The sequence below is a fragment of the Pseudomonas sp. SED1 genome, from assembly GCF_034044025.1.
Lineage (GTDB): Bacteria > Pseudomonadota > Gammaproteobacteria > Pseudomonadales > Pseudomonadaceae > Aquipseudomonas.
Window position 1 is genome coordinate 1 of record NZ_JAXCIS010000115.1, and the last position, 56398, is coordinate 56398.

At 60.3% G+C, this 56398-nt stretch carries 57 protein-coding genes and 1 pseudogene; 36 read left to right on the forward strand and 22 right to left on the reverse strand.

Going from position 1 to position 56398, the window contains the following annotated elements:
- Positions 1–25 precede the first annotated feature (25 nt).
- Positions 26–934 carry a 50S ribosomal protein L3 N(5)-glutamine methyltransferase gene (gene prmB, locus SNL23_RS14650; protein ID WP_167662521.1) on the reverse strand — a complete coding sequence of 303 codons (909 nt, stop codon included), beginning with the start codon at positions 932–934 and terminating at the stop codon, positions 26–28.
- A gap of 240 nt (positions 935–1174) precedes the next feature.
- On the opposite strand from prmB, the gene SNL23_RS14655 reads away from it, so the two are divergent.
- The 5 genes from SNL23_RS14655 (at position 1175) to SNL23_RS14675 (ending at position 3950) form a co-directional block, all read left to right on the forward strand.
- A complete protein-coding gene (locus tag SNL23_RS14655; RefSeq protein WP_076017397.1) occupies positions 1175–1765 on the forward strand; it encodes a cysteine hydrolase family protein in 591 nt (196 codons plus the stop codon).
- A 130-nt stretch (positions 1766–1895) separates the two neighbouring features.
- Positions 1896–2216, forward strand: coding sequence for a hypothetical protein (locus SNL23_RS14660; RefSeq protein ID WP_076017396.1), 321 nt, complete (start codon positions 1896–1898; stop codon positions 2214–2216).
- 75 nt (positions 2217–2291) lie between these two features.
- Positions 2292–2849, forward strand: coding sequence for a Smr/MutS family protein (locus SNL23_RS14665; protein ID WP_010176067.1), 558 nt, complete (start codon positions 2292–2294; stop codon positions 2847–2849).
- Between the two features lie 79 nt (positions 2850–2928).
- Positions 2929–3474: a GTP cyclohydrolase I FolE gene (gene folE / locus SNL23_RS14670; protein ID WP_024076633.1), complete on the forward strand. Its 546-nt coding sequence runs from the start codon at positions 2929–2931 to the stop codon at positions 3472–3474.
- Positions 3475–3578: 104 nt separating this feature from the next.
- On the forward strand, positions 3579–3950 hold the full coding sequence (locus tag SNL23_RS14675; protein WP_076017394.1) for a glutathione S-transferase N-terminal domain-containing protein: 372 nt from the start codon (positions 3579–3581) through the stop codon (positions 3948–3950).
- A 114-nt stretch (positions 3951–4064) separates the two neighbouring features.
- Here the strand turns inward: SNL23_RS14675 and SNL23_RS14680 are convergent, their stop codons facing one another.
- The 3 genes from SNL23_RS14680 to SNL23_RS14690 are packed head-to-tail and all read right to left on the reverse strand — an operon-like array spanning position 4065 to position 7004.
- A complete protein-coding gene (locus SNL23_RS14680) occupies positions 4065–4382 on the reverse strand; it encodes an AtuA-related protein (RefSeq protein WP_076017393.1) in 318 nt (105 codons plus the stop codon).
- Positions 4379–5710, reverse strand: a complete 1332-nt coding sequence (locus SNL23_RS14685) for an acyclic terpene utilization AtuA family protein (RefSeq protein ID WP_076017392.1) — start codon at positions 5708–5710, stop codon at positions 4379–4381. Before SNL23_RS14685 ends, SNL23_RS14680 begins: the two co-directional genes overlap by 4 nt.
- A gap of 1 nt (position 5711) precedes the next feature.
- Positions 5712–7004, reverse strand: coding sequence for a CitMHS family transporter (locus tag SNL23_RS14690; RefSeq protein ID WP_318302578.1), 1293 nt, complete (start codon positions 7002–7004; stop codon positions 5712–5714).
- 130 nt (positions 7005–7134) lie between these two features.
- Here SNL23_RS14690 and SNL23_RS14695 point away from each other — a divergent pair, with 130 nt between their 5' ends.
- Entirely contained in the window at positions 7135–8028 is an 894-nt protein-coding gene (locus tag SNL23_RS14695) for a LysR family transcriptional regulator (RefSeq protein WP_318302579.1), read from the forward strand.
- Positions 8009–8098 (forward strand): annotated as a pseudogene (locus tag SNL23_RS14700) (outer membrane lipoprotein carrier protein LolA); the annotation flags it as partial. The gene SNL23_RS14695 and the pseudogene SNL23_RS14700, both read left to right, overlap by 20 nt.
- Before the next feature lie 12 nt (positions 8099–8110).
- Here SNL23_RS14700 and SNL23_RS14705 read toward each other — a convergent pair.
- On the reverse strand, positions 8111–8713 hold the full coding sequence (locus tag SNL23_RS14705; RefSeq protein WP_167662525.1) for a glutathione S-transferase family protein: 603 nt from the start codon (positions 8711–8713) through the stop codon (positions 8111–8113).
- A gap of 10 nt (positions 8714–8723) precedes the next feature.
- Positions 8724–9890 (reverse strand): aminotransferase-like domain-containing protein, encoded by a 1167-nt coding sequence (locus SNL23_RS14710; RefSeq protein WP_318302580.1) that lies wholly within the window; start codon positions 9888–9890, stop codon positions 8724–8726.
- Between the two features lie 82 nt (positions 9891–9972).
- Between SNL23_RS14710 and SNL23_RS14715 the strand changes: the two genes are divergently transcribed.
- The 3 genes from SNL23_RS14715 to SNL23_RS14725 all read left to right on the forward strand — a co-directional run bounded on the left by SNL23_RS14715 (position 9973) and on the right by SNL23_RS14725 (position 12634).
- On the forward strand, positions 9973–10407 hold the full coding sequence (locus tag SNL23_RS14715; protein ID WP_010176086.1) for a MarR family winged helix-turn-helix transcriptional regulator: 435 nt from the start codon (positions 9973–9975) through the stop codon (positions 10405–10407).
- 190 nt (positions 10408–10597) lie between these two features.
- A complete protein-coding gene (locus SNL23_RS14720; protein WP_003212843.1) occupies positions 10598–11944 on the forward strand; it encodes an NCS2 family permease in 1347 nt (448 codons plus the stop codon).
- 63 nt (positions 11945–12007) lie between these two features.
- Complete coding sequence (locus SNL23_RS14725) at positions 12008–12634, forward strand: LysE family translocator (RefSeq protein ID WP_076017386.1); 627 nt, start codon at positions 12008–12010, stop codon at positions 12632–12634.
- Positions 12635–12643: 9 nt separating this feature from the next.
- Here the strand turns inward: SNL23_RS14725 and SNL23_RS14730 are convergent, their stop codons facing one another.
- Together SNL23_RS14730 and uraH are read right to left on the reverse strand one after the other, a co-directional pair.
- A complete protein-coding gene (locus tag SNL23_RS14730) occupies positions 12644–17605 on the reverse strand; it encodes a dermonecrotic toxin domain-containing protein (RefSeq protein ID WP_318302581.1) in 4962 nt (1653 codons plus the stop codon).
- Between the two features lie 159 nt (positions 17606–17764).
- The gene (gene uraH, locus SNL23_RS14735) at positions 17765–18118 is read right to left on the reverse strand and encodes a hydroxyisourate hydrolase (protein ID WP_010176091.1); all 354 of its coding nucleotides are present in this window, start codon (positions 18116–18118) and stop codon (positions 17765–17767) included.
- 461 nt (positions 18119–18579) lie between these two features.
- Between uraH and puuE the strand changes: the two genes are divergently transcribed.
- The 8 genes from puuE to SNL23_RS14775 all read left to right on the forward strand — a co-directional run bounded on the left by puuE (position 18580) and on the right by SNL23_RS14775 (position 25896).
- On the forward strand, positions 18580–19506 hold the full coding sequence (gene puuE, locus SNL23_RS14740) for an allantoinase PuuE (protein WP_093200029.1): 927 nt from the start codon (positions 18580–18582) through the stop codon (positions 19504–19506).
- A complete protein-coding gene (gene uraD / locus SNL23_RS14745; protein WP_076017383.1) occupies positions 19503–20018 on the forward strand; it encodes a 2-oxo-4-hydroxy-4-carboxy-5-ureidoimidazoline decarboxylase in 516 nt (171 codons plus the stop codon). The genes puuE and uraD overlap by 4 nt, the downstream gene beginning before the upstream one ends.
- Positions 20019–20098: 80 nt before the next feature.
- Complete coding sequence (gene alc / locus SNL23_RS14750) at positions 20099–21094, forward strand: allantoicase (protein ID WP_076017382.1); 996 nt, start codon at positions 20099–20101, stop codon at positions 21092–21094.
- Positions 21095–21279: 185 nt separating this feature from the next.
- Positions 21280–21783, forward strand: coding sequence for an ureidoglycolate lyase (locus tag SNL23_RS14755; RefSeq protein WP_133098976.1), 504 nt, complete (start codon positions 21280–21282; stop codon positions 21781–21783).
- A gap of 50 nt (positions 21784–21833) precedes the next feature.
- On the forward strand, positions 21834–23135 hold the full coding sequence (locus SNL23_RS14760; RefSeq protein ID WP_167662532.1) for a urate hydroxylase PuuD: 1302 nt from the start codon (positions 21834–21836) through the stop codon (positions 23133–23135).
- 187 nt (positions 23136–23322) lie between these two features.
- Positions 23323–24675 carry a nucleobase:cation symporter-2 family protein gene (locus SNL23_RS14765; protein ID WP_167662533.1) on the forward strand — a complete coding sequence of 451 codons (1353 nt, stop codon included), beginning with the start codon at positions 23323–23325 and terminating at the stop codon, positions 24673–24675.
- Between the two features lie 43 nt (positions 24676–24718).
- Positions 24719–25114, forward strand: coding sequence for a hypothetical protein (locus SNL23_RS14770; protein WP_318302582.1), 396 nt, complete (start codon positions 24719–24721; stop codon positions 25112–25114).
- Positions 25111–25896, forward strand: a complete 786-nt coding sequence (locus SNL23_RS14775) for an outer membrane protein OmpK (RefSeq protein WP_076017378.1) — start codon at positions 25111–25113, stop codon at positions 25894–25896. The genes SNL23_RS14770 and SNL23_RS14775 overlap by 4 nt, the downstream gene beginning before the upstream one ends.
- Positions 25897–26009: 113 nt before the next feature.
- Here SNL23_RS14775 and SNL23_RS14780 read toward each other — a convergent pair whose 3' ends face one another.
- A complete protein-coding gene (locus tag SNL23_RS14780) occupies positions 26010–27155 on the reverse strand; it encodes a patatin-like phospholipase family protein (protein WP_076017377.1) in 1146 nt (381 codons plus the stop codon).
- Between the two features lie 32 nt (positions 27156–27187).
- The gene (locus tag SNL23_RS14785) at positions 27188–28123 is read right to left on the reverse strand and encodes a lipid A biosynthesis lauroyl acyltransferase (RefSeq protein ID WP_076017376.1); all 936 of its coding nucleotides are present in this window, start codon (positions 28121–28123) and stop codon (positions 27188–27190) included.
- A 118-nt stretch (positions 28124–28241) separates the two neighbouring features.
- Here SNL23_RS14785 and minC point away from each other — a divergent pair, with 118 nt between their 5' ends.
- The 5 genes from minC to SNL23_RS14810 all read left to right on the forward strand — a co-directional run bounded on the left by minC (position 28242) and on the right by SNL23_RS14810 (position 32538).
- Positions 28242–28979: a septum site-determining protein MinC gene (minC, locus tag SNL23_RS14790; RefSeq protein ID WP_076017375.1), complete on the forward strand. Its 738-nt coding sequence runs from the start codon at positions 28242–28244 to the stop codon at positions 28977–28979.
- A gap of 200 nt (positions 28980–29179) precedes the next feature.
- The gene (minD, locus tag SNL23_RS14795; RefSeq protein ID WP_003209098.1) at positions 29180–29992 is read left to right on the forward strand and encodes a septum site-determining protein MinD; all 813 of its coding nucleotides are present in this window, start codon (positions 29180–29182) and stop codon (positions 29990–29992) included.
- 3 nt (positions 29993–29995) lie between these two features.
- Complete coding sequence (minE, locus tag SNL23_RS14800) at positions 29996–30250, forward strand: cell division topological specificity factor MinE (protein ID WP_003175252.1); 255 nt, start codon at positions 29996–29998, stop codon at positions 30248–30250.
- A 191-nt stretch (positions 30251–30441) separates the two neighbouring features.
- Positions 30442–31077 carry an RluA family pseudouridine synthase gene (locus SNL23_RS14805; RefSeq protein ID WP_063032017.1) on the forward strand — a complete coding sequence of 212 codons (636 nt, stop codon included), beginning with the start codon at positions 30442–30444 and terminating at the stop codon, positions 31075–31077.
- Between the two features lie 171 nt (positions 31078–31248).
- Positions 31249–32538 (forward strand): M18 family aminopeptidase, encoded by a 1290-nt coding sequence (locus tag SNL23_RS14810; protein ID WP_003209095.1) that lies wholly within the window; start codon positions 31249–31251, stop codon positions 32536–32538.
- Positions 32539–32660: 122 nt separating this feature from the next.
- Here SNL23_RS14810 and SNL23_RS14815 read toward each other — a convergent pair whose 3' ends face one another.
- Together SNL23_RS14815 and moaB are read right to left on the reverse strand one after the other, a co-directional pair.
- Positions 32661–33887 carry a molybdopterin molybdotransferase MoeA gene (locus SNL23_RS14815; protein ID WP_318302583.1) on the reverse strand — a complete coding sequence of 409 codons (1227 nt, stop codon included), beginning with the start codon at positions 33885–33887 and terminating at the stop codon, positions 32661–32663.
- Positions 33871–34410, reverse strand: a complete 540-nt coding sequence (moaB, locus tag SNL23_RS14820) for a molybdenum cofactor biosynthesis protein B (RefSeq protein WP_076017373.1) — start codon at positions 34408–34410, stop codon at positions 33871–33873. Before moaB ends, SNL23_RS14815 begins: the two co-directional genes overlap by 17 nt.
- Positions 34411–34485: 75 nt before the next feature.
- Between moaB and mobA the strand changes: the two genes are divergently transcribed.
- Together mobA and SNL23_RS14830 are read left to right on the forward strand one after the other, a co-directional pair.
- Complete coding sequence (gene mobA / locus SNL23_RS14825; RefSeq protein WP_076017372.1) at positions 34486–35088, forward strand: molybdenum cofactor guanylyltransferase MobA; 603 nt, start codon at positions 34486–34488, stop codon at positions 35086–35088.
- Between the two features lie 80 nt (positions 35089–35168).
- Positions 35169–35390, forward strand: coding sequence for a YgdI/YgdR family lipoprotein (locus SNL23_RS14830; RefSeq protein WP_076017371.1), 222 nt, complete (start codon positions 35169–35171; stop codon positions 35388–35390).
- A 58-nt stretch (positions 35391–35448) separates the two neighbouring features.
- Here SNL23_RS14830 and SNL23_RS14835 read toward each other — a convergent pair whose 3' ends face one another.
- From SNL23_RS14835 to SNL23_RS14850, 4 genes are all read right to left on the reverse strand, one after another.
- Entirely contained in the window at positions 35449–36339 is an 891-nt protein-coding gene (locus SNL23_RS14835; RefSeq protein ID WP_318302593.1) for a pseudouridine synthase, read from the reverse strand.
- 65 nt (positions 36340–36404) lie between these two features.
- The gene (locus SNL23_RS14840; RefSeq protein ID WP_003209087.1) at positions 36405–36740 is read right to left on the reverse strand and encodes a hypothetical protein; all 336 of its coding nucleotides are present in this window, start codon (positions 36738–36740) and stop codon (positions 36405–36407) included.
- Between the two features lie 74 nt (positions 36741–36814).
- A complete protein-coding gene (locus tag SNL23_RS14845) occupies positions 36815–37051 on the reverse strand; it encodes a glutaredoxin family protein (RefSeq protein WP_026078284.1) in 237 nt (78 codons plus the stop codon).
- A gap of 117 nt (positions 37052–37168) precedes the next feature.
- Positions 37169–38377 carry an ammonium transporter gene (locus tag SNL23_RS14850; protein WP_076017369.1) on the reverse strand — a complete coding sequence of 403 codons (1209 nt, stop codon included), beginning with the start codon at positions 38375–38377 and terminating at the stop codon, positions 37169–37171.
- Positions 38378–38725: 348 nt separating this feature from the next.
- On the opposite strand from SNL23_RS14850, the gene SNL23_RS14855 reads away from it, so the two are divergent.
- The 8 genes from SNL23_RS14855 to SNL23_RS14890 all read left to right on the forward strand — a co-directional run bounded on the left by SNL23_RS14855 (position 38726) and on the right by SNL23_RS14890 (position 47578).
- Complete coding sequence (locus SNL23_RS14855; protein WP_026078283.1) at positions 38726–39040, forward strand: DUF883 family protein; 315 nt, start codon at positions 38726–38728, stop codon at positions 39038–39040.
- Positions 39041–39042: 2 nt separating this feature from the next.
- Entirely contained in the window at positions 39043–39429 is a 387-nt protein-coding gene (locus SNL23_RS14860) for a phage holin family protein (RefSeq protein WP_003209078.1), read from the forward strand.
- Positions 39426–39767 (forward strand): hypothetical protein, encoded by a 342-nt coding sequence (locus SNL23_RS14865; protein ID WP_008432159.1) that lies wholly within the window; start codon positions 39426–39428, stop codon positions 39765–39767. Before SNL23_RS14860 ends, SNL23_RS14865 begins: the two co-directional genes overlap by 4 nt.
- Before the next feature lie 92 nt (positions 39768–39859).
- Entirely contained in the window at positions 39860–41023 is a 1164-nt protein-coding gene (locus SNL23_RS14870; RefSeq protein WP_318302584.1) for an EAL domain-containing protein, read from the forward strand.
- A gap of 72 nt (positions 41024–41095) precedes the next feature.
- Positions 41096–42427 (forward strand): deoxyguanosinetriphosphate triphosphohydrolase, encoded by a 1332-nt coding sequence (locus SNL23_RS14875; protein WP_167662544.1) that lies wholly within the window; start codon positions 41096–41098, stop codon positions 42425–42427.
- A gap of 225 nt (positions 42428–42652) precedes the next feature.
- Positions 42653–43069 (forward strand): response regulator, encoded by a 417-nt coding sequence (locus SNL23_RS14880; protein ID WP_318302585.1) that lies wholly within the window; start codon positions 42653–42655, stop codon positions 43067–43069.
- A gap of 241 nt (positions 43070–43310) precedes the next feature.
- Positions 43311–43937: a response regulator transcription factor gene (locus tag SNL23_RS14885; RefSeq protein WP_318302586.1), complete on the forward strand. Its 627-nt coding sequence runs from the start codon at positions 43311–43313 to the stop codon at positions 43935–43937.
- 8 nt (positions 43938–43945) lie between these two features.
- Positions 43946–47578: a transporter substrate-binding domain-containing protein gene (locus SNL23_RS14890; RefSeq protein ID WP_318302587.1), complete on the forward strand. Its 3633-nt coding sequence runs from the start codon at positions 43946–43948 to the stop codon at positions 47576–47578.
- 116 nt (positions 47579–47694) lie between these two features.
- On the opposite strand, the gene SNL23_RS14895 is transcribed toward SNL23_RS14890, so the two are convergent.
- Both SNL23_RS14895 and SNL23_RS14900 read right to left on the reverse strand, forming a co-directional pair.
- Complete coding sequence (locus SNL23_RS14895; protein WP_318302588.1) at positions 47695–48177, reverse strand: GAF domain-containing protein; 483 nt, start codon at positions 48175–48177, stop codon at positions 47695–47697.
- A complete protein-coding gene (locus SNL23_RS14900) occupies positions 48174–49064 on the reverse strand; it encodes an ATP-binding protein (RefSeq protein ID WP_318302589.1) in 891 nt (296 codons plus the stop codon). The genes SNL23_RS14895 and SNL23_RS14900 overlap by 4 nt, the downstream gene beginning before the upstream one ends.
- 167 nt (positions 49065–49231) lie before the next feature.
- Between SNL23_RS14900 and SNL23_RS14905 the strand changes: the two genes are divergently transcribed.
- Positions 49232–51541, forward strand: a complete 2310-nt coding sequence (locus tag SNL23_RS14905; RefSeq protein WP_318302590.1) for a hybrid sensor histidine kinase/response regulator — start codon at positions 49232–49234, stop codon at positions 51539–51541.
- Here SNL23_RS14905 and SNL23_RS14910 read toward each other — a convergent pair.
- From SNL23_RS14910 to msrB, 3 genes are all read right to left on the reverse strand, one after another.
- Complete coding sequence (locus SNL23_RS14910; protein WP_167662547.1) at positions 51525–51977, reverse strand: MarR family winged helix-turn-helix transcriptional regulator; 453 nt, start codon at positions 51975–51977, stop codon at positions 51525–51527. The two genes, SNL23_RS14905 and SNL23_RS14910, sit on opposite strands and share 17 nt — an antisense overlap.
- Positions 51974–52459: a glutathione peroxidase gene (locus SNL23_RS14915; RefSeq protein ID WP_076017357.1), complete on the reverse strand. Its 486-nt coding sequence runs from the start codon at positions 52457–52459 to the stop codon at positions 51974–51976. The genes SNL23_RS14910 and SNL23_RS14915 overlap by 4 nt, the downstream gene beginning before the upstream one ends.
- Before the next feature lie 132 nt (positions 52460–52591).
- Positions 52592–52984, reverse strand: a complete 393-nt coding sequence (gene msrB, locus SNL23_RS14920; RefSeq protein ID WP_010176145.1) for a peptide-methionine (R)-S-oxide reductase MsrB — start codon at positions 52982–52984, stop codon at positions 52592–52594.
- Positions 52985–53186: 202 nt separating this feature from the next.
- On the opposite strand from msrB, the gene SNL23_RS14925 reads away from it, so the two are divergent.
- Positions 53187–54398 carry a pyridoxal phosphate-dependent aminotransferase gene (locus SNL23_RS14925; RefSeq protein ID WP_076017355.1) on the forward strand — a complete coding sequence of 404 codons (1212 nt, stop codon included), beginning with the start codon at positions 53187–53189 and terminating at the stop codon, positions 54396–54398.
- Between the two features lie 313 nt (positions 54399–54711).
- On the forward strand, positions 54712–55599 hold the full coding sequence (htpX, locus tag SNL23_RS14930; RefSeq protein WP_318302591.1) for a protease HtpX: 888 nt from the start codon (positions 54712–54714) through the stop codon (positions 55597–55599).
- 51 nt (positions 55600–55650) lie between these two features.
- Here the strand turns inward: htpX and SNL23_RS14935 are convergent, their stop codons facing one another.
- Complete coding sequence (locus tag SNL23_RS14935) at positions 55651–56307, reverse strand: thiopurine S-methyltransferase (protein WP_318302592.1); 657 nt, start codon at positions 56305–56307, stop codon at positions 55651–55653.
- Between the last annotated feature and the right edge of the window lie 91 nt (positions 56308–56398).

Here is a 56398-nt window from a genome sequence, read left to right on the forward strand (position 1 = left end):
GACCGCGTTACTCACTTGGAAGCGGTTAAACCCTGGCGGCAAACACCGCCTGATGCGCCCGGCATTGCTCAGCCGTCAACATGAACACGCCGTGCCCACCGCGCTGGAACTCCAGCCAGGCAAAGTCCACTTCCGGGTACAACGCCTCGACGTGAACCTGGCTGTTGCCCACCTCAACAATCAGCAAGCCTTTCTCGGTCAAGTGATCTGCCGCCTCGGCCAGCATCCGCCGAACCAGGTTCAAACCGTCATCCCCGCAAGCCAGGCCCAGTTCCGGCTCGTGCTGGTATTCATCCGGCATGTCGGCAAAGTCTTCGGCATCGACATAGGGCGGGTTGGACACGATCAAGTCAAAACGCTGGCCCGGCAAACCATCAAAACCATCGCCCTGAACGGTATAGACCCGCTCGTCGACGCCATGGCGCTCGATGTTCTGGTTGGCCACTTCCAGTGCTTCGAAGGACAAGTCGCCCAGCACCACTTCGGCGTTCTGGAACTCGTAGGCGCAAGCAATACCGATGCAACCGGAACCGGTGCACAGGTCCAGAATGCGTGCTGGCGGTGTGCCAAGCCACGGTTCGAAGCGGTTTTCGATCAGTTCGCCAATCGGTGAGCGTGGAATCAGCACGCGCTCATCGACGATAAACGACATGCCGCAGAACCAGGCTTCCTTCAACAGGTAGGCGGTCGGCACGCGCTCATGGATGCGGCGGTGCAGCAAGCGTTGCACGTGGGAGATTTCCTCTTCTTCCAGGTTGCAATCCAGGTAGCTGTCGGCAATTTCCCACGGCAGGTGCAGGGCGCCGAGCACCAGTTGCCGAGCTTCGTCCCAGGCGTTATCGGTGCCATGCCCGAAAAACAGGTCTTCCCCATGGAAACGGCTGACGGCCCATCGGATGTGGTCGCGCAAGGTGCGCAGGCGAGAAGTGATCACGGGGGCAAGCTCCTGGAAAAAACGACCGGCGATTCTAACAGTCTTAAGCTGTACCGACGATGTACGAAAAAACCCTTTGCCGCACGTCGGATTTCATCTTAAACGTGGCTTTTGCCTAAACGTAGTGACCTATTGACATCGCTACACGCCAACAACGGCGTACCTTACGATGGTAGCGATTCACAGAAGCGCTCAGCCAGAGGACAATGTCACAAAAGCCCCACTCACAGGAGCCCCAGAATGTCCGTTCCAAAGACGATGTTTCAACTCAGCGGTCGTGGTTACGCAGCGGCGAACCTGAACCATGCGACCCTCGTGATCATCGACGCCCAGAAGGAATACCTCAGCGGTCCCCTCGCCCTCTCGGGCATGGACGCGGCTGTGGAAAACGTCAAGCAACTGGCCGCTGCCGCGCGCAACGCCGGGCGCCCGATCGTGCATGTGCGCCACTTGGGCACAGTCGGCGGGCTGTTTGATCCCCAGGGCGAGCGCGGTGAATTCATTCCAGGCCTCGAGCCCCAGGCCGACGAGACCATCATCGGCAAGCTGCTGCCAAGTGCCTTCCATGGCACTGGCCTGGAGAAGCACCTGCAAGACCTCGGTTCCCTGGACCTGATTGTCTGCGGCTTCATGAGCCACTCCAGCGTCAGCACCACCGTGCGTGCGGCAAAGAACCTGGGCTTTCGCTGCACCCTGGTAGAAGACGCCTGCGCCACCCGCGACCTGCCGTACAAGGGCGGCATCCTCAGCGCCGACCACGTGCAGCAGACCGAAATGGCCATCATGGCCGACAACTTCGCCACCCTCGCCTTGACCAAAGATCTGATCTGATCGACCTTCGATGAGCGGGTAGCCGCCCGCTCATCCGCAAATACCTGTCATTTGCTGCAATTGCCTCTGTACCCGGAACAACCTGTGTATCTTCCGGTCGAAGGGCCGATACCCTGGAGGAAAGGTCGGAATGAAGATATCCGATGGTTTTGATGCTCGTCGCTTGCGCCCCAAGGGCCCGAGCAACTGGCGTCTGCGCATCGGCGCCGGCTTTGCCGCGCTGTTTGCGATCGTGGGCGTGCTGCTGGCAATTGCCGGTGCCGCTGGTTTGTCTGGACATTCACCGGCTTTGGGCGAACTGAACGCCAGCCCGGGCGGTTCTGCAATACTGTTGGTGATCGGCCTGCTGGTGCTGTGGTTCGGCGTCTGGCTGTGGCGCCGTTGCCGTCGGCGCATGCGCCAGCCCCTGTCACTGAACATCGCCTCGCACCTGATGAAAAAGCACGACTGATGGCGTACAGATAGCGTTTGTTGCGCATCAAGCCGCCGCGATTAGGTAAACTGCCCGCCCTTCGCGGAGGCTGACATGCAAGACGACGATTTTTCCCTATTCAAGAACGAGCTGCGCGGCGTCAAGCCGATCAAGCACGATCGCGCCGAGACCGGCAAACCCAAGACCGACCGCGCCCAGATCGCCAAGCTGCGCCAGGCCGCGACCGTGCGCACGGACGCCACCACCGTGGACGGCCTGTCGGATCAGTTCGTTATCGATGTAGGGCCCGAAGACGAGCTGATGTGGGCCCGCGACGGCGTGCAGGAAAGCCAGATGCGCAAGCTCAAGGTCGGCCAGATTCCGTTCGAAGGCAGCCTCGACCTGCACGGCATGACCGTCGAAAAAGCCCGCGAAACCCTCTGGGCGTTCCTCGCCGAAGCCACCAAATTCGAAATCCGCTGCGTGCGCGTCACCCACGGCAAGGCTGTGCGCCTGGACGGTAAGCGGCCGATGATCAAAAGCCACGTCAACACCTGGCTGCGCCAGCACTCGCAAGTGCTCGGTTTTACCTCATGCCAGCCACGTCACGGCGGCGCTGGTGCGGTGTATGTGATGCTCAAGCGCACCATGATGGAAGGCCGCGACGAGTAACAAGTGCCATCGTCAGGCTTGCAGCGATGTGTTGGCCGCCGTACCCTTGCCCTTTGCGAAAACCCTACTAGGTAGTTTCATGTCCCTGGAACAGAATTACACAGAGATCCTTGGCCAACTCGGCGAGGACGTCTCCCGCGAGGGCCTGCTCGACACGCCAAAACGTGCAGCCAAGGCCATGCAGTATCTTTGCCGCGGTTATGAACAGACCCTCGAAGAGGTCACCAACGGTGCCTTGTTCAGCTCTGACAACAGCGAAATGGTGCTGGTCAAGGACATCGAGTTGTACTCGCTGTGCGAACACCACCTGCTGCCGTTTATCGGCAAGGCTCACGTCGCGTATATCCCGAGCGGCAAAGTGCTGGGCCTGTCGAAGGTCGCGCGTATCGTCGATATGTATGCCCGCCGCCTGCAGATCCAGGAAAACCTCAGCCGCCAGATCGCCGATGCGGTCCAGCAGGTCACCGGCGCCCTGGGCGTTGCGGTGGTGATCGAGGCCAAGCACATGTGCATGATGATGCGCGGTGTGGAGAAGCAGAATTCGTCGATGATCACGTCGGTGATGCTGGGTGAGTTCCGCGAAAACGCGGCGACCCGCAGCGAGTTTCTCAGCCTGATCAAGTAATACGCAGCACCTGGAAAAACCGGCGTTCATCGCCGGTTTTTTTTCGCCTGTGAAAAATCAGGTAAGCTGCGGCCCCTTAAGTCTAGGGCAAGAGGTTTATAACCGTGTTCGTTAAAGCGCTTCGAGTAGGCCTCGGCCAGATCATCATCTTCGGCGACTTCATCACCCGCCCGCGCAAGCAACAACGCCCGGCGAGCGCCCAAGCCCTGGTTGACCAGGCGGCCAAGGACCTGACGCTGTATCAATTCCACGCCTGCCCGTTCTGCGTGAAGACCCGCCGCACCCTGCACCGCCTGAACGTGCCGGTGGCCTTGAAGGACGCGAAGAACAACGAACAGGATCGCCAGACCCTGCTGGAGCAAGGCGGCAAGATCAAGGTGCCGTGCCTGCGCATTGAAGAAAACGGCCAGACCACCTGGATGTACGACTCCAAGGTGATCATCGATTACCTGGACAAGCGGTTTGCGGCGGTCTGAAGCCCGGCCACGCTTCCCCTGTAGGAGCGAGCTTGCTCGCGAAGGTCGCAAACGATAACGCGGGAAGCCTGGCACCCAGCGGGATTCTCAGGTTTTTCGCGAGCACGCTCGCTCCTACAGGGAGCGCAATTCAATATCCAGTAATGCAGAGCCCAGGCACTTGCCATGGGCATCCAGCGCCAGCGACCGCGTCACCCCACCCCGCAAGATCCCCGGCAACACGAAGTTCAGCGCCTGCACATTGGGCAGCTCATAACGCCGCACCGGTGCTGCGCCCTCCTCCAGTAACGGCGCAAAAAACGCCGCCACCGCCTCAGCCGTCAATTGCTCGCAGAGCAGCGGATAGTCCTCGGCCCGATACGCAATGATCGAGATGTTCGAGGTGTCGCCCTTATCGCCGGTACGCGAATGGGCCAGGGTATGCAGCTTCATGACTCGATCCTCGGGTTGACCGCATTGCGCGCCAGCAATAACGACGCCACCGCCACCACCTGGCGCAGGCTCTTGCTCGCGCCACCGCCGCCGGAGGGGCCGTTGGTGTAGAGGGTTTCCACTTCATTGCCGACGCGCACCGCCTCGCTGCGTTCTTCGCAGCGGGCGGCAACGCGCAGGCGCACTTCCCACGGTTCAACAGTGCTGCGCGGGCCGTGCAGGGAGTCGATGCCGATCAATTCGGCACGCACGTCCTGCATGCGCACGCCGGTCAGTTCCAACCGTTTGAGGACTACATCGCGAGCCAACTGCGCACGGGCGATCGCACCCGGGCCGCCGTAGGAAATCTGACCCTCGCCGATCCAGCCATCCAGATACCCGACACTGACTTTCAACTGCTCTGGCCTTGGCCGTCCACTTGCGCCATGGGCTCGCACCCGGTCCACGGCTTCTTCGGTAAACGCCACCCCGGAAAAATCCGCGCACACGTCCGGCGTAAGGTAGGCGGCCGGATCATGCACTTCGTAGATCAGTTGTTCGGTGCACGTGGCCCGGCTGACCCGCCCACCGGTGCCGGCGACCTTGGTGATCAGTGCCTCGCCGTCGGCATCAATCTCGGCCAACGGAAAGCCCAGGCGTGCCAGGTCGTCCACGTCCTTGAAACCCGGATCGGCAAAGTAGCCACCGCTGACCTGCCCGGCACATTCCAGCAAATGCCCCACCAGCGTGCCACGTCCCAGGCGTTGCCAATCATCGCCAGCCCAACCGAATTCGAACATCTGCGGCGCCAGGAACAACGAAGGGTCTGCCACCCGGCCGGTGATCACCACGTCGGCATCGGCGCGCAACGCGTCGATAATGCCGTCGGCACCCAGGTAGGCATTTGCGGAAATCAGCCGATCGCCCAATGAGCCAAGGGTCTGGCCGTTGTCGAGCAACTGCTCCGGCTGGCCCCGCAGGGTCTCAAGCACGTCATCGCCAATCACCGCCAGCACCTTGAGGTTCAGCCCCAGCTCACTGGCAATCCGGCGCACTTCCACTGCCGCCGCCACAGGGTTGGCCGCGCCCATATTGGTAATTACCCGCAAGCGCCGGCGCCCGCCGGGCTGGCCGACAAAGGGCAGCACGCGGCGCATGCGCTCACTCAGCAGCGGGTCGTAACCGCCTTGTGGATCGCTGATCCGCGCCTGTTGCGCCAGGGCGATGGTGCGTTCAGCCAGGCATTCGAAGACCAGGTAATCCAGGTCGCCCTGTTCGGCCAATTCCACCGCAGGCTCGATACGGTCACCGGAGTAGCCGGCGCCGGAACCGATGCGCAAGGTTTTCATGTCAAATCACTCCCAGGAGCAAAGCCGTCAGGGTCATCAACACCGACGCGGCAAACAGAAAGGGGATGGTGAAGCGCTGGTGATCGGCCAGTTCGATCTTGCACAGGCCCACCAACAGGAAGGTCGCGGGCGTCAGCGGGCTGACCGGGAAGCCGGTGGTGTGCACGCCCAGCAACGAGGCCTGGGCCACTTGCAGCGGGTCGACGCCCAGGGCTTTGCCGACTTCGGCAATCACCGGCATCACGCCGAAGTAGTAGGAGTCGGGATCGAACAGCATGCTCAACGGCATCGACAGGAAGCCCACCACCGCCGGGATCAGCTTGCCGTGGCCCGCCGGAATCTGCGCCACCGCCACTTCGGCGATGGCCTTGAGCATGCCGGTGCCTTGCATGATGCCGGTGAACACACCGGCGGCGAGCAGGATGCTGGCCATGGTCAGGGCGGTTTTTGCGTGGGCATCGATCCGCGCGCGCTGGGCGTCGACGTTCGGGTAGTTGATGCACAACGCCACCACGGTGCCGAGCATGAACATCACCACCGGGTCGACCCAACCGGCAATCATCACCACCATCACCAGCACCGTCAGGATCAGGTTGACCCAGAACAGCCGCGGGCGACGCAGGGCAATGTCCTCCTCGCTGAGCACCCGTTGCGGCACGGCGTCCACACTGGAACCGGCGCCCAGCCCCAAGCGTTTTTCTTCACGGTGGCCCAGCCACCAGGCGCAGGCAAACACAAAGACCAGGCCGACGATCTGCACCGGGATCAGCGGCTGGAACAAGTCCGCCACCGGCACATGCAACGCCGCCGAAGAGCGCAACACCGGGCCGGTCCATGGCAGGAAGTTGACCCCGGCCGCCATCGCCGCCACACACGCGAGGATGCGTTTATCAATCCCCAATCGCGTATACAGCGGCAACATCGCCGGGATCGTCACCAGGAAGGTCACCGCGCCGGAGCCGTCCAGGTGCACCAGCAACGCCAGGGTCGCGGTACCGACGACAATCCGTGTAGGACGCGTCCCTACCGTGCGCAGGATGCGATCAATGATTGGATCCAGCATGCCGGCATCGGTCATGATCCCGAAAAACAGGATCGCGAACACAAACATGCCCACCACGGGGGCGACGTTCTTGATGCCGGTGATGATGAAGGCGCTGGTTTGCAGGCCGAAACCGCCGAGCAGCGCGGCGATGATCGGCAAGGCGATCAGGGCCACCAGTGGCGACAGGCGTTTGCTCATGACGGCAGTGAGCAGGCACAGGATGGTGATGACACCCAGGGTAGCGAGCATGGGGTAACTCCAGAACGGCGTTTTCGGCCGGTTATTGTTTTCCTGGAGTATTGGAATCGCGTTAGGCTTTGTAAATTGGAATATTCGGCACTCCACATTCGAAAAAACAAAACGTTCGAGCAAAATAAAAATGAAAAATTCGATCCAGCATATCCAGGCGTTTCTCACCGTAGCCCGCACGGGCAGCTTCACCAAGGCGGCTAACGAACTGCATCTATCGCCCTCGGCACTGACCGTCCAAGTTCAACAACTGGAGGAATGGCTCGGGGTTGCCCTGCTCGACCGCAGCCCGCGCCACGTCAGCATCACCGCCGCCGGCCTGGACGCACGCGGGCCGATGGAGAAGCTATTGCTGGACCTGGACAACATCGTCACCGGCTCCCGCGACCTTGCGGCGCTACGTCGAGGCGTGGTGACCATCGCCGCCCTGCCCTCCGTGTGCGCCGGTGCATTGCCGCCTGCCCTGCGTTTGTTTCGCGAGCGTTTTGCCGGGATCGAGGTGCGCTTGCATGACCTGGTGGCCCATCGCATTCATGCGCAAGTGCGTTCGGGCGAGGTGGATTTCGGCATTGGCGTGCGGGCGCGGTTGAGTCATGGGCTGGCGTTTGTGCCAGTGCTGAATGATCGGTTATGTGCGTTCGTGCCGCTGGATCATCCGCTGACTCGCTTTGCAAAGTTGAGCCTGGAGCAACTGGCCGAGCAGCCGATCATCCTCACCGGCCGCGACAGCAGCGTGCGGGAACAGGTGGACGCGTTGTTCGACGAAACACGCCTGACGATGCTCGCGGGGATGGAGGCCAACTACATGTCGACCGTGTTGGCGTTGGTGCGGCAGGGCTTGGGGATCAGTGTGTTGCCGGAATCGGCGGCGGACAGCCTGGAAGGGTTGAAGCGGATTATGATTAATCATCCGGGGGTGAACCGGGAGATCGGGTTGATCAGTCGGAGTGGGCAGCCGTTGAGCCCGGCGGCAGAACGGTGCTTCGAACTCTGTAGGAGCGAGCTTGCTCGCGAAGAACGTTAACGATAACGCGGGGCACTTGATACCCCGCGGGGTTCTTGCGTTTTTCGCGAGCAAGCTCGCTCCTACAGTAGAAGACCGGTGATCAGCCCAGCATCGGCACATGCTTTGGATGGCTGGCCACGCGCTTCAACCACGCCTGCACACCCGGATAAGCGCCCAGGTCAAAACCACCCTCATCCGCCACATGGGTGTAGGCATACAGCGCCACATCGGCAATCGAGAACTGGTCGCCCACCAGGTACGGCGTCAACTGCAACTGACGCTCCATCACCTTCAGGGCTTTATAACCGCCCTTGTGCAGCTTCTTGTATTCCTCCAGCCGATCTTCCGGCAGCCCCAGGTAAAACTGGATAAACCGCGCAACCGCAATATACGGTTCATGGCTGTACTGCTCGAAAAACTGCCACTGCAGCACTTGGGTGCGCAGGCGCGGTTCGGTGGGCAGGAACTCGCTGCCGTCGGCGAGGAAGTTGAGGATCGCATTGGATTCCCACAGGCAGGTGCCGTCTTCGAGTTCCAGCACCGGGATCTTGCCGTTGGGGTTCTTGGCCAGGAACTCTGCGGTCTGGGTGTCGCCGTTCAGGATGTCGACATTGATCCACTCATAGTCGATGCCCAACAAGCTGAGCATGAGTTTGACCTTGTAGCAGTTGCCCGATTTGTAATCGCCGTAAACCTTGTACATGGAGGCTCCCCTATGCCGCTTGCGCGTGCTGTGCTTGACGGACCACCGCGGCAAGACGCTTGAGACCTTCGTCCAAACGCGCCGGGTCGATATGGCTGAAATTGAGCCGCAGGTGACCGTGATGGTTATCCGGCTCGGAAAAGAACGGCTCACCGGGCATGAACGCGATGTCCTGGTCGAGCGCAGGTGCCAACAAGGTGCGGGTATCGAGCGGCTGTTTCAAGGTCAGCCAGAAGAATAATCCGCCCTGGGGTATTTGCCAGTCGGCCAGGTCGCTGAAATGCCGCGCCAGTGCAGCCTGGAATGCATCGCGGCGGCCTCGGTAGAAACTGCGCAGTTCCACCAGGTGGTGCTGGTATTTCTCGGTGCCGATCCATTGCATTGCCTGCCACTGCCCAACGCGGTTGGTGTGCAGGTCCGCCGACTGCTTGAGCTTGAGCAGGTGCGGGAACAGGTCCGGGCTGGCGATCAGGTAACCGACCCGCAGGCCGGGCAACAACGTCTTGGATACGGTGCCGGTGTAGATCCAGCTGGCCTTTTTCAGCCGGCTGACGATGGGTTGCGCGCTGCCGCCGTCGAAGGTCAGTTCGCGGTAGGGCTCGTCTTCGATCAGGGTCACGCCGAACTCGTCCAGCAGCGCGGCGACGGCCTCGCGCTTGGCCTCGCTGTAGCGGACCGCCGAGGGGTTCTGGAACGTCGGGATCAAGTAGACGAAGGACGGACGATGCTGCTCAAGGCTGCTGCGCAGCGCCTTCAGGTCCGGACCGTCCGCTTCAAGCTGCACGGTCAGGCACTCGGCGCCGAATAGCTGGAATATCTGCAACGCCGCGAGATAAGTCGGGCCTTCCAGCAGGATTTTGCTGCCTTTGTCGATATACAACTTGGCCGCCAAATCCAGGGTTTGCTGGGAGCCGCTGACCACCATGACCTGGCTGGCCTGGCACGCAATACCCAGCCCCCGCGCCTCGGCCGCCAGCAACTCACGCAACTGCGGCTCGCCTTCGCTCATGCCGTACTGGCCAATATTCAGCGGCATGCCTTCCCAATCCAGCTTGGGCAGCATCACTTCGGCCGGCAGGCCACCGGCGAAGGACATCACCTGCGGCTTTTGCGCCGCCGCGAGGATTTCACGGATCAAGGAGCTTTTGAGGCGCGAAACACGTTCTGAGAAGGCCATATGGGTCACCGGTAGCGAAGCCTGAGGAAAATACGTCAAACTGGTTGACCGAAATTACGACGACTTGGGCAGATACGTCAATATGCTTGACCTTAAAAACCAGACCAGCCAACAAACCGCCATGGAAGCCTTCTTCTTCGGCTACCAGGCGTTCACCGCCAAGGCCGACGAAATGCTTGAGCGCCGGGGCCTGAGCCGGGTGCATCAACGCATCGTGTTTTTTATCGCGCGCTACCCGGCCTTGAGCGTCAAGGAGTTGCTGGAATTGCTCGGCGTGAGCAAACAGGCGTTGAACATGCCGCTGCGCCAGTTGCAGGAGATGCACTTGGTGAACAGCGTGGCGTCCGAGACCGACAAACGTAAGCGCCTGCTGGAGTTGACCGAAGAAGGTCAGCGTTTCGAACAATCCCTGCGTCGCGAGCAAGTGAAGCTTCTGCAACGGGCGTTTGCCGAGGCTGGCGAGACGGCAGTAGAGGGCTGGCTGGCGGTAAACAAGGCACTCGGCGGCCAATCCTGAATTGCCTTTCATCCTTTTCGCACACAAAATAGAAAACATTATTTGCTTTATTTGTATACAAAAGCATAATTCGCTTCGTGCGAGTTCCTGACCTATTGGTCAACAAAACCCGCTGGTACCTCAAAGCGCTGCTGCCCACTCATGTGTCCGGCGCTGGAAATAACAATAAAACTCTTGAGGAGTACTTGCTGTGGAAAGCCGCAAATCCGAAGCCCCTACGCTCGACCTCTCGCCAACCCACAACGGTTGGCTGGAACGCCTGTTCAAACTCCGCTTGCATGGCACCACAGTGAAGACCGAGCTGATCGCTGGCCTCACGACCTTTATCACCATGGCCTACATCATCTTCGTCAACCCCAACATCATGGCCGACGCCGGCATCGATCACGGCGCGGCGTTTGTCGCCACCTGCATCGCCGCCGCACTGGGTTGCCTGTTGATGGGGCTCTACGCCAACTGGCCGGTAGGCCTGGCACCAGGCATGGGCCTGAACGCGTTTTTCACCTACACCGTGGTCGGCACCATGGGCTACAACTGGGAGACGGCACTGGGTGCGGTGTTTATCTCCGGTGTGTTGTTCATGATCCTGACGCTCTCGCGTATTCGCGAGTGGCTGCTCAACAGCATTCCGGTGAGCCTGCGCCACGCGATGGGCGCAGGTGTCGGACTGTTTCTCGGGGTGATCGGCCTGAAAACCGCCGGCATCATCGTGCAAAGCCCGGCCACCCTGATCAAGCTCGGCTCCCTGCATGAGCCCGCCCCGCTGCTGGCGGCGATCTGCTTCCTGTTGATTGCGATCCTCAGCTACCACCGGGTATTCGGCGCGATCCTGATCAGCATCATCGCCGTGACCCTCGCCGGTTGGGGCCTGGGCCTGGTGGAGTACCACGGCATCCTCGCTACCCCGCCAAGCCTGGCACCGACCTGGATGGCGATGGACGTGATGGGCGTGTTCAACGTCAGCATGATCAGCGTGGTGTTCGCCTTCCTGTTTGTGCACATGTTCGACACCGCCGGCACCTTGATGGGCGTGGCCCAGCGTGCAGGCCTGGTGAATGCCGATGGCAAGATCGAAAACCTCTCCCGCGCCCTGAAAGCCGACAGTGCTTCCAGCGTGTTCGGCGCCATGGTCGGCGTGCCGCCAGTCACCAGTTACGTGGAAAGCGCCGCCGGGGTTGCCGCCGGTGGCCGTACCGGGCTGACGGCCGTTACGGTTGGCGTGTTGTTTATCGCCGCGATGTTTTTTGCGCCGCTGGCTGGCATGATTCCCGCTTATGCCACCGCAGGCGCGTTGATCTATGTGGCGATGCTGATGATGAGCGGCATGGCTCACATCAACTGGGACGACGCCACCGACAGCATTCCGGCGATCGTCACGGCGATCATGATGCCTCTGACCTTCTCCGTCGCCGATGGCATCGCGTTGGGTTTTATCACCTACGTGGCGCTGAAGGCCGGCACGGGTAAACACAAGGAAATTTCCATCAGCCTGTGGGTGCTGTGCGCGATCTTCATCGCCAAGTTCGCGTTCCTGTAGGCCAACTGGCTTGACCCTGCCTCACCCCGTCGGGTGGGGCTTTTGTACGAATGGAGGAATGCAATGAGTCTGGAAACCTGGCTGCTGTTCAGCGGCGCTGCGCTGGTGGTGATCCTGATCCCCGGCCCCCTGTCCTTGCTGATGATCAGCAACAGTTTGAACTACGGCTTGCGCCGTTCGTACCCGGCCTTTCTCGGTGGGGTGATTGCTTCCATCTGCCTGTTGAGCGCCTCGGCGCTGGGCTTGGGCGCGTTGTTGTTGGCCTCGGAGCAGCTGTTCAGCGCCCTGAAGATCGTCGGCGCGCTGTACCTGTTTTATCTTGCCTGGCAGAGCTGGCAGCAATCGCGGCAGCCGTCACTCGGTGCCGACGTGCCGCAAGTGGCCGCCACCCCGCGTTTTCGCGCGCTGTTTGGCCGGGCCTTTGTGCTGGGCGCCAGCAATCCGAAAGACATCCTGTTTTTCGCCGCCTTCCTGCCGCAGTTTCTCAGTGCCCAGCAGGCCTTTTTGCCGCAGCTGCTGATCATGATCGCCACCTGGACCGTGCTCGACCTGCTGTGCAAACTGGCCTATGGCTTGGGCGCCCATGGCGCTGCGCGGTATCTGCGCAGCGGCAAGGGCCAAAGCTGGTTCAACCGGGTCAGTGCCGGGTTGTTTTCCGGAGCCGGCGCAGCGTCGTTGCTGAGCCGTTAGCATTGCCCATCAAAACGGTATCAGTTTGACGAAGAACACCGTGACGCCGGAACCCTCGGTACGTTGTATGCCGGCGATAATCCGCACCAGGCGCCGCTCCTCCAGCGCTTTGAGGACAGGGTGATAGCGCTCGGCCTGAAACATGATTGTCGACTGGCCAGCACTGCGAAACCACGCATCGGACAGCTGCAACATATTGCGGGATTTCAGGGTAATGCTGGGCGACTCCACCCATCGCGTCAGCACGAAATAGAGGTTGCTTGACTTCGGATGGGTGCAGACGAAGTTATAAAACAGCGGGGAGCCGCCTTTGTACAGTCGTCGAACCGAAAACCCCTGTTGCTCCAGCACCTGCTTGACCATCAGTTGCGCGGCGATAGGCCTGGCGTGGCTGATGGACGTATTGTTGAGGACAGCCGGGTCAAGCGGTACGGGCAGTTGAAAGTCCAGGCGCTCCAGCCCGGGAACAACCCCCTCCCTTCCTATATTGACGCTCTTATGACCTCGGCGAACAATCGGCCTGAGCATGCGCAACAAGTCATCCGTCTGGCCCACCGCTCTGGGTATTGGAGGCAACCAGTCGTCCAGTGTCAGACGAATATTGAGGAGGCGGGTCGCGGTCATTGAGCGACCGGAATCAGCCAGCTCCACCAGACGCTCAGCCACGAAGCGATTACTGGAAGGGGTTAAACCGGGGAACGCGTACCTCACAGATTCGTCGAGGGGCCTGGCGAATAATGGCTCACGTGGCACCCACAACCCATCAGCGCCAAACATTGCGGGAACGGGTTGCTCGCGCACATCCGGTAGCAGCCAGCGCATAAACCCGTGACGCGGCTCTGCAGCGACCACCTCGGGTTTTTTGATAAACACGATACTGTCCGACGCCTTGGAGCCGCTGGGTAACAGTTCATAGAAATTCGCCCCCAGCTTTATCGCATCGAAGGGTTCGTCCCCCTGAACCCGATACAACCGCCGAGTTGCGGAAGTCTCTTGTGTCACCCGCCTCTGCAGCGACCTCCCCCAGCCCTGCCAATGGCTTGAGGCCAATACCGGTTGCCGGGCTATCAGGTCAGTATGAGAAGCCGGCGGGGCAACCCATTCGGTTGCCGGCGTTTGCGCCTCCCAAGGCCTGTGAATACCTGAACTGGGCCCAGGCCGCGGCTCGGGGGCATCGGCGCCCAACAGCCGTTCACCGGACTGTTCGATGTACAAAACCAGCTCATCCTGAGCGTCGTTCCGCGGGCTCTTGAGCCGCAGCGCCCGCTCGTTGCGGCGTCGGTAGACCGGATACGCCTGGCCGTCATCCAACACAAACTGTTCGCCAGCCTTAACAAACGTGCCCTTGTTTACCGGCCCGTGCAGCGCGACGGCCCCATCCACCGGTAACGCTTTCTTGAATCCTTCAAGGCCCTTTACCCCCCACGCAGGGACCGTCAACCCCAGGTTGGAAAACCCAGCCTGGCGAAGCTGGATAAGGTTCATCACCGACGTCCTGGCCTGCAACCCAGGCTTCGGCGTGCCCTTGGCAGAAGGCAGCAACATCAGCGCCACATCGGCCAACAGAATCAACACAGCAAACCCGACACCTACGCCATCCGCAGGATCACCGCTGTGGTGAAACCGCCGGGCCGCCAGAAGCACTTCATAAATATTGACGCCGATGCTCACGCCCGGGATAAACGACAATATTCCCCGCACTCGCGCTTCCGATTGCTCGCCCAGGCGCCATTTGCGATAGCTCGCCAGCGCTTGCTGGGAATTGGCCATGGCCCGCACTTCCCGCCGTAAGCCCAGCACGTGGGCATGGGCCAGGATGCTCAAGATGTCACTGGCGCCGGTAGCCGTGAGCCCCAACCAGTGCTGCGGCGCCTGCTCGTGCTGCTCGTTGATCTCCTGCTCGATCTCTGCCAAGTGACTGGCGGGAAACTCCCGGCGGCGTTTGAACCAGCGCACCAACCCCCCGACAAGCTGCGCGGCCTTTACCCAGTAAGACTCCTGAAACAGATCGAACACTGAAGTAGCGGCACCGCGCCAATCGATAGTCCCGAACGCAGGCTCCATGGGTACCGGATAACTGCGCAGCGCCTGGTGCTCCCAACCAGGAGCGATGTGCCGGGCCAGGTGCTGACGGTTTTGCGGCGTGCCGGCCATGTTCATCAGCGCCTGCTGTGCCGCTTCCAGGCTCGCATGTTCGCTGAGGGGCGGATGACCGGCTATGTGCGGCCAATAAAGCAGGGTTTTGGCCGATAGCCGATCATGAATGACCAACACACCGGCGATGTGCCGGGGCTGTTGCAAGGTAAACGCCGCAAGGTGTGGGCAAAACAGCTGCAACTGGTGGCCGTTTTTCTGCAGGTCCTGTGGCGTCTTTGCCGCCAGTGCAGTGGAGAAAATGCTCTGCGCTGCGTCGCTTAACCCTTGTTGCCGGGCGCTGAATAACTCCAGGCGTGCAAGCTGCGCCAGCGGTCGCTGGACCAGCGCCTGGAACAGTACAGGCGAGCTGGATGCGTAGAACACCTGATCAATCATTTGCTCGTACGCACCCGCAAGATCCAGGCTGGCGATCAGCTTGACCAGTTTGTCAGGGGGCAAAAGCCGCTGTACCTGCGGGTCCAGGTAGCTGCCGCGCTTCAAGCGCCATTGTGTCCAGGGGGCCTCTTCATCCAGATTGTGCAACGCCAGTTGCAGCAGGCTGTAGGTGTGGCGCTCCTTGCTGACCACCACCCGTATGCCAGAATCCCCAGCCGGGCGCTGCGGATGCGATTCCCAATGAGTGCTGACATCATCGGGCATATCCAGCAGCGGTTGATCGATGTCCAGATGAATCAGGCCTTCACGGCTCAACTGCGCCAACAGGTTTTTGCGAGCAAAGGTTTGCAGGCTCGGCAACATCTTAAGCAGCTGTTCTTCAAGCGCCTGGACGCTGGTCAGATAATGGATGTAATGGCCCTGATAACGTTTGCGCAGGGCACGGGGCGCGGTGGTTAGCCATGCGGGGAAAGCGTTTGTCCGGGCAGCCGCCAGCCGTAGCAGGCTGACATTGGCCAAAGCCATGGCGCGGGCGGCGCTGGTGGGCAGGTGCAGGTTGTCTGCCAACTCACGGGCCAGCAAGGTGTGCGTCAGGGTCGGGTCTGTGACCTCACTGAACGGCTTGGCACCCTGCGCCACCCAGCGTTCGACTCGCGCCTGGCACTTGATCTGCTCCTTGAAACTGTCCGCTAGCACATCAGCCCCCATCAACTGGAATGACACGAACATTGCCTGTGTGCCAAGTGCTGCAACCAAGGCCTTCGCCTGCGCTCGTTCATCGCGCCCTATACAACGCCACAACATCGAACCATCCGGGCTCTTGAGGCTGGCATCAATACCAACCTGTAGCTCATCCAGAGACTCGAACGCCTGCAACCCTCCATCAATGCCCGGCACCTGCAACAGAACGGGATGCCTGGCCTGCGGTTGGACGAGGGCTTGCACAGTGGTGACGACAAACACTCCCACCAACCGATACAGCGGTTGCCCACTGCGCCCCACAGACAGTTGCACGACGCGGGTGCTGCGGGTGCTGTCCTCAGCCGGGGCCCGCCATGCAAGGGCTTCACTCAGTGCGGCCAGGTTATCTTCACTGATCAGGCCCAACCGGTATTGCAGTTGCGCATCCTGGAGCAGGGCCTGGCTGCGAGCGAGCAGCCACTGTGCGGCTCGATGCCGCGAAGCTCCCGCAGGCACATACATCCAGAAGGCTTTTTTCCCCAGTTGTGACGTGTGCCCCTCCAGCAGCAGCCGCACCGTCTCAGCCTGCTGCTGCCACTGTGTCTGCAACGTGATAAAAGCGCCAAAAGGTTGGTGATCGCGGCTCCAATCGGCGGGATCCAGCAACGCCAGAAGCCCCTGCTCATGACGCCGCACCAATGCCTCCCGAGTGCGAAAGGCCATGCCTGCACCGAGCCCTGCGCAGGTGATGTGCCCTGTTCGACGGTAACCATCCCAGCCCAGTAACTGCTCAACGGCGATGCTCAGCCCAGGCATGTCCGGAGCCCCGTGCCGACTGCGCTCAATCAGCCGTAAACGCTGCGCAGGGCTCATGTCACATCCCTGGCCCACCTTGTCTGTCAGCCAGGGTGCGTAACGGGAATCGATGCTCGCCCATTCGTTATCGCGCTGGGTGTGCAGTTGCGCCAACGCACTCTGACGCAGGGCATCAGCGGTCAATATCGGCGCGCGGCGAACGCTGAAAGCCTGCACCGTGCTATTCACATCCAACGCCAGTTCATGTCGATGCACCAGAGGCAGGCATTGCCAAAGTAAGGCGCGTTGCGCCCCGTTTATCACCTCTGGTAATCGATGTTGCAGCTGTCTCAGGCTGTCGAACTCATGAAAGGGCTGCACTGACGCAGGCAGGTAAACCACCTGTCGATTATTCAGCCCGTCGCCACTGCGGTAGAGGTGCAGGGCCCCGGCGACCGAAACACCCCCGGCAACATCGCAAGGCCAGAGCAAGCCGCTGACCTGCAACCGTTCCCAGGCACCGCCCGCAGCCAGGCGCGTTGACACGTCAGGGGCGTCCACCAGCTCCAGGACCATGGCCAACCCATGGTCTGACAACATGCACAGCCCATGAGCCAGCAACGCACGCTGGGCAAATACCTCGGTGCACAACTCAACCCACCGCGCTTCACGGTCCAGCGCACTACCGGGGGCCAGGCCCTGCCAATAACCCGTGGTGGTTGCCCGGATATCTGGTGGCACGCCCAGTGCGAGAGTTTGCGTCGACGCCGCGCGCACCCATCGCCGCAGGCTGGGTGCACGGAGCATCAGGCGACGCAGTGCCTTGGTCGATTCGGCGCAACGTACCTGAGCGAGCTGCAACTGGTTGATGAATTGGCTGGGTGCGTTGTGTCGGCCGAGGCGGCGAGTCAGGCCGTCGCGAATCTTTTGCTGCCAGACGAAAGTGTCGGGATCTGTAGCCATGTCACTATCGGCTCCTGATTAAAAATCCGAGCGTAAGCAGCTTGATCATGCGGCGGGCTTTACATAGATAGGGCCCGATCACCCGACGAAAAAAAGCCCGCAGTGTGAGCGGGCGAAAAACCAACGAAGAGCTTTGGGGGTGTGAAGCGCGGTGACGACTCAGCTACCGCGATAGGTGGAGTAGCTGTAAGGCGAAATCAGCAAAGGCACGTGATAGTGATCCTGTTCGGCACTGATGCCGAAGCGCAGTACCACCACGTCGAGAAACGCAGGTTCGGGGAGTTGCACACCGCGGGCGCGGTAGTAGTCACCGGCGCTGAACTGCAACTGATAGACACCGCTGCGGTAGTCATCGCCTTGCAGCAGAGGTGCATCGCAACGGCCGTCGTTGTTGGTCAGGGTGCTGGCCACCAGTTCAAGCTGTGTGCCCTCGACACGGTACAACTCAACCTTGATCGCGCTGCCAGGGCAGCCGTGCGCGGCGTCCAATACGTGTGTGGTCAAACGTCCCATAGCGTCTGCGCGCCTCCCGAAGTCAGTAAAGTGAAAGACCGCACCTTTTCAGGTCACTGAAAAAGCCGGCAATGACTGATTAAGACACTTTTCAAAAAAATTGTACACAATAAATTCAACAAACCCGCTATACGTTGCTGACGCCGATACTGTAGGAGCGAGCTTGCTCGCGAAGATCGTTAACGATAACGCAGCGCTTCAGAGGTAACGAGGCGCTCTCAGGTTTTTCGCGAGCAAGCTCGCTCCTACAGTAAAGGAGGTTTTTTTCAATATAGCTGACCAGTCAGGCAGGTTTCTTGCAGTGCTATTCTGCAAAGACCCTGCGGAAAAAATGCAGAAATACAGGCTTACAAAGTGCGCACTAAGTTGTATACAATCAGTCATCGCTGTGACGCCACCCCAGTCTTTTCGCTGCCCGGCCGCCACACACACCGTTACCACGAACAAGAAGGAAGACTGCAGTGAGCGCTGACTACCCACGCGACCTGATCGGTTACGGCAGTAACCCTCCTCACCCACACTGGCCAGGCAAGGCCCGTATCGCCCTGTCGTTCGTACTCAACTACGAAGAAGGCGGCGAGCGCAACATCTTGCACGGCGACAAAGAGTCGGAAGCCTTCCTGTCCGAAATGGTCTCGGCGCAACCGCTGCAAGGCGAGCGCAACATGAGCATGGAATCGCTGTACGAATACGGCAGCCGGGCCGGCGTGTGGCGCATCCTCAAGTTGTTCAAGGAATTCGATATCCCGCTGACCATCTTTGCCGTGGCCATGGCCGCCCAGCGCCACCCGGACGTGATCCGCGCGATGGTCGCCGCCGGCCACGAAATCTGCAGCCACGGCTACCGCTGGATCGACTACCAATACATGGACGAGGCCCAGGAGCGCGAGCACATGCTCGAAGCGATCCGCATCCTCACCGAACTCACCGGCGAACGCCCACTGGGCTGGTACACCGGGCGCACTGGCCCCAACACCCGGCGGCTGGTGATGGAGGAAGGCGGTTTCCTCTACGACTGTGACACCTACGACGACGACCTGCCCTACTGGGAACCCAACAACCCGACCGGCAAGCCGCACCTGGTGATCCCCTACACCCTGGACACCAACGACATGCGCTTCACTCAGGTCCAGGGTTTCAACAAGGGCGACGACTTTTTCGAGTACCTCAAAGACGCGTTCGACGTGCTGTATGCCGAAGGCGCGGAAGCACCGAAGATGCTCTCCATCGGCCTGCACTGCCGCCTGATCGGCCGCCCGGCGCGCCTGGCTGCACTCAAGCGCTTTATCGAATACGCCAAGGGCCATGACCAGGTGTGGTTTACCCGCCGCGTCGACATCGCCCGTCACTGGCATGACGTACACCCTTTCCAGGGAGCCGCCAAATGACAGCTTTCCAGACCTTGAAACCCTCGACCCTGAGCCGCGACGAGTTCGTCGCAGCCTTCGCCGACATCTACGAACATTCGCCATGGGTGGCCGAAAAGGCCTTCGACCTGGGCCAGGACGCTTCGATCGACGAGATCGAAACCCTGCACCAGCGCATGAGCGACATCCTGTTGAGCGCCGATCACACCAGTCAACTGGCCCTGATCAACGCTCACCCGGACCTGGCGGGCAAAGCTGCCGTCCAGGGCCAGTTGACCGAAGCCAGCACCCATGAACAGGCTGGCGCCGGTATTCACCAATGCTCGAGCGACGAGTTTTCGCGCTTCACCGAGCTGAACGATGGCTACAAGGCCAAGTTCAAGTTTCCCTTCATCATGGCGGTAAAAGGCAGCAACCGGCATCAGATCCTCGCCGCGTTTGAAACGCGCATTCACAACTCGGTGGAAGCCGAGTTCAAATGCGCGCTGGCCGAGATCAATAAAATCGCGTTGTTCCGATTACTGACCCTTTAGCAGACCTGGCCCGAGCGGTTCATGAACGCCCAGGGCCTGGCGAGCATCCCAAGCCACTTACTTTAAGGCAGACAAGAAGAATGAAAGCTTACGCCGTACCTTTCGAGAAGTTCGTCAACCTGGCCGACGCCCGCCTGGGCACCAAGATCATCTCTGTTACCGATGACTGGTTCGCCGACGCCAACCGCCTGTTCCAGCCGACCCCGGCCGTGTGGAAGGAGGGCGTTTTCGATGACAACGGCAAGTGGATGGACGGCTGGGAGTCGCGCCGCAAGCGCTTCGAAGGCTACGACAGCGCGGTGATCCGCCTGGGCGTACCGGGTTCGATCAAAGGCGTGGACATCGACACTTCATTCTTCACCGGCAACTTCCCGCCATCGGCGTCCCTGGAAGCCTGCTTCCTGGCGTCCGGCGAGCCGGACGACAACACCCAGTGGGTTGAAGTGCTGTCGGCTGTAGAGCTGCAAGGCAACAGCCATCACTTCCACGAGATCAACAACGACCAGGCCTTCAGCCACCTGCGTTTCAACATCTACCCGGACGGTGGTGTAGCCCGTCTGCGTGTGTACGGCATTCCGTTCCGCGACTGGTCGGCGGTGGGCGACAACGAACAAGTCGACCTGGCAGCTGCATTGAACGGCGGCCGTGCACTGGCCTGCTCCGATGAACACTTCGGGCGCATGAGCAACATCCTCAACCCGGGCCGTGGCATCAACATGGGCGACGGCTGGGAAACCGCCCGTCGTCGTACGCCGGGCAATGACTGGGTCATCGTCGCACTGGGCAACCCGGGCGAGATCGAGAAGATCGTGGTCGACACCCTGCACTTCAAGGGTAACTACCCGGACACCTGCTCGATCCAGGGCGCATTCGTGAAGGGCGGCACCGACAGCCAGATCGAAACCCAATCGCTGTTCTGGCGCGAACTGCTGCCGGCGCAGAAACTGGAAATGCATGCTGAACACACCTTTGCCGAGCAGATCAAGGCGCTGGGCCCGATCACCCACATTCGTCTGAATGTGTTCCCGGATGGTGGTGTGAGCCGCCTGCGGGTTTTGGGCAAGGTCTCGAAGTAAGCGGTGAACCTGTGGCGAGGGAGCTTGCTCCCGTTGGGCTGCGCAGCGGCCCCAATAAAACCTATTGTGTTTTTTCAGGTAAAACACAGTGGCTGGTTTAGGGGCCGCTGCGCAGCCCAACGGGGGACAAGCCCCCTCGCCACAAGAACAGTACAACCCTATAGAACCGGATTAAGAAGACAGCCATGCGCACACTGATGATCGAACCCCTGACCAAAGAAGCCTTCGCCCCTTTCGGAGACGTTATCGAAACCGATGGCAGCGATCACTTCATGATCAACAACGGGTCGACCATGCGCTTTCATAAACTGGCGACGGTGCAAACCGCCACGCCAGAAGATAACGCGATCATCAGCATTTTCCGCGCCGACGCGCAGGACATGCCGCTGACCGTGTGCATGCTGGAACGACACCCGCTGGGCAGCCAGGCTTTCATCCCGCTGCTCGGCAACCCCTTTCTGATCGTGGTCGCGCCACTTGGCGATGAACCTGTATCGGGCTTGGTCCGCGCCTTCGTCACCAACGGCAGGCAGGGCATTAATTACCATCGCGGCGTCTGGCACCACCCGGTGCTGACGATCGAAAAGCGGGATGACTTCCTGGTGGTTGATCGCAGTGGCACAGGCAACAACTGCGATGAGCATTTTTTTAAAGAGGATGAGCAGTTGATCCTCGCCCCCCACCAATAAGAGAAGGTCTGATCACTCGACGACAGAGTGACAGGCGAGAGGTAAAGACTGTGGAAGCACATTTGATGGAATGGCTGAACCTTAGCGTGCGCTGGGTTCACATGATTACCGGCGTCGCCTGGATCGGCGCTTCGTTCTACTTCGTCTGGCTGGAAAACAACCTCAATCGCGTCAACCCCAAGGACGGTCTCGCCGGTGACTTGTGGGCGATCCACGGTGGCGGTATCTACCACCTGGAAAAATACAAACTGGCCCCGCCGACCATGCCGGACAACCTGCACTGGTTCAAATGGGAAGCCTATTTCACCTGGATGTCCGGCGTCGCGCTGCTGTGCGTGGTGTTCTACGCCAACCCGACGCTGTACCTGCTGGCCCCGGGCAGCAGCCTGACCGGTCCGGAAGGTGTACTGCTGGGCATTGGCTCGCTGTTTGTCGGCTGGTTCGTCTACTCCTTTCTCTGCGACTCGGCCCTGGGCAAGCGCCCTGCCCTGCTCGGCCTGATCCTGTTCGTGCTGTTGATTGCCGCTGCGTATGGCTTCAGCAAAGTGTTCAGCGGCCGTGGTGCGTACCTGCATGTGGGCGCCGTGATCGGCACCATCATGGTGGGCAACGTGTTCCGCATCATCATGCCGGCCCAGCGTGCGCTGGTGGCGGCGATTGCAGAAAACCGCACACCCGACCCGGCACTGCCGGCCAAGGGTTTGCTGCGTTCGCGTCATAACAACTACTTCACCTTGCCGGTGCTGTTCATCATGATCAGCAACCACTTCCCGAGCACCTACGGCAGCCAATACAACTGGCTGATCCTGGCAGGTATCGCGGTGGCGGCGGTGTTGGTGCGTCACTACTTCAACACCCGTCACAACAGCCAGAAATATGCCTGGACCTTGCCCGTAGGCGCACTGGCGATGATTTGCCTGGCGTACGTGACCGGCCCAAAACCGGTGGCGACTGCACCGGAAGTGGCCAAGGCACCCGCGGCCATCGAGTACCAGCCACTGCCGGAAACGGCGCTGGGTGGCGGGCTTAAACCGGCTGCACCCGCGGCACCTGCACCAGCGCCTGCCGAAGCAGCACCGGCCCAGGCCTCGATTGATTTTGACAAGGTCCACGGGGTGATTCAGGAGCGCTGCGCAGTGTGCCATTCGGCCAAGCCGACCAGCCCGCTGTTCAGTGCCGCACCGGCGGGTGTGATGTTTGATACGCCGCAGCAGATCCAGCAAATGGCCCCGCGCATTCAGGCGCAGGCCGTGGCCAGCCAGATCATGCCGCTGGGCAATATCACTCAGATGACCCAGCAGGAACGGGACTTGATTGGCACCTGGATCAATCAGGGGGCGCGTACCAACTAAACATCGGCCCCCTCCCCTGTAGGAGCGAGCTTGCTCGCGAAAAGCTCAAGGGCAACGCGCTCAAACTGGATGCGCGCGTTATCGTTGACGACCTTCGCGAGCAAGCTCGCTCCTACAGGGATCAAGGGCAGCGCTACCGGCAATCGAATGCCGAACAACACAACAATAAAAAGATCCGAGGTGTTGCATGTCCCAGCTAGAAACGCAGACTCCTGCCGCGCCCGCCATGGTGCGGCTGCCCCTCTTGCAACTGATTCTGGTAGGCCTGCAACACGTCTTGCTGATGTACGGCGGCGCCGTCGCCGTGCCTTTGATCATCGGCCAGGCCGCAGGCTTGAGCCGTGAAGAAATCGCCTTCCTGATCAACGCCGACCTGCTGGTGGCGGGCATCGCAACCATGGTCCAGTCATTCGGCATCGGCCCGGTGGGCATTCGCATGCCGGTGATGATGGGCGCCAGTTTCGCCGCGGTCGGCAGCATGGTCGCCATGGCGGGCATGCCCGGCATCGGCCTGCAAGGGATCTTCGGCGCGACCATCGCCGCCGGTTTTTTCGGCATCTTGATCGCGCCGTTCATGTCCAAGGTCGTGCGCTTCTTTCCGCCGCTGGTGACCGGCACCGTGATCACCGCCATTGGCCTCTCGCTGTTTCCCGTCGCGGTCAATTGGGCCGGCGGGGGCGCGGCGGCGTCCACGTTTGGCTCACCGATTTACCTGGCGATTGCCGCGCTGGTACTGGCCACCATCCTGTTGATCAACCGTTTCATGCGCGGCTTCTGGGTGAATATCTCGGTACTGATCGGCATGGCTCTGGGCTATGGGTTGTGCGGGATGATCGGCATGGTCGACCTCAGCGGCCTGGCCCAGGCACCGTGGGTGCAAGTGGTGACGCCACTGCATTTCGGCATGCCGAAGTTCGAGTTGGCGCCGATTCTGTCGATGTGCCTGGTGGTGGTGATTATCTTCGTCGAGTCCACCGGGATGTTCCTCGCCCTGGGCAAGATCACCGGCCAGGAAGTTACGCCGAAGATGCTGCGTCGCGGCCTGTTGTGTGATGCCGGCGCGTCGTTTTTTGCCGGCTTCTTCAACACTTTTACTCACTCCTCGTTCGCGCAAAACATCGGCCTGGTGCAGATGACCGGTGTGCGCTGCCGTTCGGTGACGATCATGGCCGGGGCGTTTCTGATTGTGCTGAGCCTGCTGCCCAAGGCCGCGCTCCTGGTAGCGTCGATTCCGCCCGCAGTGCTGGGCGGCGCGGCGATTGCCATGTTCGGGATGGTGGCGGCCACCGGGATCAAGATCCTCCAGGAAGCCGACATCGCCGACCGCCGTAACCAGTTGCTGGTGGCGGTGAGTATCGGCATGGGATTGATCCCGGTCGTGCGTCCCGAGTTCTTTGCGCAGTTGCCACTGTGGATGAGCCCGATCACTCACAGCGGCATCGCCATGGCCACCCTCAGCGCGCTGTCGCTGAACCTCTTGTTCAACATTCTGGGCGGCGCCGAACGCGCTGCCGCAAGCGAACACGCACACCAACATTGATTCCTGCGTCACAACAAAAACAATAACGATCAGGGAATACACCATGCACGCCATTCACCCGGGGCCGGCTACCCGCCGTGCCCCACTCTCGCCCCGCGCGCTCTGTAACGGCGCACTTGAGCACCCGCCTCGGAGTCAGTATTCTCGGCGCCCGCTCAAATCGACTCAAAAAAAAACAGCGAATGTAAAAGCTGACTGCAAGGCCAACTTATCCGGGCCCCAAGTCCGCAGCCAACGTGTGCAAAAACTCTCCGAATTCGACTGTGGTCATCACAGCCGACGGGGATTTTTTGGCTTTTTAAACACCTTGGCGCAGCTCTTGCTAAAAGCATTAAAGCTGACCGAACAGACGATTTTTGCGGCAAGCAAAAAGACGCCACACCAGAGCGTCCGCTTAGAAAAAAAACCAGAAACCTTTACCTCGGGAGCAACCGAATGAAACGTACTGTGAACAGCCTGATGCTGGCAGGATCCCTGCTGGCCGGGGGCCAGGCCATGGCCGGTGATCTGCTGCAGTGGCAGAACAACAGCCTGACTTATCTGTGGGGCAAGAACTTCACCGTTAACCCGCAGATCCAGCAAACCGTAACCTTCGAACACGCCGATGCGTGGAAGTACGGCGACAACTTCTTCTTCCTCGACCGCATCTTTTACAACGGCAAGGAAGACGGCAACGTCGGCCCAAGTACTTACTACGGCGAGTTCAGCCCACGTTTGTCGTTCGGCAAGATCTTCGACAAAGACCTGTCGTTCGGCCCGATCAAGGACGTGTTGCTGGCGTTCACCTACGAGTTCGGCGAAGGCGACAACGAGTCGTACCTGGTGGGTCCTGGTTTCGACTTGGCAATCCCCGGCTTCGACTACTTCCAGCTGAACTTCTACCAGCGCCAGACCGAAGGCAATCGCCCGGGTGATGGCGTGTGGCAGATCACGCCGGTGTGGTCATACACGATTCCGGTGGGCAACTCCAATGTGCTGATCGACGGGTTTATGGACTGGGTCGTGGATAACGACAAGAACGCCCGCGGCACTTACCACGCCAACCTGCACTTCAACCCGCAGATCAAATATGACCTGGGCAAGGCGCTGCATTGGGGCGATAAGCAGTTGTATGTCGGTATCGAATACGACTACTGGAAGAACAAGTACGGGATCCAGGACAGCGGCGCGTTCGAGACCAATCAGGACACCGCGAGTTTGTTGGTGAAGTACCACTTCTGATGTTTCTCCTGTAGGAGCGAGCTTGCTCGCGAAGACCGCAAGAACACCGCGCCTATTCTGAATAAACGCGCCGCTCTCAGGTTCTTCGCGAGCAAGCTCGCTCCTACAGGGAATCAGGTCAGGCCTAGAAACCGCTTTAGCTCTTCGCGCTTGGCCAGCGCATCCCGCCGTCCCAATTCGATCAACTCGCTGCAATACCCCGCCTCGAACAGCAGGTAACTGAGCACGCCCGCCCCGCTCGTTTTGGTCGCCCCCGGCCCACGCAGAAACAGGCGCAATGCCGCCGGCAACTCCTGACGATGACGTGCCGCGATTTCGTCGATCGGCTGGCTTGGTGCAATCACCAGCACCTCTACCGGTGCCAAACCCTGTATCGCCGCATCGGCAGGCAACACATGGCTGAACTGGTTCAGGCGCTCAAGCAATTCGATGTCGCTTTCCAGACTATCGATGAACGTGCTGTTGAGCATGTGCCCACCGATCTGCGCCAAAGTCGGCTCCTGGCCGGTGAAGGTACGTACCGGGTTCGAAGGGTCGTTGCCGCGCGGGTTGCCACTGACGCCCACCACCAGCACCCGGCTGGCTCCCAGGTGCAACGCAGGGCTGATGGGTGCCGATTGCCGGACGGCACCGTCGCCAAAATATTCCTGGTCGAGTTTGACCGGCGCAAACAGCAACGGAATCGCCGAGCTGGCCAGCAGGTGTTCAACGGTCAGTTGGGTGGGAATGCCGATGCGCCGATGGCGCAGCCAGGCGTCGATGGTGCCGCCGCCCTGATAGAAGGTCACGGCTTGCCCGGACTCGTATCCGAAAGCGGTGACGGCCACTGCATGCAAGTGTTTCTGGCGAATCGCCTCGTTGATGCCTTCCAGGTGCAGTTTGTCACGCAACAAATCCCGCAGCGGCGAACTGTTGAGCAGCGCCACTGGCACTTGCGCACCAATCCCCAGCAGGCTGTGAATAAGGAAACGACTGGCCTGGCTGACCACTCCGGGCCAGTCACTGCGCAGCACCAGATGGCTGCGAAAGCCTTGCCAGAAGGCGGTCAGGCGCTGGATGGCGGCGGTAAAGTCCATGGCGCCGCTGGCCAGGCTCACCGCATTGATCGCCCCGGCCGAGGTGCCGACAATCACCGGAAACGGATTGGCCGCCCCCGGCGGCAACAGCTCGGCAATCGCCGCCAATACCCCCACCTGATAGGCGGCCCGCGCCCCGCCGCCGGAAAGAATCAAGCCTGTGACCGGTTCAGCTGGGCGCATTGCATCACTCCATGGTGCTTGGGGACTTCAGATCAACGACGGCGTTTTTCGTACAGCTTAGGCTCACCCGGTGGCCGGCTCTTGAAGCGGCGGTGGGTCCACAGGTATTGCTCGGGGCATTCGCGCACGGAAGCCTCGACCCACTGGTTGATGCGCAGGCAATCGATCTCGTCGGATTCACCCGGGAAGTCGGTCAGCGGCGGATGGATCACCAGGCGATAACCGCTGCCGTCGGCCAGGCGTTCCTGAGTGAACGGCACTACCAGCGCTTTGCCCAGGCGTGCGAACTTGCTGGTGGCCGTGACGGTGGCGGCCTGAATACCGAACAACGGCACGAAGATACTTTGCTTGGCGCCGTAGTCCTGGTCCGGTGCGTACCAGATCGCACGGCCGGCCCGCAGCAGCTTGAGCATGCCGCGCACGTCTTCACGCTCTACGGCCAGGGAATCAAGGTTGTGCCGCTCGCGGCCACGGCGCTGGACGAAATCGAACAACGGGTTGCCGTGTTCGCGGTACATGCCGTCGATGGTGTGTTTCTGCCCGAGCAAGGCGGCGCCGATTTCCAGGGTGGTGAAATGCAGGGCCATGAGGATCACGCCCTTGCCTTCCAGCTGCGCCTGCTTGAGGTGTTCCAGCCCTTCGACATGGGCCAGGCGCGCGAGCCGCGGCTTGGTCCACCACCAGCTCATGGCCATCTCGAAAAAAGCGATGCCGGTGGAGGCAAAGTTTTCCTTGAGTAAATGTTGACGTTCTTTGGCGGATTTTTCCGGGAAGCACAGTTCCAGGTTTCGCGCGGCAATGCGTCGACGTTCACCGGCCACCCGGTACATTCCCGCACCCAAGGCACGGCCAATCCCCAGTAAAGCCCGGTACGGCAACTGCACAATCAGCCACAGCAAACCGAGCCCCAGCCATAGCAGCCAGAAACGCGGGTGAAAAAATACAGCTCGAAAACGCGGGCGATCCATTAAAGATTCCGGTAAAGACAACGGCCGCGCATTCTACAACGGTTCGACCCGGCTTGCGGCTAGCGGATGTTCTCGTTATAAGTCTCGACACTTTTCGTGACAAGCCGCTTTGCCGACCATGAGCCAAACCGAACCGCTAGACCAAGATCCCGTGTTCCAGTTGAAAGGCAGCATGCTCGCCATTACCGTGCTGGAACTGGCCCGCAATGACCTTGACGCCCTGGACCGCCAGCTCGCCGCCAAGGTCGCCCTGGCGCCGAACTTCTTCAACAATGCGCCGCTGGTGCTGGCCCTGGACAAACTCCCGGCCGGCCAGGGCGCTGTCGACCTGCCCGGGTTGATGCGTGTGTGCCGCCAGCATGGCCTGCGCACCCTGGCGATTCGTGCCAGCCGTATCGAAGACATTGCCGCGGCGATCGCCATTGAACTGCCAGTACTGCCGCCGTCGGGCGCACGTGAGCGTCCGCTTGACCCGTTGGTCGGCGAAGAGAAGAAAAAACCCGAGAAACCACCAGAGCCGACGATCAAGCCTACAAAGATCATCACCTCTCCCGTGCGGGGCGGGCAGCAGATTTACGCCCAGGGTGGCGACCTTGTCGTCATCGCCCCGGTAAGCCCGGGGGCGGAACTTCTTGCCGACGGAAACATCCATGTATACGGCCCCATGCGCGGTCGTGCACTGGCCGGCATAAAGGGTGACACCAAGGCCCGTATTTTTTGCCAGCAGTTGACCGCTGAGCTAGTGTCCATCGCAGGCCAGTACAAGGTTTCGGAAGATTTGCGCCGCGATCCGCTGTGGGGGGCCGGGGTACAAGTCAGCCTGTCGGGCGATGTGTTGAACATCACCCGTCTTTAACGGATACTGCCGCATTTTCCAAGCATCTCTAGACTCTGATAGCACAGCGAAACCGGCAATACTTGTGTAGGAATAATTGAAAGCTGGCGTTTCCCCTACGGAAACCACATCTTTTTCCTACAAAGGCTGTCCGCCTGCAGCGAGTATCAAGAGATGTTTTTCAGGGACTGAAAGTCCTTTTTCCTTAGGGGTGAAACACCTTGGCCAAGATTCTCGTGGTTACATCCGGCAAGGGTGGTGTGGGTAAGACCACCACCAGCGCCGCTATCGGTACCGGCCTCGCTCTGCGCGGCCACAAGACAGTCATCGTCGACTTTGACGTCGGCTTGCGTAACCTCGACCTGATCATGGGCTGTGAACGCCGCGTGGTGTACGACTTCGTCAACGTGGTCAACGGCGAAGCCAACCTGCAGCAGGCCCTGATCAAGGACAAGCGCCTTGAGAACCTGTACGTGCTGGCCGCCAGCCAGACCCGCGACAAAGATGCGTTGACCAAAGAAGGCGTAGGCAAAGTCCTCGCTGAACTGAAGGAAACCTTCGAATACGTAGTGTGCGACTCCCCGGCGGGTATCGAAACCGGCGCTCACCTGGCGATGTACTTCGCCGACGAAGCCATCGTCGTGACCAACCCGGAAGTGTCGTCGGTACGTGACTCGGACCGCATGCTCGGCCTGCTGGCCAGCAAGTCCCAGCGTGCCGAGAAAGGTGAAGATCCGATCAAGGAACACCTGCTGCTGACCCGCTACAACCCTGAGCGCGTCAGCAACGGCGAAATGCTCGGCGTTGAAGACGTCAAGGAAATCCTCGCCGTGACCCTGCTGGGTGTGATCCCGGAATCCCAGGCCGTCCTGAAGGCATCCAACCAAGGCGTGCCGGTGATTCTTGACGACCAGAGCGACGCCGGCCAGGCGTACAGCGATGCCGTTGATCGCTTGCTGGGCAAGACCGTGGAACATCGCTTCCTCGATGTTAAGAAGAAGGGATTCTTCGAGCGTATCTTTGGAGGCAACTAAACAATGAAATTTCTCGACTTCTTTCGCGCCAACAAAAAGCCAAGTACCGCGTCGGTAGCGAAAGAGCGTCTACAGATCATCGTGGCGCACGAACGCGGCCAACGCAGCACTCCGGATTACCTGCCAGCCTTGCAGAAGGAACTGGTGGAGGTGATCCGCAAGTACGTCAATATCGGTAACGATGACGTGCATGTCGCCCTGGAAAATGACGGCAGCTGCTCGATTCTGGAACTCAATATCACCCTGCCTGATCGTTGATCGAAAAGGCGGTCGCCACGGCGGCTCGGTTACTGGGCTTCTGTAGGAGCGAGCTTGCTCGCGAAGGACGTTAACGATAACGCGCTCATACTGAATGGGCGTGTTGTTCTTGAGTTTTTCGCGAGCAAGCTCGCTCCTGCAGGAACTTCGGCAACCCAGCCGCCGTTGGCGTTTGTTACGAGGCTGTTTTAATGCCGTTGTCCAATGTCCACATCCTTCATCAGGACGCCGCTGTCCTGGTGGTGAACAAGCCTACCCTGCTGCTCTCGGTGCCCGGTCGCGCCGAAGACAACAAGGACTGCCTGATCACCCGCCTGCAGGAAAACGGCTACCCCGAAGCCCGCATCGTCCATCGCCTGGACTGGGAAACGTCGGGCATCATCCTGCTGGCCCGCGACGCCGACACCCACCGTGAACTGTCGCGCCAGTTTCATGACCGCGAAACCGAAAAGGCCTACACCGCACTGTGCTGGGGCCAACCGGAACTGGACAGCGGCAGCATCGACTTGCCATTGCGCTACGACCCGCCGACCAAGCCACGGCACGTGGTGGACCACGAGTTCGGCAAGAACGCGCTGACCTTCTGGAAGGTCCTGGAACGTTGCGGCGACTGGTGCCGGGTTGAGCTGACGCCGATTACCGGACGCTCACATCAACTGCGTGTGCACATGCTGTCCATCGGGCATCCGTTGTTGGGCGATGGGTTGTACGCCCATGAGCAGGCCTTGGCGGCCTGGCCGCGCCTGTGCCTGCATGCCAGCATGTTGAGCTTCACCCATCCCCAGAGCGGCGAGCGCTTGCGCTTCGAGTGCCCCGCGCCGTTTTAACCTGCAAACGCAATTAAAATTTGGGAGCGGGCTTGCTCGCGAATGCTGTGTGTCAGTCGCTGAATGAGCTAACTGATACACAGCATTCGCGAGCAAGCCCGCTCCCACATTTGTTCTGTGCACTTATCCCATCGGACGGTAAACTCGCGCCATTGCTGTCTGGAGCTACTTATGCGCGAAGAGTTGAACCAAGGCCTGATCGACTTCCTCAAGGCCTCCCCTACCCCGTTCCATGCCACCGCCGCCCTTGCACAACGCCTGGAAGCCGCCGGTTTCCAGCGTCTTGACGAGCGCGAGACCTGGACCACCGAGGCCAACGGTCGCTACTACGTGACCCGCAACGACTCCTCGATCATCGCCTTCAAGCTCGGCCGCCACTCGCCCCTGCAAGGCGGTATTCGCCTGGTCGGCGCCCACACCGACAGCCCTTGCCTGCGGGTCAAGCCACAGCCGGAACTGCAACGCCAGGGCTTCTGGCAACTGGGTGTGGAAGTGTACGGCGGCGCGCTGCTGGCGCCGTGGTTCGACCGCGATTTGTCCCTGGCCGGCCGCGTGACCTTCCGTCGTGACGGCAAGGTCGAAAGCCAGTTGATCGACTTCAAGCTGCCCATCGCGATCATCCCCAACCTGGCCATTCACCTGAACCGTGAAGCCAACCAGGGTTGGGCAATCAATGCCCAGACCGAGCTGCCGCCGATCCTCGCGCAGTTTGCCGGTGACGAACGTGTGGACTTCCGCGCGGTGCTTACCGAACAGTTGGCCCGTGAACACGGTTTGAACGCCGATGTGGTGCTCGACTATGAGCTGAGCTTCTACGACACCCAGAGCGCCGCGGTGATTGGCCTCAATGGCGACTTTATCGCCGGTGCCCGCCTCGACAACCTGCTGTCGTGCTACGCCGGCCTGCAAGCCCTGCTCACCGCCGAAACCGACGAAACCTGCGTGCTGGTGTGCAACGACCACGAAGAAGTCGGCTCGTGCTCCGCCTGCGGTGCCGACGGCCCGATGCTGGAGCAGACATTGCGTCGCCTACTGCCCGAGGGTGATGAGTTCGTACGCACCATCCAGAAGTCGCTGCTGGTATCTGCCGACAACGCCCACGGCGTGCACCCCAACTACGCCGAGAAGCACGACGCCAACCACGGCCCGAAACTCAATGCCGGCCCGGTGATCAAGGTCAACAGCAACCAGCGCTACGCCACCAACAGCGAAACCGCCGGGTTCTTCCGCCACCTGTGCATGGCTGAAGAAGTGCCGGTGCAGAGCTTTGTGGTTCGCAGCGACATGGGTTGCGGTTCGACCATCGGCCCGATCACTGCCAGCCACCTGGGCGTGCGCACCGTGGATATCGGTTTGCCGACGTTTGCCATGCACTCGATTCGCGAGCTGTGCGGCAGCCACGACCTGGCGCACCTGGTGAAGGTGTTGAGTGCGTTTTACGCGAGTCGTGATTTGCCTTGATCGTCTGACCTCCTGTAGGAGCGAGCTTGCTCGCGAAAATCGCCAACGATAACGTGGGCATCCTGGATGCACGCGGTGTTCTCTGGTTTTTCGCGAGCAAGCTCGCTCCTACAGTGGGGGGATCAGTTCAGGACTTCACTCAACGGTATGAAGTTGACCCGATCACCGATCTCCAGCGTCGTGCCTTCCAGCACCTCTACCAAACCTTCAGCCCACGCCGCACTGCGCAGCACACCCGAGCTCTGGTTGCGGTAGATGATCGCCTTGCCCTGCTCAAGCCGCCCGCGCAGATACTCGCGACGATTCCCCGGCTTGGCCCAGACAAACCCCACCGGCACTTCAATGCGCAACGGCTGCACGTCTTCCACGCCCTGGCGGCGCAACAGGTAAGGCCGTGCCAGCAAGGCAAAGGTCACTAGCGTCGACGCCGGGTTACCCGGCAAACCAATCACCGGTACGCCACGGAAATGCCCGAACGTCAGCGGCTTGCCCGGCTTGATCGCCAGCTTCCACAGCGCCAGCTCGCCCTCTTCCCGCAGCGCAATCCCGAGGAAATCCGCCTCGCCCACCGACACACCGCCGGTGGACAGAATCAAGTCGACCGAGCCCAATGCGCCCAGGCGTTCGCGGGTTTGTTCCAGGTCATCCGGCAGGATCCCGGCGTCCACCACTTCACAGCCCAGACGCTCCAGCCAACTGCACAGCACCCGGCGATTACTGTTGTAGATCTGCCCGGGGCCCAGCGGCAGGCCCGGCTCGATCAACTCGTCGCCGGTGGAGAGTACGGCTACGCGAGCGCGTCGTACTACCTCCAGGCGATCACGACCCAGCGAAGCCGCCAGGCCCAACTCGATCGGGCCAAGACGTGTGCCGGCAGGCAACACCAGTTCGCCGACCGTGGTTTCCTGGCCTTGGGGACGGATGTTTTGATCCACCTGCAACGCTTCGGTGAAGCCCACCCGCTGATCGGGGTGGACCACGGCGTTTTCCTGCATCTCAACGCAGTCCGCGCCTTCCGGAACCGGGGCGCCGGTGAAGATTCGCGCACAGGTGCCTGCGGCCAAAGGCTCCGGTGCCGTGCCTGCAAAAATGCGCTGGCTGACCACCAACGGCTCGCCGGTCCAGTCCGCCAGGCGCAGGGCGTAACCGTCCATGGCGCTGTTGGGCCAGGGCGGCAAGTCCAGGGTCGAGATCAGCGCCTGCGCCAGCACGCGACCATCACACTCCGCCAGCGGCAACGTTTCCTGCTCACGAATCGGCGCTGCCTCGGCCATTGCCAGCAGTTGTTCGAGGGCGTCTTCAACCGGCATCAACGCACCGGTCTTGCCAGGCTTACCCACGGGATTCACAGGGCTCGGCCTGCTTCAAATGCGCGACGAAGTTGCACGGGCGGTGACGGTTATCCAGTTGCTCGGCGAGAATCCCGTCCCAACCGGTGCGCACCGCGTTGGTGGAGCCCGGCAGGCAGCACACCAGGGTGCCATTGGCCAGGCCGGCCAGGGCACGGGACTGCACGGTGGAAGTGCCGATATCGGCCACGGAAATTTGCCGGAACAGTTCGCCGAAACCGTCCACCTGTTTATCCAACAGGCAGCTCACTGCTTCCGGGGTGCTGTCGCGGCCGGTAAAGCCGGTGCCGCCGGTGATCAACACCACTTGCACCACGTCTTCGGCAATCCAGTGCGCCACTTGCGCACGGATTTTGTACAGATCATCTTTAAGCAGAACACGCTCGGCCAGCAGATGGCCGGCGGCGGTCAGGCGGTCGACGAAGACCTGGCCCGACGTGTCGGTTTCCAGGGTGCGGGTGTCACTGACCGTCAATACAGCGATATTCAGGGGTACAAAGGGCGCATCAGCCTTGGCTTTCATGGCTCGGTCCGGTTGTCGAAGGAACAGCCCGATGTTATATCACAGCCCCCCGTTTCACTGCCCGCAGGAGCCGCCATGCCAAGCCATTCTTCCCCTCTGCCCTGCTCCGTGCTGTTGCTGGCCGGCGGCCGTGGCCAGCGCATGGGCGGCCTCGACAAGGGCCTGCTCGACTGGCACGGTCAGCCGTTGATTGCGCACCTGCATCGTCTGGTGCGGCCTTTGACCGACGACCTGATCATCTCCTGCAATCGCAACCAGCCGCAGTACGCGACCTACGCCGATCAATTGGTCGGCGATGACAGCCCGGATTTTCCCGGGCCACTGGCCGGCATCCGCGCAGGACTTGCGGTGGCGCAGCATGCGCATCTGCTGGTGCTGCCGTGTGATGTGCCGCAGATCGACACGCGATTGCTCGCGGACCTGCGCAGCACGGCGCAGCAAAATCCGTTGTTGCCGGTGATGGTGCGCCACGGCGATTTCTGGGAGCCACTGCTCTGCGTCGTACCGACGCGGCTGCGCGAGCGGTTCGATGAGGCTTGGGCCGCCGGCGAGCGCAGCCCGCGCCGGATCATGCAGGCGCTGGGGGCCCTGGCCCTGGATTGCCCCGCCGACGACCCACGCCTGGCCAACCTCAATACACCGGAGTTGTTGCACCGCCCGCCCAGCGTGTCAGAATGAGCGTCGAACAAGGAACTTTGCCGACGTTACACACGTCACAAGGTCAGTACTCAACAAAGCATTCTCTCGGAGACAAACTCATGACTCAACGGACCATCGCCGCTCTCATGCTTGCACTGGGCCTCGCTACCCTTGCCGGTTGCGCCTCGCCTACAGTGATCACCCTGAATGACGGTCGCGAAATCCAGGCCGTCGACACTCCTAGTTTCGACAAGTCCACCGGTTTCTATGAATTTCAGCAACTGGATGGTAAGCAAACCCGGATCAACAAGGATCAGGTTCGCACCGTTAAAGACCTGTAAGTCTTAACGCCAGATACAAAAAAGCCCGCGTAATGCGGGCTTTCTCGTTCCTGGGGGTTTACCAGTCCAGGCTGATCTCGCTGCGAAAGTTACGCTCCAGACCGGTAACCGGGTCGATGAAACGCACGCCTTGGGCCAGCAGCTTGAGTGGGTTGGCGTAATCGTCCTCGGCATCCTTGATGACATCGGGGTAGAACGGGTCGTTACAGATACTCGCGCCCAACGCCGTCATGTGCACCCGCAACTGATGCTTTTTGCCGGTCACCGGAAACAGGCCGTAGCGCCATAGGTCGCCGTTCTTTTCCCGCACCTCGACGGCCGTCTCGGTATTGCTCGCGCCCTCGCCTTCCTGCATGCGAAAGAACGGCTCACCATCCACCAGCCGGCTTTTGTGCACCAGCGGAAAGATCAGCCCAGGTAATGCCGGAGCAATGGCTTCGTAGAACTTGTCGATCTTGCGCGTGGGAAACAGCTGCTGATACGCCGAGCGCGTCTGCGGGTTTGCGGAAAACAGCACCAGCCCCGCAGTATGCCGATCGATACGATGCAGCGGCACCAGGGCCGGGTTGTCCAGGCGACGAATCAAGCGCCGCAACAGCGTCTGCTCGACATACTCGCCGGCGGGCGTTACCGGCAGGAAGTGCGGCTTGTCAGCCACCACCAGGTGTTCATCGGCGTACAGGATCGTCTCCTGCACGGGGATCACTTTCTCGTTCGGCACTTCGCGGAAGTAGTAGATGCACAGGCCTTCGCGGTAGGCCAGGTCCTGAGGGATAGGTGTGCCGTGGATGTCCAGCACCCGGCCCCGGGCGATGCGGTCCAGCCATTGTTCACGGCTGATGGCCTGGAAGTGCTCGCACAGACACTCCAGCACGGTGGCCCAGGCGCCCGGCGGCAGGTACAAGGTGCTGGCTTGATGCTGGGCAGCGGAAAAAACGGACATGGGCAGGCTCAAAACGTGGACATACAGGCGGGCATTATCCCGCATGCGGCCGGATCAGGCCCAGCACAGATTCAAGCCTTGGCCAATTCTGCGCGCAGCACCGGCGACGCACTGGCTGCCTCGGTGAATTCCTTGAGCCAGCGCAGCACATCCACCGCTTCCCAGCGGCCCGGGTCATAAAGCGCATACAGCAAGCCCTGATAGCCCACCACATCCAACTGCTTGTGATAACCGGCCCGCTGGAACAGCGCCTCGATCTCGGCAAAGCAGGTATTGAAGTGCACTTTGTTAAAGGGCGTCTTGCCTTCCGTGACCAGGCCATCGAGGCGCAGCTCGTTCACCGCGTCGCGCACGACGTCGGCGGACATGCGATTGACGCTGCTTTTCAGTTGTTCAACATTCACCACGGGCGTTCCCTCTCATTCAATCGCTGTACAAACATACAGTAACTGAATAATCGGGAACTCGCCATCGCAGAGTGCTAGAGGAGAAAGCTCACCACCTGCGCTTCATCGAACGGCCAATCCAGCTCCGCGCCCGTATCCACCCGGCGCAGCACCGGAATCCGCAGGCCGTAGGCTTCGAACAAGGCCTCGGAATCGGCGATATCCACCAACTCCACCAACAGACCGTGTTCGACCAACGGCATGATTTCGGCTTCGGCAAACTCGCAAAGATGGCAACCCAGGGTGCCGAATAACTGACATTCAGGAAGCATGGCAAAGGATCCGAGAAGAATCAGGCGACTATTCTAACAGCGTCGGGGCATGGCAAAAGCCTGACCCAGATCAGGATGGCCTATAACTGATTCAACGAGGCTCACGACTTTTTTCCCTCAATCCTGACTGACCGCCCCAATCTTGTGGATCGACAGATCCGCACCGTAATACTCTTCCTCCTGACTCAGGCGCAGGCCGCTCACACGCTTGATCACGCCGTACACCAGGAAGCCGCCGGCCAGCGCCACGACCACGCCCAGCGCGGTGCCGATCAACTGGCTGATCAGGCTCACGCCGCCCAGACCACCCAGGGCGGTCTGGCCGAAGATCCCGCAGGCAATCCCGCCCCACACACCGCACAGCCCGTGCAGCGGCCACACACCCAGCACATCGTCGATCTTCCAGCGATCCTGGGCCGCGATGAAGAACCAGACGAACAAGCCGCCCGCCACCGCGCCTGTCACCAGGGCGCCCACCGGGTGCATCAGGTCGGAGCCAGCACAGATCGCGACCAACCCGGCCAGCGGACCGTTGTGCAAGAAGCCTGGGTCGTTACGACCGATCACCAATGCCGCCACGGTGCCACCGACCATCGCCATCAACGAGTTGACCGCCACCAGCCCGCTGACCCCGGACAGGGTTTGAGCACTCATGACGTTGAAGCCGAACCAGCCGACGATCAAGATCCACGAGCCCAACGCGAGGAATGGAATGCTCGACGGCGCGAATGCCACCAGGCGCCCTTCCCGATAACGTCCCTGGCGCGGGCCGAGCAGCAACACGGCCGCCAGTGCCAGCCAACCGCCCATGGCGTGCACCACGACGCTGCCGGCAAAGTCATGGAAGCTCGCGCCGAAGCTGGCCAGCAACCAGGCTTGCAGTCCGTAATTGCCATTCCACACCATGCCTTCGAAAAACGGGTAGATGAAGGCTACGATCAACGCGGTGGCACACAGTTGCGGCGCAAAACGTGCGCGCTCGGCAATCCCCCCGGAGATGATCGCCGGGATCGCTGCCGCAAAGGTCAGCAGGAAGAAGAATTTCACCAGGCCGTAACCGTGGTCGGCGCTGATCACCGCCGCCGGTTGCATGAAGGTCACGCCGTAGGAGATCCAATAGCCTATAAAGAAATAGGCCAGTGTGGAGATGGCGAAGTCACTGAGGATTTTCGACAGGGCATTGACCTGGTTCTTCTGGCGCACGGTACCGACTTCCAGGAAGGCAAAGCCGGCGTGCATGGCCAGGACCATGACCGCACCAATCAGAATGAACAGCGTGTTGGAACTGTGGACGAGGGTGTCCACCGCGCTTTGCAAATTTTCCATGGAGGATGGCAGGCCTGCACATGCAGGAAAAAGCACCAAAGCAGTTCATGACCTTCATGACGCGCACTAAATTGGCCCTGACGGTTCGACCTTCTTTTGAGGCCGTGAACCGGTTTAGCGCAGCGATCATTGAGAAAGGCAAAATCCGACAGGGTTTTTCCGCGAGTTTTAGTTATTTAGGGTAAGGTTTTTCAGGGTTTGAGCCCCAACCGCCCGGATTCAGCGCAAGGCCCCAGGCCTGCGCACCAAGGCAAAGCAAAAGCTGTACCAGACAATTGCAGTGAACCTTCACCGATGCCGGTGACTCGAAACCAAAAGTAAACAGACCAGCTACTCACGGAGATAACCATGGCCAGAAAAACGGCAAAGACTGCTCAAGAAATACTGATGGCGGATTTTCAAACCCTGGTCAGCGATACCGAGAAGCTGCTGGACGACACGGCGATTCTGGCCGGTGACCAGGCTGACGAGCTGCGCAGCAAGATTCACGACAGCCTGCTCAAGGCCCGTGAAACCCTGCAACTGACCGAAGACTCCCTGCGCGAACGCGGGCAGGCGGCGGTCACGGCCACTGAGGATTATGTCCAGGCCAACCCATGGCAGTCCGTCGGCATTGCAGCCGGCGTGGGCTTTTTGATCGGCCTGCTGGCTACAAGGCGCTAATCATGTCTATCGGCGAATCCGGCTCGTCCACGGGCCCAAGTTCTACTTCACGGCGCCTGGGAGCGGCTGTCCTGGGTTTGCTGCACAGCCACGTCGAGCTGTTTGGCATCGAGTTGCAGGAGCAGAAAGCCCGCACCGTCAGCCTGTTGCTGTTCGCCGGCCTGGCGCTGGTGTTTGCCTTGCTGCTGCTGGTGGGTTTGTCGGCGCTGGTGATGATTCTGGTGTGGGATACCTACCGCCTGACCGGGATCATCAGCTTGTGTGTGTTCTACATACTGGCCGCAGCATTCTGCGGGTTGCGCCTGAAGGCGGCGGTGTTCGATGAGTCCACGCCGTTCCATGCCACCCTCGAAGAGCTGGCCAACGACCGGGAGCGCCTGCTGCCATGAGCATGACTGAATTGCCGCAAAACACTTCCCGGCGAGAGATGCGCAAGGCGTTGATCCGCCTGCGCATGGAAATGCACCGCCAGGAAATTCGTCACGAGTCCCAGCAACTGATGCTGCCGCTGCAAAAGGTCCGCAACATGGGCCAGAGCTGGCAGGACGGTTTTGGCATCAAGCACGCGCCGCTGTGGGGCGTGGGAGTGGTGACACTGTTGGGCTTTCTCACCGGTAAAGGCGCCAAGGGCGGCGGAATCGGCACCATGACCCGCCTGGTGCGGCTTGGCGCCGGTCTGATCCCGTTGATCAAATTGGCCATGCAGGGTGCTTCGCGCAAAAGTTAAGCCGCGCTGGCTGCATTCTTGCAAACAGATCAGGCCCGGCCCTCACCCTCGAGGGCCGGGCCTTTTTTATTCCGGTCTTTTAAGGAGGCCCTGTGATCGACGGGCAACCGCTCGCCTGCTTCCAGCCATTCATCGACACCGCTACCGGCCGCATCGCCGGCGTAGAAGCCTTGGGGCGACTGCGCCAGGCGAACGGTGAACTGCGCTCGGTGGGTCCGTTGTTTGCCGACCCGCGTACGCCCTCCGTGGCCTTGCGCCGCCTGGACCGACAGATCCGCGACAATGCCCTGAGCCGTCTGCATGAAGCCCCGCAAGAGTGGTTCCTCAGCCTGAACATCTCGCCACGCTGGATTACCCGGCTGCGCCCGGGGCAGGCCTTGCCGAGCCTGAAGCAATTGCAGGTGCATAACGTCGACCCGCGCCGTATCGTCTTCGAGATCACGGAACTGGGCGGTGATATCCAGCGCCTGGCCGAAGTGGTCGAGCGCTACCGCGAAGCCGGGGCGCGGATTGCCATTGATGATTTCGGCGCTGGCTATTCGCAACTGGACCGGGTGCTGGCCCTGCAACCGGACATTCTCAAGCTCGACATGCGCCTGTTCCAGGCTGCTGCCCGGGGTGGCCCCAGCGGGGACGTGGTGCGGGCGCTGGCACAAATGGCGGAAAAAACCGGCTGCTGGATCATTGCCGAGGGCGTCGAAACCGAGACCCAGCTCAATTTCGCCCTGGAATGTGGTGCGCGTTATGTCCAGGGCTACCTGTTCGCCCAGGCCCAGCTGGACTGGTTCGACACCGACGCGTTCGTGCCGCACTTCGCCCAACTGCGCACCGGTTACGTCCAACAGAAGCTGGCCGAACGTGGCCGGATTATGCAGCTGCGCCAGCAACTGGCGCAGCTGATGCAGATCCTGCAAACCTGGGCCCACACCCATGCACCGCTGAGCCAACTGCCGCAATTGCCGGCGTTTCCCTGGCTGCTGCGTTTTTACCAGTGCGACCGGCATGGCACGCAACTGACGCCCAATTTCGAATGGCACCAGGGCGCCTGGCAAGCCGACAGCCGCTACCTGGGCCACAACTGGTCATGGCGTCCGTATTTTTATCATCTGCTGGCCGAAGGTTGGGAGGAGCGGCGGCTGACCCTGTCCTCAACCTATCGCGATGCCACCACCAACCAGTACTGCCTGACTGCCGGACAATTCTTTGATAATGGTCAGCGCCTGCTGCTAATCGATATCGACGCCGCCGGCCTGTAGTTTTTCGCTTGCGAAGGCCCGGCTGAACCGGGAAGCTGGGAGGCGTCATTCACCGCACGGAGATTACCCGCCTTGGATTGGCCCACCCTGCTTACCCGCGAACGCCTTGGAAAACCGCTGCACAGCCCGGAAGAACTGGGGCGCAGCCCGTTTCACAAAGACCATGATCGCATCATCTTTTCCGGCGCGTTTCGCCGACTGGGCCGCAAGACCCAAGTGCATCCGGTGACCAGCAACGATCACATCCATACGCGGCTGACCCATTCCCTGGAAGTCAGCTGCGTGGGACGGTCCCTGGGCATGCGCGTGGGCGAGACGATCCGCAGCGCCCTGCCCGACTGGTGTGACCCGAGCGACCTGGGCATGGTGGTGCAATCGGCCTGCCTGGCCCACGACATCGGTAATCCGCCGTTTGGTCATTCCGGTGAAGACGCGATCCGGCACTGGTTCCAGCAGGCTTCCGGGCGTGGCTGGCTGGATGACATGACCAGCGCCGAGCGCAATGACTTCCTCAATTTCGAAGGCAATGCCCAGGGCTTCCGGGTACTCACGCAGCTGGAATACCACCAGTTTGACGGCGGTACCCGGTTGACTTACGCCACCTTGGGCACCTACCTGAAATACCCCTGGACCGCCCGCCACGCCGACTCGCTGGGCTACAAGAAACACAAGTTCGGCTGCTACCAGAGCGAGCTGCCGATTCTCGAGCAGATCGCCCAGAAGCTCGGCTTGCCGCAACTGGAAGAACAGCGCTGGGCGCGACATCCATTGGTGTACCTGATGGAGGCCGCCGACGATATCTGCTACGCGTTGATCGACCTCGAAGACGGGCTGGAAATGGAGCTGCTGGAATACGCCGAGGTCGAGTCACTGCTGCTGGACCTGGTGGGCGACGATTTACCGCAAACCTACCGGCAACTCGGCCCGCTGGATTCCCGGCGACGCAAGCTGGCGATCCTGCGGGGCAAGGCCATCGAGCACCTGACCAACGCCGCTGCCCGGGCGTTCGTCGAACAACAGGAAGCGTTGCTGGCCGGTACCCTGCCGGGGGACCTGGTGGAACATATGCACGGCCCCGCCAAGCGTTGCGTACTGGATGCCAAGGACATGGCGCGCAAGAAGATCTTCCAGGACAAGCGCAAGACCCTGCATGAAATCGGCGCCTACACCACCCTCGAAATCCTCTTGAATGCCTTCTGCGGCGCGGCCCTGGAACAACATGGTGGTCGCACCCCGTCGTTCAAGAACCGGCGCATCCTCGACCTGCTGGGCAACAGCGCCCCCGACCCGTCGTGGTCATTGCACGCTTCGTTCCTGCGCATGATCGACTTCATCGCCGGCATGACCGACAGCTACGCCAGCGAGATGGCCCGCGAGATGACCGGGCGCTCCAGTCCGCAATAAACCAGCGCCCTGGCTTATGGCCAGGGCCACTTTTTCACAGAATCGCCCTACGCACGGAACAGAGCGGCCTGATCGAACTTCCTCCCCGCCGCGATGAATAATCGCGCGCCATGACCGCAGTGTTTCGACACACTCCTGCGCCCCATAACTGGCGAGCCATTAACGTCTTACTACGTGCCCTGGCGGAGCGTCTCCCGGGCGCTTGGTCACTTCATGGAAAACCCCATGCACGAACAACTTCAAATCCTCTTGGTGGAGGATCACCCCTTTCAGTTGCTGGCCACCCAATGCCTGCTACGCAACTATGGCTACCACGACCTGACCCTGGCTGAAAATGCAGAGCAGGCAATGCGGCTGATGACACAAACCGCCGTACCATTCGATATTCTGTTGTGTGATCAATGCCTCCCGGACCTGCCTGGGCTGGAGTTGATTGAAATCGCCAACCGCAGGGGCTTTATAAAATCCGCGATATTGCTCAGCGGCCTGCCCGTGAACGAACTGGAAATCCTCAAGGCCCAGGCATTCCAACGCAACTTTCCGCTGCTTGGCTACTTGTCGAAGCCTTTGAACCACGTTGAACTGAGCGAGCTCATACGCCAATCACCCCTTCCCCCGCACAACAAGAAAGTAGGAAGTTAAACGCCCGCCCCGTATGAAAATCCCTCGCTGTAAAACAGCTTGCCCGCTGCCACTTATTTTTAAACTCTACCCACGCAAATTTCTTACACCCAAACAACAAACACCTCACAGGGCGTAATCCCTTGCTTTTTTTATTGTAGGAATGTTCTTGTTTTACGTTTGTTCCACATCGAGTTCATCCTCCTTCATTGCCATGTGAGCTAATGTGCCGACTTTATTTGCGCTTGCATGGAATTTGATCATGAACTCAGTTTTTATTATCGACGACCACCCCGTTATCCGACTTGCCATTCGAATGTTGTTAGAACACGAAGGCTATAAAGTAGTTGGAGAAGCAGATAATGGTTGTGATGCGATACAAATGGTCAAGGAGTGCCAGCCGGACCTGATCATCCTTGATATCGGAATTCCAAAACTCGACGGCCTGGAAGTGCTTTGCCGGTTCAACGCAATGAGTACACCGACCAAGACATTGATCCTCACCGCCCAGACGCCAAAACTCTTTGCCACACGGTGCATGCGTTCCGGTGCCGATGGTTATGTGTGCAAGGAAGGTGACTTGAGCGAACTGCTCAGTGCTATCAGGGCAGTCCTGTCAGGTTACAACTATTTTCCGAGCCAGGCCCTCAACGGCAACACTAATGAAACAGAGTGCAACGAAGAGCTTGAATTGTTCAAAGTGGTCAATGATCGCGAACTCATGGTATTGCAATTATTTGCACAAGGCCGGACAAACAAGGAAATAGCCAAAGGCATGTTTCTCAGCAACAAGACTGTCAGCACCTACAAAAAAAGGCTCATGCAAAAACTAAAAGCCAAATCCTTGGTAGAACTTATCGAGATGGCAAAACGTAACGCGCTAGTGTGAGAAATCGGATGCCCAGGCGTTTAAAGGACTATCTAATCATATTGAGTATCGGGGCGTGCCTCAGCACTTCCGTGCCTGCCGAACAAACTGTTCCCGAGCAATACGCACTGTTGGGGCGTGCCGGTGCCGTTCAACTGGACACCCCACTGAACAAGACTCAGCGCCAGTGGCTGCAAAACAAACGCGAACTGATACTGGGCACGTCTGCACCCGACTACCCGCCCTTCGACATCACCTCCAGCGGTCGCGATTATGAAGGGTTGACCGCCGATTACGCCGGCCTGGTGGCTAGGACGCTGGCAATACCGCTGAAGGTGCTGCGCTATCCCTCCCGGGAAGCCGCGATCCGGGCGCTGGAAAACGGCGATATCGACTTTCTGGGGTCCGCCAACGGCTTTGAAGCGGCGAATCCCGATATTGCCCTGTCATTGCCCTACGCAGTGGATCAACCGGTACTGGTCACCCGCGAAGGTGAACACCGCAACCTTGGCGACGGCCTGGCGGGCCTGCGCCTGAGCCTTGTCTACCACTACCTGCCCATGAATGAGGTGCAGGCGCTGTATCCAAAGGCGACCATCCATGCCTACCCCTCCTATCAGAATGCCTTGAATGCGGTGGCATTCGACCAGGCGGACGTCTTCCTGGGCGACACCATTTCCACTCACTACATGATCAACAAGGGCTACCTGAAAAACATCCGCATGGCCAACTTCGGCAAGCACGAGGCTTACGGTTTCAGCTTCGCCTTGCGCAAGGATCAACCCATTCTCCTGAGCATCGTCGATTCAGTGCTCGATGGCGTATCAACCTATGAACGCGACAGCATCGCCAAGCGCTGGAGTGCGGGCAGCGACATTCTACTGACCGACCGAAAGCTGCAACTGACCCTGCGCGAAGAGCGCTGGCTCAAAGGCAACCCGATGGTAAAGGTGGTGGTCAACGAAACCCTCGCCCCGCTTACATTTTTTGATACCGACGGCAATTTCCGGGGCGTCACCGCCGACCTGCTGGAGCTGATTCGCCTGCGAACCGGCCTGCGCTTCGAGATTCAACACGTGCGGGACGTCGCCAGCATGATTGAGCTGGTCCATAGCGGGGCAGCCGATATCATCGGCGCAATCGTTCCAAGCGCCGGGCGCGAGTCCCAGTTGAGCTTTAGCCGCCCCTACCTGGAAAACTCCTATGTACTGCTGACGCGCAAAGAGGCAGGCGCGCCCGCAAGCCTTCAACAGATGGTCGGCAAGCGCCTGGCGATTACCCAAGGCAACCCGCTGGAAAAATTCCTGCGCCAGGAGTTTACCCAGGTCACTCTGGTAGAGGCCGGTGATACCTTCAAGGCCTCCGAACTATTGGCACAGGGCCAGGTGGACGGCGCAGTGAACCCTCTGGTGATCGCCAACTACTTTCTCTCCTCACCGGTGTTCCAGGACAAGTTACAGATCAGCTCCAGCATTGGCACGCTGCCTGCGACCTTTGCGCTGGCGACGTCCCGCCACGCCACCGAACTGAGCTCGATCCTCGACAAGGCGCTGCTCAGCATTGCCCCGGATGAGCTGGCGGCGATCAACAGTCGTTGGCGCGGCTACAACGCGGCATCCGACGGTTACTGGCGCAATTACCACCGCCTGATTGCCCAGATCATCATCGGCACCGGGCTGCTGCTGTTGATTTCCCTGACCTGGAACGGCTACCTGCAGCGCCAGATCAAGCATCGAAAACTGGCTGAGCGCGCCCTTAACGACCAGTTCGAGTTCATGCGGGCGCTGGTCAATGAAACCCCGCATCCGATCTACGTACGTGACCACAACGGCTTCCTGCAGACCTGCAACGACAGTTACCTGCAAACGTTCGACGTCAAGCGTGAGGACATCATTGGCAAAAGCATCACCCAGATGGACATGGCGCTTGAGACGGAGGCGGCTCAGTACAATGCCGACTACCAGCAGGTGGTGGCCGAAGGCAAACCACTGATCCTGGATCGCACCCTGCATGTCCACGGGAAAAAACTCACGATCTATCACTGGATTCTCCCGTACCGCGACTCCATGGGCGAGGTGCAGGGCATCATTGGCGGCTGGATCGATATCAGCGAACGGCGCCAGCTGTTCGATGAACTTCGTGCCGCCAAGGAACGCGCCGACGAAGCCAACCGCGCAAAAAGTACGTTCCTCGCCACCATGAGCCACGAAATCCGCACACCGATGAACGCCGTCATTGGCATGCTGGAGTTGACACTCAAGCGTGCCGACCAGGGTCATCTTGATCGCCCCGCCATCGAGGTCGCGTACAACTCGGCCAAGGACCTGCTGGAGCTGATCGGCGATATTCTGGACATTGCACGCATCGAGTCCGGCCGCCTGAGCCTGGCCCCGGAGCGGGTCAACCTGCGCGAGGTGATCGAGTCGGTGGTGCGCGTGTTCGATGGCCTGGCGCGCCAGAAAACCCTGAGCCTGGTGCTGGAGTTCAGCCCCGATGCCGGCGACACCGATGTGCTGATCGATCCGTTGCGGTTCAAACAGGTGCTTTCGAACCTGGTGAGCAATGCGATCAAGTTCACCGAACGCGGGCAGGTGAAGATCAAGGTGCAACTGAAAGCGACCGGGCAACCTCAGCAGGTCGAGATGAAACTGGTGGTAGAGGACACTGGCATCGGGATCAATCGCGAAGACCAGTCACGCCTGTTCGAGCCTTTTGCCCAAGCCGACAACTCCGGGCACCTGGCCCGGAGCGGCGCCGGCCTGGGGCTGGTGATCTGTCGCAGCCTGTGCGCCATGATGGGCGGGCAACTGAGCCTGAGCAGCGTACCCATGGTGGGCACCCAGGTCCACGTCAGCCTGAAGATGACCAGCCTGCAACCGGTCAAGGCCGTAGACCAGTTGGAGCCTGCCGCGACCAAGCCGGCGCCGGTACTCAATGTGCTGGTGGTGGATGACCATCCGGCCAACCGCTTGCTCATGTGCCAGCAACTGGGCTTCCTGGGGCATCAGTTCACCGCCGCCCATCATGGTGCTGCAGGGTTTCAGGCCTGGCGCGAGGAGCACTTCGACCTGGTCATTGCCGACTGCAATATGCCGGTCATGAACGGCTATGAGTTGAGTCATTCCATTCGCGAGTATGAGCAGCGCGAGCAAAAAACGCCGTGCGTGATACTCGGTTTCACCGCCAACGCTCAACCCGAGGAGAAACAACGCTGCTTCGACGCAGGCATGGATGATTGCCTGTTCAAACCCATCAGCCTCACCGCGCTGGAGCAGCAATTGGCACAGGTCGCCCCGTTGCCCACCGGCAATGTGTTCACCCTTCAAAGCCTGGACGCGATGACAGGCGGCGACCCACAGTTGAGTCAGCGTTTGCTTGAAGAATTGCTCAGCAGCAGCCGGCATGATCGAGTCGAGCTGATGGCCTTACTGGCGCGACAAGCCGCCCCCCAAGACCTGATCGAGCAAGCCCACAAGATCAAGGGCGCCGCACGGATCATCCAGGCGGATATCCTGGCCGGGCAATGCGAAGCCTTGGAGCTGGCCTGTGGCCAAGGTGACAATCGGCACGCTATCGAGGTGGATATCAAGGCCATGGAGAAATCCATGCTTGAGCTGGAAAGGATGCTGCAGATGCAACTGGAGGTCCTGGACCGTCGATAATTTGTAGGAGCGAGCTTGCTCGCGAAAATCGCCAACGATAACGCGGTCATTCTGGATGCACGCGGTGTTCTCTGGTTTTTCGCGAGCAAGCTCGCTTCTACAGGAGGCTCACGCCATCAGCAATCGGTCAACCGCAGGAAAATCGCCGCCAACTGCTCGATGCCGGCCTGGTCCTGCGGGGTAAACCGCGACAGCGATGGGCTGTCCAGGTCCAGCACACCAATCAGGCGCCCTTCCTTGACCAGCGGAACCACCAGTTCGCTATTCGACGCGCTATCGCAGGCGATATGCCCCGGAAATTCATGCACGTCTTCCACCCGCTGGGTTTGTCGCGAGGCCGCTGCCGCGCCGCACACCCCACGACCAAACGGAATGCGCACACAGGCGATCTGCCCCTGGAAAGGCCCGAGCACCAGCTCTTCATTGCGGTTGAGGTAGAAGCCCGCCCAGTTCAAATCGTCCAGCTGGTTGAACAGGAACGCAGAAAACTGCGCGGCATTGGCGATGAAATCCCGTTCATCCGCCAGCAACGATTCCAGTTGCGCATGCAGCATGGCGTAACCATCAAGTCCGGTTTCGGACTGTTGCAAATCGATCATGGTTGACGCTCCAACAACTTGAGGCCCACCCAGTTGCGGGCGAACTGATAAGCACAACGGCCGTTGCGATTGCCACGCCCGGTTGCCCAACGCACCGCGAGGATGTCCAGCTCTTCATCGCGCTGCCACTGCAAACCGGCCTTGTTCGCCAGCTCACCGATCCAGTGCTCGACCACATCCAGGAAGTGCTCTTGATTGAACGGGTAAAACGACAGCCACAAACCGAAACGGTCAGACAGGGCAATCTTGTCCTCCACCGCTTCGTTAGGATGCAGCTCGCCATCTACCGTCTTCCAGTTTTCGTTGTCGCTCTGGTTCTCGGGCACCAGGTGACGACGGTTGGAGGTGGCATACAGCAAGACGTTTTCCGGCGCCTGCTCCAGGGAGCCGTCGAGTACGCTCTTGAGCACGCGGTAATCGCTCTCGCCGGCTTCGAAGGACAGGTCATCGCAGAACAATACAAAGCGCTGTGGCAATTTGATCAGTTGCTCAACCACTCGCGGCAGGTCCGCCAAGTGATCGCGCTCGATCTCGATCAGGCGCAACCCGGCCTTGGCATGCTGGGCCAGCAAGGCGCGCACCATGGACGATTTCCCGGTACCGCGCGAACCCCACAGCAACGCGTGGTTGGCCGGCAGGCCGTCGAGAAACTGTTGGGTGTTGCGGGCCAATTGTTCGCGTTGTTTGTCCACGCCGATCAAGTCGGACAGGCGCATGTCCAGGCTGACTTCCAGCGGCAATAAAAAGCCGCTGCGACCTTCGCGCTGCCAGCGGGCAGCCAGGCAATGGTTCCAGTCAACCGCCTCGCGTGGGGCAGGCAACAAGGGCTCCAGGCGAGCAAGTACCGCGTCGGCACGCTCAAGAAAGGCATTCAATCGAGAATCCACGACTATTCCTCTGGCAAGTTCTTGTAAAAGATGGCGTATTGACAACCCTGAGGCGGACCCAGCAGGGCTGCACCGAATAAAATCGATTTATGCCGGGCAAGTTTGAGCCTGTGGATGTTCAGCTATGCTTGCCGGGCGAAAGGAAACGTAAAGTGGTACAGCACCCGATGGATATCAAGTTCGCCCACCGCTTGTCTTATAAACAAGCCAGACTGACAGTGCTGGTCGGATTCGTCTTGGGAACCCTGCTCAGCCTGCTACAGATTGGGATTGATTATGCCAGCGAAGACGCATCCATCAACCGGGAAATACGCGCGCTGATTGAAATCAGTCATAACCCGGCTTCACGCATCGCCTACAACATCGACGCCGAACTGGCTCAGGAACTGACCCTGGGCCTGCTGCACTCCCCCGCCATCACCCGCGCACAACTGGTCGACAACAACGGTTTGGTACTGGCCGATGTCCAGCGCCCGCGCAAGGAAAGCACCTACCGCCCCATCAGCGATTTCCTGTTTGGCGCCAACCGCCAATTCGAAGACCGGCTGTACCTCACCCACATGCCCAATGACGCCCTTGGCGTATTACGTCTCGACGTCGACACCTACGCGTTCGGCAGCCGCTTCCTGCGCCGCGCCGAGATCACTCTGCTCAACGGCTTTGCCCGCAGTCTGATCCTCACCGGCATTCTGTTGGCGCTGTTCTACGTGATGCTGACCAAGCCGCTGGTGCGCATCATCCGCGAGCTGAGCTCACGCAAGCACGAGCGCCTGGACTGCCCACCGGGGCACGAACACGACGAGATCGGCGTACTGGTCAACGTTGCCAACCAGCAGTTTGAAAACATGGAGACTGAGATCCAGCAACGCCGACACGCCGAAAACCGCCTGACTGAATACCTCGGCCAACTGGAAGACATCGTTTCTGCGCGCACCACCGAACTCAAGGCCATCAATCATCGACTGACGCTGTCGAACGACGAACTGGAAGCGGCGAAGATGACGGCCCTGTCCATGGCCCAGGCACGGGCGGCGTTCCTCGCCAACATGAGCCATGAAATCCGTACGCCGCTCAACGGCCTGCTCGGGATGATCGCCCTCTCCCTCGACAGCCCGCTGAATGCCGAGCAACGCCAGCAACTGTCGATCGCCCATGACTCGGGCAAAGTGCTGGTGGAGTTGCTCAACGATATCCTCGACCTGTCCAAGTTCGATGCCGGTCAGTTGGAGCTGGAAAACATCCCGTTCGACCTGGGCGCACTGGTGGAGGACACCGCCAACCTGCTCTCGCAAAACGCCGCGCCCAGCGTGGAGTTGACGTGCCTGATCGACCCGCAGTTTCCCGCCCAGGTGCTGGGCGACCCGACGCGGGTACGGCAGATTGTCAGCAATTTGCTGTCCAACGCCCTGAAGTTCACGCGTTTCGGCCGGGTGGACGTGCGCCTCAGTGCCCAGGCCGACCGGGTCAGAATCGAGGTATGCGACACCGGCATCGGGATTGCGCAGGATGCTCAGGTCAAGATTTTCCAGCCGTTCACCCAAGCCGGTGCGGGTATCACTCGCCAGTTTGGCGGCACCGGCCTGGGCCTGGCGCTGACCCACAACCTGTGCGAGGCCATGAAGGGCCGCCTGAGCATCAGCTCCGAAGCCGGTTTTGGCAGCCAGTTCTGCGCCGACCTGCCACTGCCGACGCATTTACCGGCGATGCGCCTGGCGCCGCTGGCAGGCGACGTGATCGCGATCACCAGCAGCAGTAGCGGCCTGGCGGAACTGCTCAACAGCCTGCTGCCGAGTTGGGGCCTGACGCCGCGCTGCTACTCCATTGACGATGACTTGAGCGGGCAGAATCCTGACCTGCTGATCACCGACTGCCCCGAATGCCTGTTTCGCCTGCGCCCGTCCATCACCGCGCCGATCCTGGTGGTGACCGCCTACGGCAACTTCATGCCCAGCGAAGAAGTCGCGGCCCTGGCGCCGCTGCAACAACAAGCCCGGCCCCTGAGCCGCACGGCGCTGTACCAGATTCTGCAACGCAACCTGCGCACCGATCCGGACGTGGTGCTTGACCTGATCCAGCTGGAAACCGGCCCCCTCGCTCACCGGGCGCGCGTCCTGCTGGTGGAAGACAACCCGGTGAATCAACTGGTGGCCAAGGGCATGCTCGCCAAGCTCGGCTGCGAGGTGATCGTCGCCGCCCACGGTGGCGAAGCCCTCAAGCTGCTGGAAGAACAAAGCTTCGACATGGTGCTGATGGACTGCAATATGCCGGTGATGGATGGCTATGAGGCCAGCCGGCAGATCCGCCGCAGCGGGCGCTGGCCGGACTTGCCGATTGTCGCGCTGACGGCCAACGCCATGTCCGAGGAACGCGAGCGCTGCCGGGCGGCAGGTATGAATGACTACCTGGCCAAGCCGTTTCGCCGGGAAGAACTCAAGGCCTTGCTCGATCTGTGGGTGCCGACTACGACAAGTCTTTGATCTGTCGCAACAGCTGATCCAGGCCGTCACGCAAGGCATCGGCCTGGTTCAGGTCAACCCCGCTGTCACACAACAGACGGGCCTTCAACGGCTGCACCTGGTCACGCAAGTGTCGACCTTCATCGGTCAGGCTCAGGTGCACCTCACGCTCATCCTGCGCACTGCGCTGACGCCGCACCAGAGCAAGCTGCTCCAGGCGCTTGAGCAGCGGCGTCAGCGTGCCGGAATCCAGCAACAAGCGCTCGCCCAAGGCCTTGACCGTCGGCTGTGGCATGGCTGCGGCCTGCCATTCCCACAACACCAGCATCACCAGGTATTGCGGGTAGGTCAGCCCCAACTGATCGAGCATCGGCTTGTAGGCCCGGGTGACCGCGCGGGAGGCGGCGTAGAGCTTGAAGCACAGTTGGTCGTCAAGGGACAGGGACAGGTCGGTCATTTGAGCAGGGCTTCAATCTCTTGGGTCAGGTCCTGGGGCTTGGTGGTCGGGGCGAAACGCTTGACCACCTTGCCATCGCGGCCGATCAGGAACTTGGTGAAGTTCCACTTGATGCCCTTGGAGCCGAGCAAACCCGGGGCCTGTTTTTTAAGCTGCACGAACAATGGGTGAGCATCGCTGCCGTTGACGTCGATCTTCTTGAACAGCGGGAAGCTGACACCGAAGTTCAGCTCGCAAAACTCGGAAATGGCGCCTTCGTTGCCCGGCTCCTGCTTGCCGAACTGGTTGCAGGGAAAGCCCAGCACCACCAAGCCCTGGTCCTTGTAATGCTGCCAGAGTTCTTCAAGCCCCTTGTACTGCGGGGTGAAGCCGCACTTGCTGGCGGTATTGACCACAAGAATCGCCTTGCCGGCGAAATCGGCCAAGGTCTTTTGCTCACCCTTGATGGTGGTGCAAGGGATGCTCAGCAGGTTGTCGCTCATGGCAGTGCCTCGAAAGAAATAAGAAGACCTGAAAGATAGTAGGCAATTCAATTGTGTGCAATTTAATTGCTCGGACTTATGCCTTGGTATAACGGCCCCTGCGGACACGAAGGCCCGCAGGAGATAGACGGTTTAGCGCGGCACCAGATCCAGGCACACCGAATTGATGCAGTAACGCAAACCGGTCGGCGGCGGACCATCCGGGAACACGTGGCCCAGGTGCGCATCGCACTTGGCGCAGGTGACTTCGGTACGGATCATGCCGTGGCTGATATCGCGAATCTCGACCATCGCCTGCTCGGCAATCGGCTCGTAGAAGCTGGGCCAGCCGCAGCCGGAGTCAAACTTGGCCCTGGAATCGAACAGCGGTTCATTGCAGCAGATGCAGTGGTAAACGCCGTCGGTCTTGGTGCCGTTGTACTTGCCGCTGAACGGTCGCTCGGTGCCTTTGAGGCGGCACACGTTGTACTGCTCCGGGTCGAGCATGGCTTTCCATTCATCAACGGTTTTCTGCAACTTTTCCATCGGTACACCTCGGCAACTGAAAAAGCCTGATCTGTGTCTTTTCCATGGATCAGGCGGCACGTATGATTGCGCCTCTTCAAAGCGCCAGTCTGGCACCCGCGTTACCGGCATTCAAACGTATTTATGGGTCAGGCCGACGCAGGATTCTCAGCACGGTAGTCTCCACACCGTCTGGATCGTTCATTTTCAGGATCACATCGCCATGCAGGTCAGCAAATCGAACAAGCTCGCCAACGTCTGCTACGACATTCGCGGCCCAGTGCTCAAGCACGCCAAACGCCTGGAAGAGGAAGGCCATCGCATCCTCAAGCTGAACATTGGCAACCCGGCACCCTTTGGTTTCGAAGCGCCGGACGAAATCCTCCAGGACGTGATCCGCAACCTGCCGACCGCCCAGGGCTACAGTGACTCCAAAGGCCTGTTCAGCGCGCGCAAGGCCGTCATGCAGTACTACCAGCAGAAGCAGGTTGAAGGTGTCGGCATCGAGGACATCTACCTGGGCAACGGCGTGTCCGAGCTGATCGTCATGTCCATGCAGGCCCTGCTCAACAATGGCGACGAAGTGCTGGTGCCGGCTCCCGACTACCCGCTGTGGACCGCCGCCGTCACCCTGGCCGGTGGCCATCCGGTGCATTACCTGTGTGACGAGGGCGCGGACTGGTTCCCGGACCTGGCCGACATCAAGGCCAAGATCACCCCGAATACCAAGGCCCTGGTGATCATCAACCCGAACAACCCCACCGGCGCCGTCTACTCCAAGGAAGTGCTGCTGGGCATGCTCGAACTGGCGCGCCAGCACAACCTGGTGGTGTTCTCCGACGAGATCTACGACAAGATTCTGTACGACGACGCGGTGCACATCTGCACCGCGTCCCTGGCCCCGGACCTGCTGTGCCTGACCTTCAATGGCCTGTCGAAGTCCTACCGGGTGGCGGGTTTCCGTTCCGGTTGGATCGCGATTTCCGGTCCCAAGCACAATGCCCAGAGCTACATCGAAGGCATCGACATGCTGGCCAACATGCGCCTGTGTGCCAACGTGCCGAGCCAGCACGCCATCCAGACCGCCTTGGGCGGCTACCAGAGCATCAACGACCTGGTGCTGCCACAAGGCCGCCTGCTCGAGCAGCGCAACCGCACCTGGGAGCTGCTGAACGCGATTCCGGGTGTCAGCTGCGTCAAGCCCATGGGCGCGCTGTATGCCTTCCCACGGATCGACCCGAAAGTGTGCCCGATTTTCAACGACGAGAAGTTCGTGCTCGACCTGCTGCTGTCGGAAAAGCTGCTGGTGGTCCAGGGCACAGCGTTCAACTGGCCGTGGCCGGATCACTTCCGGGTGGTCACCTTGCCGCGGGTGGATGACCTGGAGATGGCCATCGGTCGTATCGGCAACTTCCTGAAGTCCTATCGCCAGTAATGGACATTGCGCTGTACGGCCCGCCCATGGTCGTACAGCGATTATCTGGCAACACTTCTCTGCCTTGCGCAGGTCCCTCGCCGTTCACACTCACCGGTTACCCCCTCGGTCGAGCATCACCCTATAATTACAGGGCCGCAAGGTAATGGAGCGAGACTGCCGAGCTACCCCGGGCCTCGGAAATTCCCTTCAAGGCTCTACATTCAGGCTGTAGGACACAGTTTGAAATAGTCCCTCGGTTGAATAGCCCCATGCTGCACCTTATATACCCCGCAGTACGCGACATATTTAGCATGAGGAGAATTCTACAACCATGATGCGCATTCTGCTGTTCTTGGCCACTAACCTGGCGGTCGTGCTGATTGCCAGCATCACGCTGAGCCTTTTTGGCTTCAATGGGATCATGGCGGCCAACGGGGTTGATCTGAACCTCAATCAGCTGCTGATCTTCTGTGCGGTCTTTGGTTTTGCCGGCTCGATTTTCTCGCTGTTCATCTCCAAGTGGATGGCGAGGATGAGCACCAGCACCCAGATCATTACTCAGCCACGCACCCGGCATGAGCAATGGTTGCTGCAAACCGTCGAGCAACTGTCCCGCGAAGCCGGGATCAAGATGCCTGAAGTCGGGATCTTCCCGGCCTATGAAGCCAACGCCTTTGCCACCGGCTGGAACAAGAACGACGCCCTTGTGGCCGTCAGCCAGGGTTTGCTGGAGCGTTTCTCGCCTGACGAAATCAAGGCGGTGCTGGCTCACGAGATCGGCCACGTGGCCAACGGTGACATGGTCACCCTGGCGCTGGTCCAGGGCGTGGTGAACACCTTTGTCATGTTCTTTGCGCGGATCATCGGCAACTTCGTCGACAAGGTGATCTTCAAGAACGAACAGGGCCAGGGCATGGCCTACTACGTGGCGACCATCTTCGCCGAACTGGTACTGGGCTTCCTCGCCAGCTCGATCGTGATGTGGTTCTCGCGCAAACGGGAATTCCGTGCAGACGAAGCCGGCGCACGCCTGGCCGGTACCGGCGCAATGATCAGCGCCCTGCAGCACCTGCGCTCCGAACAAGGCTTGCCGGTGCATATGCCGAACACCCTGACTGCCTTTGGCATCAACGGTGGCATCAAGCAAGGCATGGCTCGCATGTTCATGAGCCATCCGCCGCTGGAAGAGCGGATTGACGCACTGCGTCGTCGCGGCTGACAGCAAAAACAAGAAGGGGCGATTTGATCGCCCCTTTTTTGTGGGCGCGATTCAGCGCCTGGCTAACCGGTACGCCCGCTCTTCCAGGCGTGTGACGCCGTCCTGAACAAACTTCCAGCTCTGCCCCAGAATGTCCTGCTGCTCCAGTACCTCGGGGCTCCACTGCGTGCCAAACAGCAGTTGCACTTCTTCGTCGCTCACCGCAAACGGCGGGCCAGCCTTCTGCGACTGTTCATAGTCGAGGGTGATCAACAGGCCACGACTGCCTCCCGCCAGAATCCTGGTCAAGTGTGCGGCGTACGGTTCTCGCATCAACGGCGGCAAGGCAATCAACGCCGCCCGGTCGTAAAGCGCCCGGCAATCTGCCACTGCGCCTGCATCCAGAGCGAAGAAATCCCCGCACCAGAGTTCGATGGAGCCCGCCTGGTAGACCTTGAAAGCACCGCGCTGACTGATCTGCGGCGTCAGTTCCTGCTCGCTGAAAAACTCCTCAACGGCCTTTTCCGACAGCTCGATCCCAATCACCCGATGCCCGACACTCGCCAGCCACACCAAGTCCAGGCTCTTTCCGCACAACGGTACCAGCACCTGCGCCCCGCTCGCCACACCCAGGCCGGGCCAGTGGCGCAGCAGGTATGGATTCACCTCGGGCAGATGAAAACCCGTCTGATTGCGCGCCCAACGCTCATGCCAAAATCCAGGCTCCATGATTCACCCTAAAACTTGATCAAATAGCGCTAAAACTTATATTAGATTTAGATCAATGATCTGATTGAAGATGGTCCCATCTTAACCCTCA

Bases quoted from the DNA above. Each gene is read 5' to 3' on its own strand.
- SNL23_RS14890 (WP_318302587.1), top strand. From the start codon at position 43,946: ATGCCCAGGCGTTTAAAGGACTATCTAATCATATTGAGTATCGGGGCG.
- SNL23_RS14925 (WP_076017355.1), top strand. From the start codon at position 53,187: ATGCAGGTCAGCAAATCGAACAAGCTCGCCAACGTCTGCTACGACATT.
- mobA (WP_076017372.1), top strand. From the start codon at position 34,486: ATGCCAAGCCATTCTTCCCCTCTGCCCTGCTCCGTGCTGTTGCTGGCC.
- SNL23_RS14935 (WP_318302592.1), bottom strand. From the start codon at position 56,307: ATGGAGCCTGGATTTTGGCATGAGCGTTGGGCGCGCAATCAGACGGGT.
- SNL23_RS14895 (WP_318302588.1), bottom strand. From the start codon at position 48,177: ATGATCGATTTGCAACAGTCCGAAACCGGACTTGATGGTTACGCCATG.
- SNL23_RS14910 (WP_167662547.1), bottom strand. From the start codon at position 51,977: ATGACCGACCTGTCCCTGTCCCTTGACGACCAACTGTGCTTCAAGCTC.
- minC (WP_076017375.1), top strand. From the start codon at position 28,242: ATGAGCCAAACCGAACCGCTAGACCAAGATCCCGTGTTCCAGTTGAAA.
- SNL23_RS14855 (WP_026078283.1), top strand. From the start codon at position 38,726: ATGGCCAGAAAAACGGCAAAGACTGCTCAAGAAATACTGATGGCGGAT.
- SNL23_RS14860 (WP_003209078.1), top strand. From the start codon at position 39,043: ATGTCTATCGGCGAATCCGGCTCGTCCACGGGCCCAAGTTCTACTTCA.
- SNL23_RS14730 (WP_318302581.1), bottom strand. From the start codon at position 17,605: ATGGCTACAGATCCCGACACTTTCGTCTGGCAGCAAAAGATTCGCGAC.
- SNL23_RS14725 (WP_076017386.1), top strand. From the start codon at position 12,008: ATGAGTCTGGAAACCTGGCTGCTGTTCAGCGGCGCTGCGCTGGTGGTG.
- SNL23_RS14695 (WP_318302579.1), top strand. From the start codon at position 7,135: ATGAAAAATTCGATCCAGCATATCCAGGCGTTTCTCACCGTAGCCCGC.
- SNL23_RS14765 (WP_167662533.1), top strand. From the start codon at position 23,323: ATGTCCCAGCTAGAAACGCAGACTCCTGCCGCGCCCGCCATGGTGCGG.
- SNL23_RS14785 (WP_076017376.1), bottom strand. From the start codon at position 28,123: ATGGATCGCCCGCGTTTTCGAGCTGTATTTTTTCACCCGCGTTTCTGG.
- msrB (WP_010176145.1), bottom strand. From the start codon at position 52,984: ATGGAAAAGTTGCAGAAAACCGTTGATGAATGGAAAGCCATGCTCGAC.
- moaB (WP_076017373.1), bottom strand. From the start codon at position 34,410: ATGAAAGCCAAGGCTGATGCGCCCTTTGTACCCCTGAATATCGCTGTA.
- SNL23_RS14705 (WP_167662525.1), bottom strand. From the start codon at position 8,713: ATGTACAAGGTTTACGGCGATTACAAATCGGGCAACTGCTACAAGGTC.
- SNL23_RS14775 (WP_076017378.1), top strand. From the start codon at position 25,111: ATGAAACGTACTGTGAACAGCCTGATGCTGGCAGGATCCCTGCTGGCC.
- SNL23_RS14845 (WP_026078284.1), bottom strand. From the start codon at position 37,051: ATGCTTCCTGAATGTCAGTTATTCGGCACCCTGGGTTGCCATCTTTGC.
- SNL23_RS14655 (WP_076017397.1), top strand. From the start codon at position 1,175: ATGTCCGTTCCAAAGACGATGTTTCAACTCAGCGGTCGTGGTTACGCA.
- uraD (WP_076017383.1), top strand. From the start codon at position 19,503: ATGACAGCTTTCCAGACCTTGAAACCCTCGACCCTGAGCCGCGACGAG.
- SNL23_RS14850 (WP_076017369.1), bottom strand. From the start codon at position 38,377: ATGGAAAATTTGCAAAGCGCGGTGGACACCCTCGTCCACAGTTCCAAC.
- SNL23_RS14780 (WP_076017377.1), bottom strand. From the start codon at position 27,155: ATGCGCCCAGCTGAACCGGTCACAGGCTTGATTCTTTCCGGCGGCGGG.
- SNL23_RS14885 (WP_318302586.1), top strand. From the start codon at position 43,311: ATGAACTCAGTTTTTATTATCGACGACCACCCCGTTATCCGACTTGCC.
- SNL23_RS14905 (WP_318302590.1), top strand. From the start codon at position 49,232: ATGGATATCAAGTTCGCCCACCGCTTGTCTTATAAACAAGCCAGACTG.
- SNL23_RS14865 (WP_008432159.1), top strand. From the start codon at position 39,426: ATGAGCATGACTGAATTGCCGCAAAACACTTCCCGGCGAGAGATGCGC.
- SNL23_RS14710 (WP_318302580.1), bottom strand. From the start codon at position 9,890: ATGGCCTTCTCAGAACGTGTTTCGCGCCTCAAAAGCTCCTTGATCCGT.
- SNL23_RS14680 (WP_076017393.1), bottom strand. From the start codon at position 4,382: ATGAAGCTGCATACCCTGGCCCATTCGCGTACCGGCGATAAGGGCGAC.
- SNL23_RS14880 (WP_318302585.1), top strand. From the start codon at position 42,653: ATGCACGAACAACTTCAAATCCTCTTGGTGGAGGATCACCCCTTTCAG.
- SNL23_RS14755 (WP_133098976.1), top strand. From the start codon at position 21,280: ATGCGCACACTGATGATCGAACCCCTGACCAAAGAAGCCTTCGCCCCT.
- SNL23_RS14685 (WP_076017392.1), bottom strand. From the start codon at position 5,710: ATGAAAACCTTGCGCATCGGTTCCGGCGCCGGCTACTCCGGTGACCGT.
- minE (WP_003175252.1), top strand. From the start codon at position 29,996: ATGAAATTTCTCGACTTCTTTCGCGCCAACAAAAAGCCAAGTACCGCG.
- SNL23_RS14715 (WP_010176086.1), top strand. From the start codon at position 9,973: ATGCTTGACCTTAAAAACCAGACCAGCCAACAAACCGCCATGGAAGCC.
- SNL23_RS14660 (WP_076017396.1), top strand. From the start codon at position 1,896: ATGAAGATATCCGATGGTTTTGATGCTCGTCGCTTGCGCCCCAAGGGC.
- SNL23_RS14830 (WP_076017371.1), top strand. From the start codon at position 35,169: ATGACTCAACGGACCATCGCCGCTCTCATGCTTGCACTGGGCCTCGCT.
- SNL23_RS14915 (WP_076017357.1), bottom strand. From the start codon at position 52,459: ATGAGCGACAACCTGCTGAGCATCCCTTGCACCACCATCAAGGGTGAG.
- SNL23_RS14690 (WP_318302578.1), bottom strand. From the start codon at position 7,004: ATGCTCGCTACCCTGGGTGTCATCACCATCCTGTGCCTGCTCACTGCC.
- htpX (WP_318302591.1), top strand. From the start codon at position 54,712: ATGATGCGCATTCTGCTGTTCTTGGCCACTAACCTGGCGGTCGTGCTG.
- SNL23_RS14770 (WP_318302582.1), top strand. From the start codon at position 24,719: ATGCACGCCATTCACCCGGGGCCGGCTACCCGCCGTGCCCCACTCTCG.
- uraH (WP_010176091.1), bottom strand. From the start codon at position 18,118: ATGGGACGTTTGACCACACACGTATTGGACGCCGCGCACGGCTGCCCT.
- SNL23_RS14810 (WP_003209095.1), top strand. From the start codon at position 31,249: ATGCGCGAAGAGTTGAACCAAGGCCTGATCGACTTCCTCAAGGCCTCC.
- SNL23_RS14805 (WP_063032017.1), top strand. From the start codon at position 30,442: ATGCCGTTGTCCAATGTCCACATCCTTCATCAGGACGCCGCTGTCCTG.
- alc (WP_076017382.1), top strand. From the start codon at position 20,099: ATGAAAGCTTACGCCGTACCTTTCGAGAAGTTCGTCAACCTGGCCGAC.
- folE (WP_024076633.1), top strand. From the start codon at position 2,929: ATGTCCCTGGAACAGAATTACACAGAGATCCTTGGCCAACTCGGCGAG.
- SNL23_RS14665 (WP_010176067.1), top strand. From the start codon at position 2,292: ATGCAAGACGACGATTTTTCCCTATTCAAGAACGAGCTGCGCGGCGTC.